The following is a 51,704-nucleotide window of genomic DNA, read 5'->3' on the forward strand; positions in this document are numbered from 1 at the left end:
TCACGCCTGCGCGTCCAGAAGCGCAGCCTCTCGCGCGGCAACCCGTGCTTGCGCATGAAGGCCGACTGCGTGCCTCCTTCCTCCTCCCACGCTCTCACCACCTCCGCCGCTATCTCCGGTGTCCACCTCGGCCGCCGTGCTGCTTCCAACCACGCTGGCTCCGCCTTCGTCGTCGCTGTGCTCGTCGTCATCGCGCCGCGCACTCTGCGGCTCCTCGAGCACCTGCACTACCTGGGCTGGATCGGACGCTTACACTGCAACTTCGCGACCAGGGCTCTTGCCAGAGTGACAGTCACCTCTCCGCATCGCCCCTCTCCCGTCCCTCACCGGAGACCCTCCGTCCACCGACGAGCGCCCACCTCAGCTACAGAAGATCCCTTTTTCTTCGCTCCATGGACACTACCTCCCGTGTAGCCGACTTACGAGGTATGTCCACAAAAAGCGGCTCAGTCCCAGTGCGGGAGAGTCACAAAGCCGGGGCAGGCTCAGGATCCGTTGATGCAGCGCTCGATGCCCTCGGCCACGACGCACGCATGTCGGTCAGATCAAGCCGTCTTCACGCACGGCCATCAGGGAATCTTGAAACGCGGTGATCAGCGTGTCGACTGCCTGAGGGCTATGCGCAATGGATATGAACATCCCCTTGAGGGCCATCACACCGCGATACATGAGTTGGAGATAGAACTCGCGCTCGGCCACCGCGTTGGGCGCTTCGATGTCGCGCGCGGTGCGCAGTGGCCTGTCTTGGAAATGGATGCTCATGATCGAGCTGGCATTGAGCAGATGAACCGACATTGCCTTCTCCCGGCAAAACGCATTGACCGCGCTGGCGAACCGCTCGCTCTGCTCGCGCAGGTGCGGATAGACTTGGTTTCGGTTCTCCATGAGATAGCGAATGGAGGCCACGGCAGCGGCCATGGACAGGGGGTTTCCCGTGAAGGTTCCGCCCTGGAAGACGCGCTTGGGCGTGTTCCATGCTCCGCCATAGAGGCTCATGATGTCCGCCCGGCCGCACAGGGCGCCAATCGACACGCCGCCTGCAACGGTCTTTCCATAGGTGGCGATGTCCGGAACGAGATCGTAGAACTCCTGGGCCCCGCCCAGTGCGAGCCGGAAGCCGGTTACGACCTCGTCGAAGCCCAAAACGACGTTGCTCTCGCGGCACACATCTCGCAGCTTCTCCAAGAATCCCCTATTGTCCAGACTTGGGGTGGAGTTCTGCACTGGCTGAACCAGCACCAGCGCAAGTTCGGACGCATGTTTGCGAATTAGGCTGAAAGCGGCCTCATCGTGATAGGGGAGCATGAGGGTGAGCTCTTTCAGCGCATCAGGGACACCCGGGCCGAAGAGCGACTTTCCGTTGGGTTCCTTTGGATCCGGGCGGGCGAGCACGTAGTCGTGGTTGCCATGATAGCAACCATCGAAGAGCGCCACCTTGTGACGGCCGGTAAACGCACGGGCAACGCGTATCGCATACATCGTTGCTTCCGAGCCAGTGTTGCAGAGCAGGGTTCGCTCGGCGCAAGGAACAATTTTCTGCACGAGCTGCGCGACCTCCGTGTGCATTTCGTTGCGCATCGCGAAAAGAAATCCGCGCTCGACCTGCTCATGGAGGGCTTTCTGTATGGCGGTATGCCGGTGGCCGAGCACCAGGGCTCCGAATCCCATCACTAGATCGATATAGCGGTTCCCATCTACATCCGTGACATAACAGCCCTCTGTTGACTTGATGACTGTCGGGTGAGGTGTCTCGAACGAGTCGGGGATTTCTCGTGCGAGCACCTCGCAAGCCGCGCGCTGGATCTCGGCGGAGCGCTGGCGCCGCAGGACTAGCTCGGCGCGGACGTGCGTGGCATTCTTCCATTGACGCTGATCGGTGGCCATGAGGCAAGCATGCCACCTGCCGGCATAGCGAGGCAACGGCGATGCGATGACAGAGGCGCTGACCGCCGCGGGTGTCTTGCTACGGGATGTGGATGGTGCGCCCGCCCTCGACGTAGAGCGTCTGTCCTGTGATATAGGATGCTTCATCCGAGGCGAGGAATGCGACCGCGTTGGCGATGTCCTCGGGCACGGCAAGCCGCCGCAGCGGCGTTCGTGCAATCCAATCCTGCTCCAGGGCAGGATTGCCCGCGGGATGCCGTGCGATGTCCGTGTGTGTATATCCCGGACCCACGGCGTTCACGGTGATGCCGTGCGGCCCCAGGTCGCATGCGGCGGAGACGGTGAGCATCCTCACGCCACCCTTGGCGGCGCAGAAAACCGAGGCTCTGCCCTGGATGGCCTCGGCATTGATGGAGGAAATGTTGACGATGCGCCCACGGATCTGGTGCTGGAGCCAGTACTTGGCGGCCGCGCTCCCCAGGAGGAAGGGTGCACGCAACCCTATGCCGATCATCTTGTCGAGGGTGTCCTGGCTAACTTCGAGGAAGTGTTCGTGTTCAGGATTTGCCGCGTTGTAGACAAGGATATGGAACGAGCCAGACTCTTTGACTGCGGTGTCGATGATGCGCTGCGCCGCTCCGTCCGTGCTCATATCGACCACCAGTTCGCTGGCCTTGCGGCCCAGGGCCCTCACCCGCGCGGCGATACGGGCCATGCCTTGCGAATCGAGGTCGACCAGCAACAGGTCCGCACCCTCGTGGGCGAACTTCAAGGCGAGACCCTGACCGATATTGTCCGCCGCACCAATGATGAGGGCTACCTTGTCTTGGAATCGCATGAACGCTCACGCCCAGAGGGTGCGGCCGCCATCGACGAAGATGAGCTGGCCGGTGATGTAGGAGGCTTCATCGGAGGCCAGGAAGGCGACCGTGTTGGCGACGTCGCTGGGCTCACCCACGCGGCCCAGCGGCGTTTTGGAGGCCCAGGCCTTTTCCCGGGTCGGGTCTTGTTGGAACACCTGACTGGTCATCCCTGTGCGCGTAGGGCCGGGACCGACGGCATTGACCGTGATGTTGTGCGGCCCCAGATCATAAGCTGCGGCGCGTGTGAACGCGCGGAGGGCGCCTTTGGTCGCGCAGTACGCGGTCGTGCCCGAGGCCGAAGCTTTTTCGGCGGTGATGCTGGTGATGTTCACGATGCGCCCGGGCTTGTGGTGCTCGACAAGATAGCGTGCAACCTGCTGTGAGAGCAGGAAGGGCGCTTTCAGGTTGGCCTCGAGCATCATGTCCAGGTCTGCGATGGTATAATCAGCGTAAAACCCGGCCGTGGCCATGCCGGCATTGTTGACGAGGATATCGAGGGTGTCGAAGTCCTTGAGCGCCTGGGCGACGATGGCCGTGAGCATGGCCCGGTCGCGAATATCGGCCTGCATGATTGTCGCGCGGCCGCCGGCCTGCTCGATCATGCTGGCGGTTTCCCTGACCCCTGCCCCGTTGATGTCGACGAGGAGGCTGCTGGCGCCCTCCTGGGCAAACTTCAAGGCAACGCCTCTCCCAATGCCGCTCGCGGCCCCTGTGATGATTGCGACCTTATCCTTCAGACGCACCTGGGTGCTCCTTTATCACCGCCAGCTTGGTGTACGGGCGCAGTTTAACGAGTTCTTGCTTCAAGGTGCTGAAGAAATTCCATCACCGCGTCATTCCAGCAGTTACCCCAGCCCTGAACCATCCCCTCATTTCGACGAAGACCAATGACTCAAGGGTTTACAAACCAGGCAGATTGTAAAGCCCCCAATATTTTCGGGCACTTGCGAAAATGAGGGAATACCTCGGACCCTGGCCCGGATGATTCGCTAGGGCAGAGAAGACGGAGGGGTGTTGCGGGCGTAATACCCCGAGTTAGTTTGACTTCCCGGTCCACGGCACATGCGACGCGCCGGACACATCCGGCGATAGCGGAGCGCTGCTACTGCGACAGATGGATGAGCGCCTGGGGCTCACGCAGAAGCTGGCCGCCTGCATTCCAGAAGCACGCGATCCGGCGCGCTTGGTGCACTCCCTGCTGGAGCAGAGGTGCGCCAGCGCGTCTACCAGAATGTCCATCTCGTCCGCCTCCTTGGGTGGCAGCGGACATGCTCATGCCCCTGTCCTCACGTCACGACGGGCTCCGGCGAGTACTTACCCTATGCTCGCCGCGCCCCAGTACGTTGTCCTCGGAGAAATAGCCCGCGTCGGCCGTCACCACCTGGGGCACCCCGCCGCAGTTCTCCACCACCGGAGTCGTCCCCCTTGTCCGCATGCAGCTTGTTCGGGCGGCGGCGTGGAGGGTCTCGCCGTCCCTTGACGGGGGCGATATCGTCCACCAGGGGCAGCGCCTCGGACTGGCGTGCGTGTGGGCGGGAGTTATCGACTCCGCCCGGGGCTGGCCCTGCCTGTCCGTCACCAGGTGGTGTTTGGGCGTCGATGCTTCAATTGCTTGAGAATCTCGATGCGCTGCTGGTAAGGTCAGGATTACTGGCGAAGCATGTTCGCGCCTCCTCTTCAGGACGGCCCGGCCATGCGATCACCCTCCATTTCCAGCGAGGATTCGATGCAATCTGGCAAGCCTCACGTGAGTGGCAACGTCATCGTTCTGAATGGCCCTTCCGTCGCGGGGAAGACGAGCATTCAGAAGAGGCTCCAGGAGTCCTTCGAAGAGCCCCACATGGCGATGGGCATCGACTCGATCCTCGTCGCCATGCTGCCCACGCGCTACTTCATGGGCATGCCTGCCGACCGCGAGCAGGTGCTCTACGGCGTGCCCTCCACGGACGAGAGCGGCTCGCCGCTCTTCACGCTGCGCTTCGGACCCAAGGGACAGCGGGTCGTCGCAGGTATGCACCATGCCATCGCGGCGTTCGCGGAGCAGGGCAACAATGTCATCGTCGACTACATCCTCTATGAGCGCGAGTGGCTCCCCGACTTCGCGAACGCCCTGCGCTCCGTGAACGCCTATTTCGTCGGCGTCCGCATTCCCCTGGAGGTGCTTGAGGAGCGCGAGCGGCAGCGGGCGACGTCCCCCCGGGGGCATGCGCGCAGTCACCACGCGATCGTGCATGCTCACGAGCTTTATGACGTGGAGGTGGACACGTCACGCTCCTCTCCCGAGGAGTGCGCGGCCCAGATCGCCGAGTACGTGCGCACCCACCCCAAACCGACGGCCTTCGAGCAACTGCGAAAGCGGTTCCAGGCCGGCTAGGCTCTGGTTGTATCGCGCTCTGGTTGCGCCCCACGGGGCGGCGATCCCTCACGATCGCGCCCCGGCATGAGCCTTCGCCCACGTCTTACTCCCTTCCATGTCCACCACGCCCTCTGCCCACCCGGCCCTGGTCTCTTCCGCGCCCGGGACAGACTCGTCCTTGCTGCGCCGCATCCTGGACACGGCGAGCCTGATCGTACGCACCAGCCGGTGGCTCCTACTGGCGGTCATCGTCTGCCAGCTCGCGGACGCCCTGAGCTCCGTGGCCATCGCCTATGTGGCCAAGCGGCTGGTCGATGCCGTCGTCACCTCCACGCAGGGAGGGGCCTCGCAGCCCCTGTTCTGGGTCGGGCTTGAGGGGCTGTTCGTCATCCTCCGGGTGCTCTCCACGCACGCGTCGAACTACGTGCAGATCGTCCTGCGTGCGCGCTTCTCGCTCCGGGCGAGCCAGCTCGTGCTCGAGAAGGCGTGCCGGATCGCCTATCCCCATTTCGAGAATCCCGAGTTCGTCAACAAGATCAAGCATGTGCGTCAGGAGGTAGGCCAGCGGGTGATCGATCTGACCATCCAATCCATCACGCTCCTGCGCCACGGGGCCACAGTGATTGGCTACTCGGTCCTGCTCTGGTCCTTTGGCCCGTGGGTCATCGGGGTGATGGTCGCCTCGGCGATTCCCCCGTTCCTGCTCGAGATCTGGTTCGGCCGCACCTCCTTCGAATTGCAGCGCGCCAACATCGAGCGGACCCGCAAGTCCTTCTACCTGGAGTGGCTGCTGACGGCTGAGCAGAACGTCAAGGAGATCAAGCTGCTGGGGTTGGGGCCATGGTTGCTGGAGCGCCACCGGTCCATCAACGAGGGGTATAACAAGGAGGAGGCCTCGCTGGCGGCCGTGCGCGGGCGCCGCGCGGTGTTCTTGTCGTTTATCAGCTACGCGGCGCTCTATGCGACGTATGCCTATATCGTCATCCGGGCGGCCGGGGGAGGCATCTCGCTGGGCAGCATGACGCTCTACCTGATGGTCCTTCAGCAGGGCCAACTCGCGCTCAACAATGCCCTTCTGGCGCTGGCGAAGGCCTACGAACACAACCTCTTCATCGCCCAGCTGTTCGAGTTCCTCGCCATCCCTTCGGAGCAGGAGGCCGAGCACCCGTTCGATCCGGCGGCCCCGGCGCAACAAGCCCCTCCCGAGATCGAATTCCGGGGCGTCTCGTTCCGCTACCCCGGCACTACGCGTGACGCGCTCCACAACGTGAACCTCACGCTGCGCTCGGGCGAGACGCTGGCGCTGATCGGCCCCAACGGCTCGGGCAAGACGACCTTCGTCAAGCTGCTGGCGCGGCTCCACCAGCCCACCTCGGGCGTCATCCTGCTCGATGGCCAGGACATCGCCACGCTGCATCCGGATCAGCTCCGGCACCGGGTTGGCCTCATCTTCCAGGACTTCGTCCGGTACCAGTTCAGCGCGGGCGACAACGTGGGCGTGGGCTGGTTGCCGGCGATCCAGGACCGGGAGGCCATCCGCCAGGCCATTGTGGACGCAGAGGCCTCGCCGGTGGTCGATCGTCTCTCCGCGGGCCTGGACACCCCACTGGGCCCCGCGTTTGGTGGCGTCGATCTATCGGGCGGCCAGTGGCAGCGGCTGGCGCTCGCGCGCGCGTTCATGCATCGCGGCGGAGTGCTCGTGCTCGATGAGCCCACGGCCGCGCTGGATCCCGAGGCGGAGACGGAGATCTTCCAACGCATTCACGACAACAAGGCCAATCGCACCATCGTGCTGATCAGCCACCGGTTGTCCTCGGTGCGCATGGCGGATCAGATCGTCGTCTTCGAGAACGGGCAGATCATCGAGCGCGGCTCGCATTCCGAACTCCTGGCCGACAATGGCCGCTACGCCCGGATGTTCCGGGAGCAGGCGGAGGGCTACCGGCTCGATGAGTCCGAGCCCTCCGCCAAACCGGTCAGCGCGCTTCGCGGCAGCGCTCGATGAGCCGGGTCGTCGACATCGAATCCTCCGGCCGGTCGATGAAGGTGATCTCCCCCACGTGGGGCCGGATGGTGGCGAGGTACTCCGGGTACTTCTGGTACTCCATCCCCTTGGTGAAATGGTGGGGGCGGAGGATGGCCAGTAACTCGTAGAGGACGTTGCCGGCATGGAGGATGACCTCATCCACCGAGGCGAGCGCGTCGACGATGTTCGCGCGCTCCCAGCCGGGGACGATGGGACGGGAAGGACCCTTCAACGCGCGGATGTCCTCGTCCACGCTCACGAGTACGACGAGCACGTCTCCGAGCTGCCGCGACTGCTGCAGGAACCGCACGTGCCCGTAATGCAGCAGATCGAAGCACCCCGAGGTCACCACGAGGCGCTTGCCCCGGGAGTGGATGTCCGCCGCGAGCGCTCGAATCTCGTCCAGCCCCGGGGTGGGAATGTGGATGGCCATGGTGTGTGTCCTCGAGGGGGCGTTGACTCAGGGGGAGGTTTCGCGCCGGAGCTGAACCGACCGCAGGGTGACGGGACGCAGGGGCCGACCCCGCTGGTCCGCGGGCACGCGCGAGATCTCCCTCACGACATCGAGGCCGCTGATGATCCGGCCCAGCACGGTGTGGACGCCATCCAGCCATGGTGCCGCCCGGGCCGTCAGGAAGAACTGGGAGCTGGCGGTGTTCGGACCGCTGTTCGCCATGGACAGGACGCCCTGCTCGCCGTGGTGGCCTCCGAGCTCGTCCACGATGCGGAACCCCGGGCCTCCCATGCCGGTGCCGAGCCGATCCCCGCCCTGGATCATGAAATCCGGCTCCACGCGGTGGAACGTCGTTCCCTGGTAGAAACTCTCGCCGCCCTCGACGATGCGCCGCAAGCGCGGATCGCGGAAGGGTTGTGTCCCTAGCGCGAGCCCCACGAAATTGCGGACGCTCTTGGGGGCGGACTTCTCGTCGAGCTCCACGGTGATGTCGCCTCGCGCGGTCTCGAAGATGGCGAGCAGACGGCCCGAGCCGGGGGCCCGGATCTCGGGATAGAGCGGGGTGATCATGGCATCGTCCTTCCAATTCCCATCACGTTGTTGATGATTCCCAGCTGCCTGGCGGCGGGGAGCACCTGAGCGAAGGGGTAGTTCGCCCCCAGCGCATCCGCCACGAGCAGCCCCGAGCAGACCGCGCTCTCATGACCCGTCAGGGTCGTGTCCATACCGCAGAACCACGCGCGATTCCTGCCCTGGACGGTGCGGAACCGGCGCTTCGTCGCCATGTCTTGAGGACGCAGCTTCGCGTGCTTCCACACCCCCTGGGTGATGATGCGCTCGGGCGCGAGATCCACCTGGGGGTTGATGGTGACGAAGATCGGATCCCGCTTGGGGTCCAGCCCATTCGTCACGGTCACGTTGCGGGTCACCGAGCCCTCGTCGCCGCGGCCAAGCCACGAGTACTCGCAACTGGACCGGCGGTGGGAGAAGTACGGGGACAGCACGGCCGCATCCGTGTGCACGAAGGAGCGCTCCTCGTGGTACTCGATGGCTCCGAGCAGTGCCCGCTCCTCGGCGGAGGCATCCGTGAGGAGCTTGAGCGCGATGTCCGCGTGGGTCCCGAAGACGACCTGATCGAACGTCTGCTCGTGCCCGGCGCTGTCACGCACCCGGACTCCGTCCGCCTCGCGTCGGACCGTCGACACGGGCCGCGCCGTGTGGACCACCTGGATGGAGCGGGCGAGCTTCTCGAGATATCGGCTCAGTCCACCCACCACCTTGCGGTAGTACGGCGCGTGGACGAAGGACAACATGTGCTCCGCGAAGCTCGCCGCCGCGTACGTGAGCGAGAAGTCGAGCAGCGGCGCGCGTGAGCCAGAGAAGGTGCTGAGCATGGGGATCAGCGCCTTCCTCACGAAGTCGGACGAGTACTGGTGGCGCTCGGTGTACTCCCGGATCGTCATGCCCGTGAAGTCCGGGAGGCGGTTCATGACGTCTGTCATCTCCCGCTGGAACCGGTCACACTCGTCCAGTAGGCGGCTCCAGAGGGGGGATTGGAAGCGCACATCGTTCTCCCAGGTCTCTCCCTCCCCGAAGTTGGCGGCGAAGGTGAGCGGGGCGGGGAACGTCTCGCAGCCGGCGATCTTGAGCAGCTCGCAGAAGTTCGGCCAGCTGCGCTCGTTGAAGAGTTCCACCCCCATGTCCACGGCGACGTCCCCCTTGGAGGAAGGGACCATGACCGTGCGGGCGTGCCCGCCCAGCTCGGACCCGGCTTCGATGAGGGTGACGTGGTGCACGCTCGACAGGCGCCAGGCCGCGACGACTCCAGCCGCGCCTCCTCCCACGACGGCGACCCTTCGCCCTGGCTGGGGTTGCTGTTTGTCGTTCATGGTTGGTTCCTGGGGAATGGGTGCGGGTGCTTGACGAAGTCGATGCTCGTTTCCATGTAGATCGGATCCGTCGAACAGGGGATCCACTCGAAGAGGATCATCTCGCGGGTCACGATCGTGGCGCCGCCCTGCCGGATGCGGGGGAGCGACTCGACGTGGTCCTCGCGATCGCGCGCGGCGCAGGCCTCGGCGAGGACATACGCCTCGAAGCCCTTGCTCCGCGCCTCGAGCGAAGTCTGGACAATGGAGATGTGGGTCTCATTGCCAGCGAGGATCAGCTGGTCCCGGCCCGTGGCGCGGATGCGCTCCACGGCCGCCGGGGCGCTCACATACGAGAAGGTCACGATCTCACACGGCGCGGAGCCCCGGGCCAGCCGGAGCACGGGCTCCACTAGGCGGCCCAATCCCTTGTGCTCCATGACGAGCACCGGGACCTCCAGCTTGTTGGCCAGCCCCATTAGCCAGCAGTTGTTCCACAGGAACGACTCGTTGGTGTCGAGGATGGGAAGAATGCCCTCCTGCATGTTGGAGATGACGACCAGGGAGCGATGACGCTGCATGAGCATGTTTCAATGTCCTCCATTTCTAGTTAACACGGATGAACTGAAGCACTCCAGGTGAACCGAGCTCATCGGGCGGACTGGCGGAACTCGGCGGTTGTTTCGATGACCTTGCCCACCGTACGCAAGTCCTGACCGAACGGCGTGAGCGCGGCGATGTGCCGCGGGGCTCCACCGCCGTATTTGAGATAGGTGCTCAACGTCCCCGAGGGGCCGAGATCCACGAACAGCGGCTCCGCGCTCGCGCGGATGGCGTCGCAGGTCTCGCGGAACCGCATGGGCAGACGCGCGGCCTGCCAGAAGTGTTCAGCGTCGAAGCGCGTCACCTGCCCGGCCAGGGCCGAGGAGAAGGTGGGTAGCCTGGGCTCCTCGAAGGAGATGTCGCGCAGGACGTGCAGGAAGTCGGCCCGGGCTCCATCGATCCAGGACGAGTGGAAGGGGTGGGAGACCATGACCGGCTGATAGCGCAATCCGCGCGCTTCCAGTTCCCGTTCCACCAGGGGGAGCGAGTCGGAGCGGAGGGAGACGACGGCGTGCTGGGGGAAGGGGACGCTGGCGATCTCCACGTGGGCTCGCAACACGGGCGAGGCCTCAAGCTCGCTCACGGGCGCCAGGACCGCGAGCATGGTCCCCGCCGGAACGCAGCGGGTGATGACCCGGGCATGCTCGACGACGGCCGTCAGGGCCCGCTCGAGGTCCAGGGCACCGGACACGAGCGCGCAGGTGAATTCGCCCAGGCTGACGCCCAGGAGCACGTCCGGCTCCAGGCCGCGGGCGCGAAGTGCCTCGCAGAGCGCGTACTCGACGAGGAAGATCGCCGGGTGCGTGACGTGGGTGTCGACCAGCGCATCACTCTTGGTCCGGCGCTCGTCATACAGGGCCGCGAGGACCGAGCTGCCCGTGAGCTCGCGGACGCGGCGGTCACACCGCTCGAGCACGTCGCGGAACACGGCGTCGTTGCGCCAGAGCTCCCGCCCCATGTGGAAGTAGTGGGAGCCCTGGCCCGAGAACATGAAGACGACTGGACGGGGCGGCAGATGCGCCGCCGGTGCGCCGGGCCCCGCGGAGGGCTGGCGCGTCTTCCGCCCCTGCTCCCGTGGCGGGCTCTCGAGCCACAGGGTGAGCGGATGGGCCAGCGAGGTGACCCGGTCCCCGTCCACCCAGCTGGTGGCGGCGAACCCGGGGAACGACCGGTAGCGGGCGGTGAGGCCTTCCCCGGTCCGCTCCACCTTTTCGAGACGGAGGGCGTCGAAGCCCGTCATGCGTCCGGTCCGCAGCGCCTTGCCGAGCGCCGCCTTCATCGTCCAGGCAATGCTGCGCGCCGCCGCCGCGTCGGCCTCGAGGACGCGCTGGACGAGCGCCTGCTCCGACGCATCCACGGCCCCGGCCTCCAGCGGTGAGCCCAGCACCTCGACGTCGAGCCCCATGGGGACCGCCCGGGGATGGGCGAGCGCGGTGGCCTGGCCGGCCGCGTGGGAAATGGACACATCGAAGTGTCCGCCACCCCCCCGGGGCAGGGGTTGCCCGAAGGCGCCACGCTCAAGCTCGAAGTCCGTGGGGACCGAGCCTCCCGTGGCGCTCATCAGCGCGGCCTTCGCGGCGACGTGCTCCCACAGGAAGGCCCCGCGCCGGGCCTGCTCGGGCAACGCCTCGAGTCGCCGCCGCTCCGGGGCAGAGAGCCACCCGAGGAACGTCTCCGCCCCGGCCCGGACCGCGGTCATGGCCAGCGAGGAGACCAGCTCCCCCTGGGCGGAGCGGAACCGCAAGGACTCCACCGCGATGTCATCCGCGACGGGCATCAGTTGATGCCTCGTACCTGCCCGACGAGCCCGGTCAGCACCTTGCCGGGTCCCACCTCCACGAACTCCGTCTCCCCCCGGGCGATGAGGTGGCGCACCGAGTCGGTGAAGAGCACGGGACGCACCAGTTGCTCGAGCAGATTGGCCCGCACGCTCCCGGGGTGGTAGGGCTTCGCGTCCACGTTGGCCACGACGTCCAGCCGGCACTCCCCGATGCGCGCCGACTCGAGCGCCCGGGAGAACTCCTGCTGCACCGGCTTCATGTAGCGCGAGTGGAACGCACCGCTCACGCGCAGGGGAACGAAGCGCGCCCCACGGGCCTCGACGATGGGCTGCGCCCGGTCGATCTCGGACTTGGGGCCGGAGATGACGACCTGCCTGGGCGCGTTGTCGTTGGCCAGATCAATGGCATCCAGGCCCGCGTCCTGGATGGCCGTGCGCACGCTGGCCGAGTCGAGCCCGAGCACGGCGGCCATGCCTCCGCCGCGCTGCTGGCTCATGAGTTCGCCCCGCTTCTTCACCAGCTGCACGCCCGTGCGGAAGTCGAAGGCGCCCGCGGCGAAGAGGGCGTTGTACTCCCCCAGGCTGTGGCCGATGACCGCCCGCGGGTACTGCCTGCGGCGGACGATCTCCTCGATGTAGAAGAGCACGTTGACGACGAACAGCGCCGGCTGCGTGTACTCCGTCTGTTGCAGGAGCCCCTTGGGGTCTGTCTTGCAAAGCTCCTCCACGGAGTAGCCGAGGATCTCATCCGCCGCGGCCGTGTATTCGGGGTAGCGCGAGAAGAGCTCTCCCGCCATGCCCCGCGTCTGCGCGCCCTGTCCAGGAAACATGAACACAGCCATGGGTTACCTCTGTCCAGCAAGGGGAGACACCGCGCCCGCGAGTCCTTCCCGCGTACGCGTGAGATGTTGCACCAGGAGTCGATTCGTCCGTGCGGCGGCGGTCAAGGGCAGGAAGTGTCCGGCTCCGTCGAGCTCGACGAGCTCTCCGCTCGGCAGCACGGAGCCGAGTGCCCGTCCATGATCCGGGGAGAGGACGCCATCCCGGTTGCCCACCAGCACCAGCGAGGCCGCGGAGATCCGCCGCGCCATCTCCCGGGTATCGAAGCTCGCGAGCGCGGCCTGATACGCCCCGAGCGCCTCTCGCGACGCACTCGCCTGGAGCAGGCTCGCGGTGTCGACGTCGCGTCCGAAGAGATCCCTCAACGTGTCCTGGTGGGTGGTCAGCTCCTCGGCGATGTGGGGGGCCTTGGATTGATACGCCTCGGCGAAATGCATGGCGGTGCTCACCAGCGTGAGGGAACGGATGCTCGGCTGGTGCTCGCTCGCGAGGAGCTGCCCGAAGCAGCCTCCCAAGGACCAGCCGACCAGGTCGAAGGGGGCATTCACCCCGGTGCGCTCGAGCGCCTGGAGCAGATCGCGCGTCCAGCCGGTGAAGGACGCCCGGTCGGCGTGGAAGGAGCTCCGGCCGTGTCCGGCATACGAGGGGATGACGATGCGGCGATCCGCGGCGAAGCCCTCGATCTGCGCCAGCCAGATGACCGGGTGGGTGTTGAGCGGGGGCAGCAGGACCAGGGGCTGCCCGGAGCCGATCGAATAGACATCCACCTGACGCTGTGCGTCCAACCGCACCAGCTCGTGCCGGGGCTCGGCCTCGGTGATCCGCCGGACACGCTGGAAGAGCACCTCATCGGCCTGCGTGCCGGAGACCTCCACCCGGGCGGGCTTCTCGTCCGTGCCCCGGGCGGCGAGGAAGGCCGCCAATTCCGCGAGCGTGGGTTGCTCGAAGAGGAGATTGGGCGGGAGCGGCCCGAAGCGCTCACTCAAGGGCTTGAGCACCTGTGTGGACACCAGCGAGTCGACACCGAGTGTGGCGAAAGGGGTGTCATCGCCAATCTGGCTCTCGGGGATCATCAGGGCCTCCGAGAGCTGCGCACGGACGAACGCGTGGTCCTCCGGGCTCGCCATCGCCGCGGGAGGCGGAGCGGCCGGGGCCTCGCGCTCCGTGCGTGGCAGCGTGGGCGGCACTGGCTCCCGCGGACGGGAGGGCGCCGAGGCCACGAACACCGCCGCGGCGAGTGCCTCCGGTGGGAGACGGCTCGCCGTCTGGATGCCCTCGAAGCCCAGGGCACCGAGCAGCCGGGTCCAGGCCTGGGGCGCGAGCAGGGGAGAGCCCGGGATGCGGCGCTCCTCGTCCTCATAGGCCCACCAGCCCTTCGTCAGGCCGAACGTGATGGTCGCGTAGTCCTCGCGCCGGACGAGTTCGTTCACGATCAACAGTCCTCCGGGGCGCAGCAGTCGCCGGACGTGGCGCATCGTGACCTCGATGTTCTTCGTCGCGTGCAACACGTTCGTGGCGAGCACGACGTCGAACCCGGCGGAGTCGAAGCCCTGCGGCTCGGGGTCCGTCTCGATGTCGAGTCTGGAGAAACGCAGGTACGGGCGTCCGTTTCCATAGGCCCGTTCGCCGTGACGGAGGAAGTGGCTCGAGATGTCGGTATACACATACTCGAACCCGCCCGGGAGGGAGACCTGGTCGAGACACGGCAGGACGGCGGACGTGGTCCCTCCGGTGCCCGCTCCCACCTCCAGCACCCGCCGGGCTCCCAGGCGTTCCACGGCACTGCGGACGAAGGAGGCCACCAGCGCGTTGTGATGATCCACGACGGCATTGCCGCGGTAGACCCCTTCGACGAGCTGGGTCGAGCCTTCGGGGAACATCACGCTGACGGGATCCCTCGTGCCGCAGAGTACCTCGGGATAGGCGTCGAGGCACGCCGAGAGGAGCGCGCGGTGGGGCCGGATGGCGGTGTGCTGGTCATCGAGCGCGGTGAGTTCGAGCCGTGCTTGCGCGAGCGTCGGGATGGTCGCCGGGCCGGAGGCAATGCCCTCGGCCGTGTGGGTGGCGAGCCCCGCCCGGGTGAGCGTCTCGAGCAGGAAGCGCACCAGCCGGTGGTGGGCGGGGGCGATCTCCGCTTCCCGCAGAATCCGCTCCACCGGACGGGCCCGCGCGTCGAGGATCCCCATGGACACCAGCATGGCGGCGAGCGCACGCCGGGCGCTGACCTCAAGCGCCTGGAACGGCCCTTCGAGCGCGCGCAGCTCCGCGCCTCGCGCGATGAGGGCGTCCGCATCCGAGAGCACCGCGGCGATGGGCGAGGAGGGCACCTCGCGCACCGCCTGCTCCGCCTCGGGGACGAGGCGCCGGACCGAAGCCCAGTAGCGCTCTCCCTCGAAGGGATAGGTGGGCAGCGGGATGCGGCGGCCGGCGATACGGTCGAACCTGCACGGTACCGCTTCCATGTAACGGCGGGCGTTCTGGCTCTCGTTCTCGAGCCCCTCGCCGGCGAGAAGCTTCCCCTCGGGAGCGGAGGCCGCGAGGGCCTGCTCGAGCAGCCGAGACAGCTCGCCGCGCGAGCGGAACACGAACGCGGTCCGGCGCTCGAAGTGCTCCCGGCCCCGGTTGGCCGTGAAGCACAGGTCCGCCAGCTCGAACCCGTCCCGGCCCGACACGAAGGCGTGCAGGTCGCGCAGGCGCTTCACGAGCGCCGTCCCCGTCCGGGCCGACACGAAGAGCTCGAACACCTCGGGGCCCGCCGAGGGGCGCTCGCGAGGGGGCGCCTCCTCGAGGACGACGTGGGCGTTGGTCCCGCTGAAGCCAAAGGCGCTGATGCCGGCCCGCCGTCGGGCCGTGTGCGTCCGGGGCCAGGCCTGGTTCGTCCTGGGAATCACGAACGTCGATGGCGGCAGCTCGAGCAGGGGGTTCTCCCGCTCGAATCCGGGTTGCGCGGGGATGCGCTCGGCCTCGAACGCGGTGAGGACCTTGGCCAGGCTCACGAGCCCCGAGGCGGGCAGCGCGTGGCCCACGTTGGCCTTGACCGCGCCGAGCACGCAGGGGTGGGCCCGGGGCGAGGCACCGAAGGTGTCGAGCAGCGCGCTCACCTCGATGGGATCTCCCAGCCGCGTTCCCGTGCCATGCGTCTCGACGTAATCGATGGTCTCGCTCGTGACCCCCGCCCGCCGGTGCGCGCGCCGTATCAACTCCGCCTGTGACGTGGCGCTGGGGGCGGTGATGCCGTTGGTCCGGCCGTCCTGGTTGATCTCACTTCCCAGCACGACGCCCAGGATGTTGTCTCCATCGGCGAGCGCGCGCTCCAGGGGCTTGAGGACCGCGACGGCGACGGCCTCCGCGGGCACGAAGCCGTTGGCGCGGGCGTCGAAGGTGAAGCACCGGCCCTCCGGAGAGAGCATCCCCGCCGTGGTCGCGAGCTCGTGGAACTGGGGCGTCGAGAAGAGGGTGACGCCACCGACCAGCGCCACCTCACTCGAGCCGGAGCGCAGGCTCTCGCAGGCGAGGTGGAGCGCGACGAGCGACGAGGAGCACGCCGTGTCGAGCGTCACGGCCGGGCCGTGCAGATCCAGGGCATACGCGACGCGCCCCGCCAGCATGGCCTCCGAGTTGCCCGTGAGCAGGTAGCCCTCGGGCTGCGCGCCTTCCCGTTGACGCAGGAGCTCCCGGTAGTCTCCCGGGAAGGCGCCGACGAAGACGCCGCACGCGCGGCCACGAAGCTCCGCCACCGCATACCCGGCATGCTCGATGGCCTTCCAGGACTCCTCCAGCAGCAGGCGCTGCTGGGGATCCATCAGCAGGGCTTCGCGTCCGGAGATCTGGAAGAACCGGGCATCGAACCGGGCCACGTCGTTGAGGTAGCCCGCGGGATGGCGGGCCCCGTTCCCCTCGCCTCGGGCGGCTGGCCTGGGTCCAACGAGCACGCGTCCCTCGCCGAGGGCGCGCGACAACTCCTCCACGCTGTTCGTGCCCGCGAAACGGCCGGAGATGCCAATGATGGCGATGGGGGCGTCACCGCGTGCGCCGGAAGGAGGCGCCCGGGGTGCTGGGTTCTCGCTGCTCACCGGGCTCACCGGCACGGCGGGTGGCTGCTCGTGAGCGGGAGCATGGGCGGGCACGGCCTCCTGCCGGGGCGGGAGGTTCACCGTGCCACTCAGGAGGTGGTCGGCCAGGGCATTCACATGGCCGAAGTTGTAGAGGTCCGTGGCACGGAGGCTCGTCCCGAGCGCGCGGTTGATGCGCGTGATGACGTCGACGGCGAGGAGCGAGTCGATGCCGAGCTCCACGAACGGCTGATCGAGGGCGAAGCGCTCCGGAGGGAAGCGTGTCGCTTCGGCGAGCGTGTTCACGATGGCCTCGATCACCTCGCCCCGCATGTTGCCTGGGGGCGGGGGGGAGCCACTCGATGGCGAGGACGCAGGCACCCGCACGTCCGTATGGGGGGGCGTGGCCAGGGGCTCCGGACGTCTGACCTCCTGGGCCACTCCTCCCGTCTCGAACCGGCGCTCCGCCGCGAGCACGCGCTGGCCTCCCAGGGAGGGATGATCGTGCGTGACATCGACCACCGAGGCGAAACCATTCGACTCCAGCAACGCCCGCCAGGTGGACGCCTTGGCCAGGGGCCCACCCGGCTGACGAAGCGCGACATCCTCGTGCTGCCACCAGCCCTGCGTCAGGCCGAAGGTCAACGTGGCGAACTCGAGATCGGTGGTCACCTCCTGAAGGAGTAGGACGCCGGAGGGCCGCAGCAAGCGGGCGGCATGGGAGAGCGTGACCGCGAGCGAGCGCGTCGCGTGAAGCACGTTGGTCGCGATGACGATGTCGGCCGTCCCCTCCAGCTCAGGGGAGGGCGGAGCCTCGATGTCCAGGCGCTCGAAGAGCACGCGGCCGTCGGGGCGTCCGAATCGCGACCGGGCCCGCGTCAGCAGGGTGTGGGAGATGTCCGTGTAGCGGTACGTCCACGGGAGCCCCGAGGGCAACGCCTCGAGGACGTGCCGGCTCGTTCCTCCCGTGCCCGCGCCAATCTCGAGCAGCACCACGGGTCGCTCCTTCGCCCGCGCCTCGACGAGCGCCCTGGCCACGTTCGCGATGGCCCGCCCGCCATGGTCGACGACGGGGTTGCCCGTGTAGACCCGCTCCAGGAGGTCCGCCGAGCCTCCCGGGAAGAGCACCGAGGCGGGATCGAGGCGTCCCGACAGGACCTCGGGCAGCTGGGGAAGCGTGGCCTCGAGCAGCGCGACATGGGGCGTGAGGCTCGGGAACCTCGACAGCAGCTCGTGCTTCGCCGGTTCCAACTCCGGGCCCCTCGCGAGCATGGAGGCGATGCACGCCCACAGACGCTCGTACGCCGGAGCCACGGTGATGCGGTCGCGCAGTTCGTCCGGGTTGCGGAACCCCGGCAGCACCGCCTGGAACGTGCGGCGGAGCGACGCGCGCGTGAACGCGCCGAGGGCCGCCTGGGCCTCCGCGTCGCGGCTCTCGAAGCGGCGGATCTCCTCGGGCAGTGCGTGCACGACCTCCACGAGGCGTGGGGCCGGCACCCACTCCGTGCGCGACCCGGACTGTGGGGGCTCGATGCCGAGCGGCCCCTGCGCCTGGGGAGTCGCGCGGACGACGAGCGCCCGGGGAATGCCCGCCGAGACGAGCCGATCCAACGCGCCGAATCCGTCCTCAGGCTCGATCGAGCCGATTCCGAGGCGGGCGAGCCGATCGCGAATGGCCTCGTTCGCCACGACGCCCACCGAGCCCCAATACCCCCAGTCCACCGTGACGACGCGGGTCGCCGGGAGCTCTGTCTCGGCCGCGCGTGCGAGCGCGTCGATGAACGTCGATCCGGCGGCGTAGTTCGCCTGCCCGCCATCCGCGCGCGTGGCCTGCGCGGAAGAGAAAAAGAGCAACCGCTTGGGCGGGCTCGCGCGGCAGGCCTCGAGGAGCGCCATGCCCGTCCTGGTCTTCGCCGAGAGCACGTCCTCGAGCGTCTCCAGGTCCATGGAGCGCAGGGTACGATCCCTGAGCACGAGCGCGGAATGCACCACGGTGTCGATCGGACCGAGCTCGGCCCTCGCCCGGGCCATCGCTCCCGCCAGCGAGGCGCGATCCCGGGCATCCGCGCGCAGGTAGAGGACGGTATGTCCCTGGCCGCGCAGCCGCTCGAAGGTGCTCTTCGCCCGCGCATTGGGCTCACTGCGGCCCACGAGCGCGATGCGTGCGGGCCCTTGCCGTGCGAGGTGCTCGGCGAACGCGAGCCCCAGCCCTCCCGCGCCTCCGAGCAGGAACGTCGTTCCATACCCACAGCGGGCCTCGCCCCCGGGGATGTCCAGCATCCGCCAGGCGCGCCGCAGGCGCAGGCGTCCGGAGAGACGGGTGAGGGCGCCTTGTGGATCCGCGGGCTCGTCCAGGAAGGACTGCAGACGCTCGGCCCTCTCCTCGGGCTCCACGAGCTCCGCCCAGGGGACGTCGGCACACACCACCGACCACGCGGGGTGCTCCTTCGCGAGGGAACCCACGAAGCCCACGAGGCTCGAGGACCCGACAGCGGTGGAGGCGGATGCGCCTTCCACATCGTTCACCAGCACCCGCAGCTCGAGGGGCTCGCTCTCGAAGCCGTAGCGGTGCAGCGCCTTGACCAGGTGGAAGAGCGCGTGGATGCCCTTGCGCTGGCTGTTCGCGAGCTCCGCCTCGCCGAGCGAGACGAGCGGTGTGGCATCCAACCCGGAGAGGAAGAGCACGCTCGTGGGCGCGCGTGCCTGCAACACGGCGGAATCGAGGGAGACCGGGTCGAAGTGGTCGACGAAGAAGACCTCGGCTCCGGGCAGCCGGCCCGCGACAACCCGGGCCAGCTCCGCGTGCTCTGGAGCGTGCACCACCAGCACGCGTCCCGGCCTCCGCGCCGTGGGGGGAGGCGGGGGCACGCCATGCCACACGGGCGTGGCCACGACGAGCTCGGGTCCTCCGGTCTCCGGGCGTGCGGGGGCCCGCGCCGACGCGGGGGGTTGTACGCTCTTCACCGCTTGCCGCTTGGGGGCGGGCACATCCACCCAGTGGGGCGTCCGCGCGAACGGATAGCCCGGCAGGCGGATGCGTCTGCCGGAGAAGGGCGCCTTCGGCAGCTTGTAGCCCCGGGTGTACAGGTCCCCGAGCGCGAGAAGCTTGCGCGAGCGCACCTCGCCGGCAGCCGCCGCGAGTTCCTCCGGGAGTCGTGCGTGCAGCTCGTCGAGGACGGGAGAGGTCTCGCGGGGCGCCCCCGAGAGGAGGCGGGGGTGCCGGGTACCGTGGACGAGGGCCTCAAGCGCTCCTTCCAGCTCCTCGCGCGTGGAGGTGACGATGGCGGCCCGGAAGTCATCGTGGTCGCGGCCCATGGCCAGGGTCGTCGCCACGTCCAGCATCGGGACGTCCGGGTGGGCCCGGAGGAAGCGCAGCAGCCCGGAGGCCCGTGACAGGAGCGCCTCGGCCGACTTTGCGGAGAACGCGAAGAGCGCCAAGCCGGGCATGTCCGCGCGTTCCCGCCGCAAGGTGGCGGGCGCCTCCTCGAGGAGGACGTGGGCGTAGGTTCCACCGAACCCGAACGAGCTCACGCCCGCGCGACGCACCCCTGGCTTCCCATTCTCCTCGGGCGGGCGCGGCCATGGCACGAGCTGCTCCGCGACGCGGTAGCGAGTCTTCGCCAACTGCAGGTACGGATTTGGCGGCGAGGAATGGAGGGAGGGCGGAATCTCTCCGTGCTCGAGCGCCATCATCGCCTTGAGGAGCCCCGCGATTCCCGCGGCGGGCTCGAGGTGGCCGATGTTGCTCTTCACCGAGCCCATCCAGCACACGGGCCCCTCGGGAGCGCCGTCTCCCAGCGCGGTCCGGATGGCCTCGACCTCGATGGGATCTCCCAATTCCGTTCCCGTCCCGTGGAGCTCCAGATAACCCACGGAGGCCGGATCGCACTGGGCGGCCTCATAGGTCATCCGAAGCAGGGCGGCCTGGGCCTTGGGGTTGGGCGCGGTAAGCGACTTCGCGCGTCCGCCGTGGTTCACGCCCGCCGCCCGGATGACGGCGCGCACGGGATCTCCATCGGCCAGGGCCCTCGCCAGCGGCTTGAGCACGACGACGCCAACCCCCTCGCCCTTGACGTAACCGTTGGCGCGAGCCGAGAGCACCTTGCACCGGGCATCTGGGGAAAGGATGCCCATGGCCTGTGTCACGGCGACGGTGTCGGGCGAGAGCACCAGGCTCACGCCGCCCGCGATGGCGAGCTCACACCGCCCCGTCCGCAGGGCGTCGATGGCCCTCGCGACGGCGACGAGTGCGCTCGAGCACGCGGTATCCACCGCCTCGCTCGGCCCGTGGATGTCGAGCCAATGGGAGACGCGGTTCGGAAGCATCGCGTGCGCGTTGCCCGTGGCAGCGAACGGATGCATCACCCCCGAGGCCGCCACCAGCGAGCGGTAATCGTCGAACTGGACACCGGCGAAGACGCCCACGGAGCGTCCGGCGAGCGTCCTCGGCGCGATGGCACCGTTCTCGAGCGCGTGAATCACCGTCTCCAGGAAGAGGCGGTGCTGGGGATCGAGCAGCGCCGCCTCGGTAGGCGACATCCGGAAATAGTCGGCATCGAAGCGGCGAACGTCATCGAGATACCCTCCCTGCCGGGGCAGGGTGGGATGGTCCTCGGCGTTCCATCGGTCCGCCGGGACGTCGCGGATGAGGTCATTCCCCTCGCGCAGGTGGGCGAAGAACGCCTCCAGGTCGTCCGAGCCAGGGAACCGGCCGGCGGCGCCCACGATGGCGATCGCATCCTCCTGTTCGAGGAGAGCGGACGCGGGGACCGGAGCTGGAGTCAGAGGCACGGCCGGCTCCCGAGGCACGGACGGAGAAGACGGCTCTCCGGCGCCGCCACCGGCCGTGGCCATCGGGACCGCGAACGCCCGGGCGAGCTCCTCGGCGTGTTGGAATTCGAAGAAGGCTCCAGGGGCCAGGGCGATTCCCAGCTCGCTGGAGAGCACGGTGGCCAGCTCCTTCAAGCCAATGGAGTCCAACCCCATGTCCGCGAAGGGCGTGGTGGGTTCGAGCTCATGGAGAGGAATCTTCAGGTACGTGCTCGCATGGCGCAGGAGTGCGGCGACGATGTCCCGCTCGTTGGTCCGCACGGTCTCCAGGAGGGGCGCCTCGGCGGCGGAGGGGGCCTTGGGCGCTACGGGAGCCGGCCGCGAATCCGCCGGGCTCCTGCCCATGAGCAGTGCCTCAATCCGTCCGCGTTCCCCCGCGACGACGGCGACCTCGGGCTGGCCGCTCGCGAGCAGTCTGCCGAGCGCCTCGAGCCCAGCGCCCGTCGGCAGGGGCCGCAACCCGTACCGCTCCTCGAGTGCACGCTCCGTCTCGGGGTCGGCGCGCATGCCTCCCTCCTTCCAGAGGGGCCAGTCGATGCAGAGCGTCGTTCCCCGGCGCCGCCCCTGGCGTACGGCCTCGAAGCGCTCCTGGGCGAAGCCCGCCAGGTACCCGTTGGCCGCGGCGTAGACGCTCTGTCCGACTCCCCCGAGGTGCATGGCGAGCGAGCCGAACAGGACGAAACATTCCAGGGGCTCATTCGCCGTGAGCTCGTCGAGCCAGCGCGCCCCGTCGATCTTGGGCGCGAGCACAGCCGCGCGCGCGGTGCCGTCGAGAGTGGACAGGATCCCATCGCGTTGGACACCGGCGGAGTGGAACGCCCCGGCGAAGGGGCCCACGCGTCTCCGCTCCTCCTGGAGGACCGCCTCGAGAGCGGTGCGATCCGAGACGTCACAGCGGACGTAGCGCACGTGCGCATCGTCTCCGAGCTCACGCAGCCGCGCCAGGGCCTCCGCTCCGGGTGCGGAGCGGCCCAGCAGCAGGATCCGGGCGTCGAAGCGTTGGCGCAGCCAGGTGGCTACATGGAGCCCGATTCCGCCCAGGCCTCCCGTGAGGATCACGTGGCCGCCGCGGGGAAGCTCGAAGCGCGCCCCCGTCCCGAGCGGCTCGTGGGGCTTCAGTCCCAGGGTCCACCGCGCACCATCCTTGACCCGCACCGCCGGGCCCCAGCGACGCTCCGGTCCAAAGGCCGCGACGAGCGCACCCAGGGCCTCGAAGCGCCCGCGCGCCTCAAGATCGGCCACGACGAGCTCCCGTGAGCGCTCGCGTCCGATGACTCTCGCGAGCGAGGAGAGCGCGAGCGTCCACCGCTGACGCGACGCCTCCGGTGCCACCGGCACGACGAGCCAGCGCCGGATGCCGGGCCACCGGTCGAGGCTCGCCTCGAGTTGCCCCAGCACTCCCTGGACGGCGTCGGCCGAGTCATCCGTCGGAATCGGCAGGCGCACAACAGCGAGCTCCGCGGTGGCATGCTCCTCAGGAGACACGAGCTCATGCTGTCCCGCGAGGCTTCGCGACAACAACGGCGCCGGTTCGATCACCATGACGCGGCGGCGTTCCTCGACGCTCGCGTCTTCCTCCACCTTCCAGACCGGGACGAACTCGTGCACGGAATCTCCAGGCCGCTCCGCGCTCCGGACGGGCACGGGCGTGCTCGGGGGCCGCACTGACGTCTGGAGCCAGTGGCGCTCCCCCATGAAGGGATAGGCCGGCCACTCGAGCCGGCGGCCTCCTCGGATCACGTCATCGATGCCCCGGGTGCTGTCGCGCACATAGGCCGCGACGAGTTCCTGGAGCGCTCTTCTCGCGCTCGCGGCGTCTTCCGCCCGCTCCGCGGAACGGGCGAGGAGCGAGAGATCCTCGTCACGCTTCGGCCCGGTGGAGGCCGAGGGATTCGCCAGCCATGCGCGCATCGCCGCCACGAGCTCGTTCCGGGAGCTCGCGACGAAGCCCACGCGGCGCTCGAAGTGCTCCCGGCCCCTCGCGAGGGTGTGGGCGATGTCGACCAGCGCCAGCTTCTCGTCCTGGCAGCGGGCCATCGCGCGCTCCATCACACGGACGAGCGCGGCGTCGGTCCGGGCCGACAGGAGGAAGGGCAGAGGGCGGCCATCGTCGACGGAGGGCCGCACCCGCGCCGGGGCCTCTTCGAGCACCAGGTGGGCGTTGGATCCGCCCGCGCCAAACGAGCTCAGACAGGCCCGGAGGGGTGCATCACCCCACCGGCGCCACGGCTCCTCGCGGTGCACGAGGTAGAAGGGCGTGGACTCGAGCTCGAGCAGCGGGTTCTCTTCCTCCGCGTGCAACGTCGGCACGAGCGTCTCGTGCTGGAACTGGAGCAGCACCTTGGTCAGTCCCGCGATGCCCGCCGCGGACTCCAGGTGGCCGATGTTCGACTTCACCGAGCCAAGCGCGCACCGCTGGCGCTCCGCCCCCTCGAACGCCAGGGAGAGGCCCCGCACCTCGATCGGATCACCCAGGGCGGTCCCCGTTCCGTGTGCCTCGACATAGCCAATCTGCCCCGGCTCCACGTCCGCCCGTGCCAGCGCGTCGCGGATGACCTGGGCTTGTGCCGTGGGGCTCGGAACCGTGTAGTGGTTGGTCCGTCCCCCGTGGTTGAGCGAGGAGCCGCGCAGCACCCCGATGATCTGGTCACCATCCCGCATGGCGTCGGCGAGCGGCTTGAGGACGACGGCCCCGACGCCTTCTCCCGGCACGTAGCCGTTCCCACCGCGTCCGAAGCTACGGCAGAGCCCCTCGGTCGACAGGAAGTGGGCCTGCTCCAGCAGGACGTACTTGCTGGGATGCGACATCACGTTGACGCCACCGGCAAGCGCCATGCGGCACTCCCCCCGGCGCAGGGACTCGGCGGCGAGGTGGATCGCCGTCAGTGACGAGGAGCACATGGTATCGACCGCCATGCTCGGTCCCGTCAGGTTGAGCACGTAGGAGACGCGATTGGCGATGGATGCGAACGAGGAGTCGGTCGGCGTCGGGCGTTCGGTGCCCCAGGTCTCGGCGCCGACGAGCTGGTAGTGCCCGAACATCGCTCCCACGAACACACCCACCGAGCCATTGAGCCGCTCGATGGCCCGGCGGGTGATGGCCGCGTTATCCAGGGCCTCCCACGAGACCTCCAGGAACAGCCGCTCCTGGGGATCGATCCGCTCGGCCTCCCGCCCGGAGATGCCGAAGAAGCGTGCGTCGAAGCGAGCGATATCGTCGAGAAACCCCCCGCGGGCACGCCCGGTCGAGAGCTTCACGGGAGGCGAGAAGCGGCCCTCGGGCACGTCCGTGACGAGATCCCGCCCCGCGCGGAGGTTGTCGAAGAACACCGCCAGCTCGGGAGATCCTGGATAGCGGCCCGCGATGCCGATGATGGCGATGGGCATCCGTGCGTCCACCGGTCCGGGCCGCTCCTGGGACACGGCCTCGTCCACGCGCTGCTCTCGCGCTTCCGGAGCGGGCGGCGGCCGGGACGGCTCCACGAGGGCCATGGCGGCCTCGCGCCGGGTCGATACCAGGTGGACCGCGAGATCGCGCGCCGTCGTCCACTCGAAGAAGAGCGTCTTGGGGAGACGGCCGAAGTCCCTCTCGAGGTCCTCCACCATGTTGACCGCCGTGATGGAGTCCACGCCGTAGCTGTCGAAGCTCTTCTCCGCGCGCACGTCGGACGGATCGAGCCCGAGGCGGGCGACGAGCACCTCCGCGATGCGCTGCTCGACACGGGCCTGGGCCTCCGGCGCCTCGCCCGGGGCAGCGAGCGTGCTCGTGACCAGCACGGGGGCTTCGGCGCCCAGCCGTTGCAAGTACGGGCCGAACTTCGAGGCGTCTCCGTAAGCAACGGCCCACGCGCGTCCCTGTGCCCCCAGCGAGGCATGGAACAGCTCCAGCCCGGCTTCACCGGGCATGGGGAGCAGTCCGAGGCCCTGCGCCCGCGACGCGGCTCCGGTGCTCATCCGCAACCCATCTCCCTGCCATTCGGGCCAGGCCAGCGACAGGAAGTGGGTTCCCCGCGGATCTCCCGCCCGGGTCTGGATCCAACCATCGAGCAGCGCGTTCGCCATCGCGTAGGCCGTCTGTCCCAGGTGTCCGAGCACGCCGGCGAGCGACGAGAAGGCGACGAAATGCGTGAGCGCATCCGCCTGGGTGGCCTCGGCCAGGTGGAGCGCGCCCTGGAACTTCGCACCGAAGGCCAGGTCGAAGCTCGAGCGCGTGACGTTGCGGAGCAACCCATCCTGGAGCGCGGCAGCTGCGTGCACGACGATGTGGATGCCACCGAGTTCCCGGCGGATGGCCTCCGTGGTGCGCAGGACGTCCTCGCGGTCGCGGATGTCACAGGTGAAGCCCCAGAGCCGTCGCTGATCCACGAACGAGCTGTCGACATGCCGACCCACCAGGGCCACGCGCATGCCGCACCCGGCGAGCTCCTTCGCGAGGAGCCGGCCAATGGCGCCAAATCCTCCCGAGACGAGGGCAACACGCCCCTCCAGGCTGGCCCACTCCGGGGTGGGAAGCGGCGGAACCGGCTTGAGTGTGCGCACCAGCCGGCGTCCCGCGAGCTGCCGGACTTCGACGTCCCCGGTCATCAACTCCGCCAACAGCGCGGACGAGTCGGGCGTGGCCGTGATCACGGCGCGGAGCGAGCACAGGGGATGTTCGCTCTGGACCGTTCGCGAGAGCGCGCCCAGGGCCCGCTGGAGCATGGGGGCGATGGGCACATCGGGCAGGACGATGAGCACCCGGCACGTGCGCTCGCCGCCGCGCGTGAGGCGCTGCACGCGCTCGACCAGCTCGAACAACAAGTCCTGGAGGTGGGCCGCACCCGCTCCCACGCCCGACGGCCTCGGAACGGGCGGAGCGATGACGACATCGAGCGAGGGAGCCTGTCCGAGCTGCTCCTCGGCCGCGTGGGAGCCGGCGAATGGGGCGGCCACGACCCTGATGCCGTTGCACGCCCTGACGAGCATGTCCCGGCGCGTGGGCTCGTCGTCGAGCAGCAGCAGGGCCGCAGCGGCCTGGTAGGGCGGGGGGGCCGGGGCCTCGGACCAGGCATCACCGTAGAGGGCCGGGCTGGCGGCCAGTGAGGCGGTCGCGAGCTGGTCGAGCGCCTCACGCGCGGCGGCCATGGAGAGTCGTCCCTCACCCAGGTGGGTGAGGATGTCGCGGATCTGGTTCTTCATGTTCCTTCCACCGTCCTCGTGCGCCCCGGGCCTCGCGTCACCGCGAGCGCATTCAGGAGGTCTGTTGCCTTGTCGAGATCGATTGTGCCGCGCGTGAAGAGGGCGAGCACCTCTTCGGTACGCTCGGGGCCGGGCCGGGCCGGGGCCGGGGCCGCGATGTTGCGCACTCCGAGACCGTGAAGCTCGAGCACCACCGCCCCCGTGCCGTCGACGACGGTCGCGTCGAAGGAGCCGTCCGTGCGCCGCTGGGCGGTCACGGTGAGCTCGCCAGAGGCCACCGCGCCGAACACGAGGCTCTCCGCCGTGAAGGGGACGGCCGTCGAATGGCCGTCGGGCTCGAAGCCGATCAACGCCTGCAAAGTGCCGTCGAGCAGGGCGGTCCTCGGGCAGGGCGCGTCCGCCGGAACGAGAAGGGTACCGATGACGGCCGCACCTACCTTCTCCAACTTGTAGAGGACCCGGAGCGAGCCGCCATAACGGACGCGACGCCCGTCGAACCGGCGGTAGATGTCCTCCGCGCCGAGCACCCACGCCCTGGCCGGGGAGCCGTCGCGAGAGGGTGCCCTGGGCGGACGCGCCGTCGGCGGTGTGCCCGCCTCGAGGGTTCCACGCGCGAAAACCTGGCCCGCCGTGGAACGCACCTCGAGCGAGGCACTGTCGTCCGCAGTCCGGCGGATCTCGGCGACGAGACCCGTGGTGTCGGCCTCGTGGATGGGACGCAACCACGTCCAGGCACGCATGCCCACGTGTCCAGTGGCGAAGAGTCCGCCCAGGGTCTCGGTGGCGCAGGCGAGGAGCCAGGCTCCGGGCAGCGAGGGGACTCCATCCACGATGTGCTCGGTGAACAGCCGCGAGGGCGGTTGGAGTCTCACGCTCGTCTCCACCCAGTCGACCTTCGCGAGGGCCGGTCCGCAGCCTGACGCGGGGACGACGGAGAGCGGCCGCGCCGGGGGGACGAGCCAATGCTTCCTACGGGTGAATGGGTAGGTCGGCGGCAGCAGCAGCCTGAACTGGCCCCGAGGGTGGAGGCGTGAGAGATCGACGCGGCCGCCCCGCACGAAATGCGCGGCGCAGTCCTTGAGCCCGGCGTGCTCGAACGAGCCTGGGGTGAGTGCCGGTGCGTCGCGAAGGCCTCGCTCGGGCGTCACGACATCGCGCGCCGCGAAGCTCAGCAGCCGCTCGCGCAACTCCCGCATGCTGGAGACGACGAACGCCGCCCGGTAGGTGAGGGGCGTGCGGCGGGTGTTGAGCGTTCCCGCGACGTCCATCAGCTGCGACTCCTCAAGCCCCTCGAGCCAGCACCCCAGGCGGTGCGCGTGGGTGACGAGCGCCTCCTCGCTCTCCGCCGACAGGGTGATCAGCACGTGCTCCCGGGAGGACACGGACGACGAGAAGTCCGGCCTGGGAGGCTCCTCAAGGATCACGTGCGCGTTGGCCCCCCCGGCTCCGAACGAGCTGAGGCCCGCCCGGCGAGGGGCGGGCTGGCCACTCGAGAGGGGCTTCACCCACGGCGTCGGCTCTCCGGGCAGCCGGAAGGGCGTCTCCTCGAGCTTCAGGTGGGGATTGGGCGGGTGGGCACGCAGGGTGGGCGCGATCTCCTCGTGCTCCAACTGCAGCAGGACCTTGAGCAGCCCCGCGAGCCCGGCGGCGGACTCGAGGTGGCCCACGTTGCTCTTGAGCGAACCCAGCCAACACGGACCCTGCTTGCGCGCGTACCCGAGCGCCAGTCCTCGCAGCTCGATGGGATCGCCCAGCTCCGTTCCCGTGCCATGTGCCTCGACGTAGCCGATCGTCTCGGGATCCACCGAGGCGCGCGCGAGCGCTTCGGCGATGACCTTGCCCTGCGCGGTGGGGTTGGGCACGGAGTAGCCACTCGTCTTGCCCCCCGCGTTGATGGCCGTGCCGCGGATCGTCGCGAGGATGCGATCTCCCGCGGCCAGGGCGTCCCGGAGGGGTTTGAGGACGGTGACCACGACGCCCTCTCCATCGACGAATCCGTCCGCGCCCTGTCCGAAGGGACGCGAGGTGCCTGATGGCGAGAGCATCCGCATCGAGCACAGCCGCGAGAGCTGCCGCGGGTGGATGATCAGGTTGACGCCTCCGACCACGGCCATCTCGCACTCGCCCCGGCGCAGGCTCTCACACGCCAGGTGCAGCGCGGTGAGCGACGAGGAGCACGCGGTGTCGACGGCGAGGCTGGGGCCGCGCGCGTCCAGGAAGTACGAGAGCCGGTTGGCGATCGACCAGTGCGCGGAGTCCGCGTTGTTCGGCTGGCCCTGGAGGGCGTGCTCTGCTCCCAACCACCCGTAGCCGTGGTTCATGACGCCCACGAACACGCCCACCCGTCCGTCAGCGGCGGCGATGGCGCCTCGCGTCACCCCCGCGCGCTCGAGCGCCTCCCAGGACACCTCGAGGAACAATCGCTCCTGGGGATCGATGATGGCCGCCTCGGCGGGCGGAATCTGGAAGAAGAGCGCATCGAAGCTCGAGATGTCCTCGAGGAACCCCGCGCGGTTCACGTACCGGTGGCCGGGTGTACGTCCCGAGGGATCCATCCCTTCCGTGGGAGACCACCGCGAGCTGGGTGCCTCGCTCACGAGATCGTGCCCTTCTCGCAGATGCGCCCAGAGCTCCTCCGGCGTCGATGAGCCCGGCAGCCGGCAGGCCACCCCGACGATGGCGATCTCCAGCGGTTGGGAGCCCGGATGCTCGGTGGCCGGTTGCCCGGAGGCAACCCGTACCGCCACTGCCTCCTCACGTGCCGCCGGTGCCTCCGCGTGGGCGGACGGCGGCGGGGGTTGCGGTTCCGGCTTCGGCTCCTCGGAGACGAGCCGTGCCAGTGCCTCCGGCAGGGGCCGCTCCAGCGCCAGATGGGCGGCGAGTCTGCCGAGCGTGTTGTGCTCGAAGAGGAGCGTCGAGGGGAGCTCTCCGAAGATCCGCCGCAGGGGACGGAGGATCTCGATGGAGAGGAGCGAGTCGATCCCGTAGGCATCGAACGTCGTCTCGGTATCGAACGCATCGGCCGCGAGGTCGAGGGACTCGCCCAGGACGGAGCGCAGGTGCGCCGTCACACGCTGGACCGCGCGGCCGGGGTCCTGTGGGGCGGAGGCCCGGGTCTGCCCGGCCTCTGGGGACGCCGTGGCGAGGGTCCTCGCGAGGCTGAGCACGGGGGACTCGTTCACGGAGAGCTCCGCTCGCGCTGCCACGAAGATCTGACTTCCTCCGAGCGGGGTGGCGAGCACCCGACGCGCGTCCGCGAAGCCACTCGTCCCCAGCAGCGAGAGCCACGCCTCCTCGTCGAGGAGGGGAGAGGCCGGAGAGCGGGCGGCATCGCTCGGCCACCACCCATCCGTGAGCCCGAAGACGGCGGTGAGGAACAGGCGCGGCGAGACGGCCTCCCCCAGCACCAGCCGGCCTTCGCGGCCCAGTAGGGCCCGGGCCCGGAGCAGCGAGCGGCGGACATCGGTGGTGGCGTGGAGGACGTTGGTGGCCAGCACCAGGTCCTGCTCGCCCGGAGTGAGCGCCGGATCCACGGGCTCCTGGTTGAGGTCGAGCCTCGCGAAGCTCATGGGCGCGGGCGTGTTCGCGAAGGCCCGCTCCGCGCGCTGCAGGAACGCCTTGGAGACGTCGGTGAACGTGTAGCGGGCCTGGATGCCGGCCCGCTCGATCGCCGCGAGCACGACGCGGGCGGTGGCCCCCGTGCCCGCTCCCAGCTCGAGGATCCGGACCGGATGGGCATGGCCCCGCGCCAGTTTCACCACCTCGGCCGCGAGCCGCTCGTTCAATGCATCGGCGGCCGGGTTGCCCCCGTAGACGCCCTCGAGCAGCCGGGCCGAGCCCTCGGGGAAGAGCACGCTCAGCGCATCGCGCTCGCCCGCGAGCACCGCGGGGAACGCGTCCGCGACACGCTCGACGAGTTCCACGTGGGGCGAGAGCCAGGGCCAGCGCGCGCGCAGATCCGTGGCACGGAGGGACGGCACGGCGCCGGCCGCGGTCCGCAACCGGGGCGCCAGCGCCTCGGCGAGCCGTTGGTGCCGGGAGACGACGGGACGAAGCCAGCCCGTCCCGTTCCACATGCCCGCCGCCACGAGCCGCTCGACGAGCAGCGCTCCACAGAGCGCGTCCAGCGCATCGAACGGCTCCGCGAAGTCATCGGACGAGGCCGGCGGCTCCGCCGTGGAGGGCGCCCCCAGGTGGAAGCCCAGGCGCCGCGCCGCGTCGCTCGTGAGGCGCATCGCGAGCACATGGGCGTGCGGGCCGTCGGCGATCCGCTCAAGGGTGGCGAATCCTTCCTCGGGCTCGATCGACAGGATTCCACGCCGCGCGAGCCGCTCACGAATCTCGGGTTGGGCGACGATGCCCACGCCCCCCCAGTACCCCCAACCCACGGACAGCACCCGGCGCTGGGGCGTGTTGGCGCGCTGGGCTACTCCATCCTTGAAGGCACACCCCGCCGCGTAGTTGGCCTGCCCCGCGTCTGCGAGCACGCCCTGTGCTCCGGAGAAGAGCAACACCGTGTGCACGGGCTCCCGCGCGAGCGCTCCCAGGAGGTTCACGGTCCCGAGTGTCTTGGGCTCCAGGGCCTCGCGGAACGCGGTCTCGTCGAGGTTGGCGAGCGTGCGATCCCTCAGCACGAGCGCCGCGTGCACGGCCCCGTGGATTGCTCCGAACCGGGCGCGGATCTTCCCGAGCGCGTCGTCGAGCGATGCCCGGCGCGTCACGTCGGCGCGCACGTGCAGGGTCATCGTCTCCGTGGCGTCGATCTCGCGCAGCCGGGCCCGGACGGAGGCGGAAGGCTCGTTCCGGGAGAGGAGCGCGACGCGCACCCCCGCGCGAACGAGCCGCTGGGTGAGCTCAAGCCCGAGTCCGCCCGTTCCTCCCACCACAACGACCACCTCACCCGCGATGAACGGGGCACGGGACGCGGTGGGGAGCGTCCGCTCCACGATGCGCCGCGACAGCCGCTTCCCGTCCAGCAGCAGGGCCGGGGTCCCCTCGGGATGGGCGGGCTCCGCCACGAGTGCCCGGGCCACGTTTCCGGCCTCCGACGCCCAGGGGGACGGCACGACGTCGACGATGCTGACGCGGTAGGTGGGGTGCTCCTTCGCGAGTGTCTGCCCCAGCGCCACGACGGAACAGGCCGCCGGACGCACGAGGGTCCCTGGCGTGGCGGCGTGCGCTCCGGTCACCGGGACGAAGACTCGCAGCGCGCGATCGCGGTGGCCGTAGCGGTGGAGGCTCTTGAGGAGCCGGAAGAGCGCGAGCGGTCCCCGCTCCTGCTCGAGCCGGGTGGTGTCCTCACGCAGCTCGGCACCCTCTGGATCGTAGCCCCCCAGGAAGACGAGGGTGTCGAGCGCTGGGGTCTGGAGCACCGCGGTATCGAGGGAAACGGGATCGGTCTCCGTGACCTCGACGATCGTCGAGGAGGACCATTCGCGCCGGAGCGCGGCCACGAGCGCGGGGGTCCTCCCCGTGTGGGCGATGAGGGCGCAGCCGGGCGTGGTGCGTTCCGCGGGCGTGGAGACGTCCGCCGGGGACTCGGCGAAGGTGGTCACGAAGGTCGACATCCGGACCGGACGCTCCGCCCGGAACGAGACGCCCCGCAGCAGGATGCGCGCCGTGCCATCGGGCAGCGTCAGCGCGACATCGAATCCGGTGGCCGAGCGCTTCCGGGCGATCGCGCGCATCTGCGGCTGCACGGGACCCAGGAAGGAGACCCGGTCCACCGAGAACGGCACGAGCGGCTGCTCATCCCCGAAGACCATGAGCGACTGCAGGGCTCCATCCAGGAGCCCCGCGAGCTGGTCGAGCGGTGTGGCCGCCCCCGATTCGAGCTCCGTGACGGCCACGTCCTCGCCGAACGAGATGCGCGAGATGGTGCGGAACGTCGGGCCATACTCGAAACCCCAGCGCGCGAACCGCTCGTAGACCTCGGCGGCCCCCAGGCTCCGTACGAGGAGGCCCGGGGGAGGCATTGCCTCAACGGTGTCCGGGCCGCCCGGAGCCACCTGCCGCGCTTCGAAGAACGTTCCCTCCGCGGTCCGTCCGACGAGGACTCCCTCGCGGCTCCTCTCGAACTCGAGGCGCAGGGGCTGATCGATGAGGACCGGCCGCATGAACACGGCCTCCGAGAGCCGCGCGGGCCCGGTCTGATGGGTCATCCACCAGGCCAGCGAGAACACGCCCGGCAGACGGTTGCGCGCCTGGATGCGGTGATCCCGCACGATCACCGCCTGGGGCGTAAGGGGGCAGCTCGCCAGCTCGCCCATGGCGCTGTCCTGTCCGGTGCCCCTCGGGCCGTCTGGCGGGGGCTCGTGGGGGGCCGTGATCCACGCCGTGGTCGGCTCGAAGGCATACGGTGGGAGCGGGATGCGCTCTCCACGCGTGTCCGCGAAGAGCGCGCGGACGTCGAGCTCCGTGCCCCGGCTCCAGAGTTCTCCGAGCCGCTCGAGCATGACCCGGCGCGCCACGCCATCCGCCTCCCGCCGCACGGCATCGACGAGGGTGGTGGCGGAGAGTTGTCCCGTGGCTGGCTCCCGGCTCTGCGGCGGTGGCGTGAAGCCCTTGAGCTGGGCGTGGAGCTCTTCCAGACTGCCGGCGACGAAGGCCGCCCGGCAGGCGTGATGGTCCCGTCCCTGGGCCAGGGTGAAGGCGATGTCCCGCAGACGCGCGTCGGGATGCTGCTCGATCCAACGGGCGATCCGCCCGGCGTACCGCGCGAGCGCCTGAGGGGTCTTCTGGGACAGGAGCACGAGCGACGCGCGCGCGGGCGTGTCCTCTTCGGGGCGCCGGGCGGGGGCCTCCTCGAGGAGGACGTGCGCGTTGACGCCGCCAAAGCCGAAGGAGCTCACTCCCGCACGCCTGGGCAGCTCGACTCCACCCGCATCGCGAGAGGCCTTCCACTCCTCCGTCGTGCGCTGGATGTAGAAGGGGGAGGTGTCCAGCTGAAGGTAGGGATTGAGCTCGTCCGCGTGAATCGTCCTGGGCAGGACGCGCCGCTCGAGCGCCTTCACCATCTTGAGGATCCCCGCCATGCCGGCCGCGGGCTCCAGGTGACCGAGGTTGCTCTTCACCGAGCCGATGCCACAGGTCTTCTCTCCCTCGGCCCAGCGTCCCAACTCCGAGAAGGCCAGCTTGAGCCCCTCGACCTCCACGGGATCACCCAGCTCGGTTCCCGTGCCATGCGCTTCGATATAGCCGATGGACCGGGGATCGATGTTCGCGCGGCGCATGGCGGACTGGATGAGCTGTGCCTGTGCCCGGGGGTTGGGCGCGGTGAGCGCGGAAGCGCGCCCGCCGTGATTGACCGCCGTCGCGCGAACGACCGCGCGAATGGCGTCGCGCTCCCGTAGCGCCCGCTCCAGGGTCTTCAGCACGAGGACCGCGGCCCCTTCTCCCTTCACGTACCCGTTGGCCCCCTTCGCGAACGCCTTGCACCGGCCGTCCGGAGACAGGATGCCCATCTGGGCCGTCGCGGTGAACGTCCGGGGATCCAGCATGAGGGAGGCGGCCCCCACGAGCGCCACGTCACACTCGCCATTCTGGAGGGCGAGGCTGGCGCGGTGCAGCGCCACGAGCGAGCTCGAGCAGGCCGTGTCGATGGTCTCGCTCGGTCCGTGGAGATCGAACATGAACGAGATGCGGTTGGCCCCCATGGTGTGGGCATTGCCCGTGGTGCGGTACGGGTGCATGACGTCCAGCAGCCGTCGCTCGTATTCATGGAACTGCAGCCCCATGAAGACGCCCGTGGACGTGCCCGCGAGACTCGAGGGCGCGTAGCCCGCGTCCTCGAGCGCCTCGTAGGCCAGCTCGAGCAGCCAGCGCTGCTGCGGATCCATGAGCTCCGCCTCTCGGCGGGACAGTTTGAAGAAGGCGAAGTCGAACCGGTCGATGCCGTCGACGAAACCGCCCCAGCGCGACACCTCGGCGTCGGTTCCCCGCTGCACGGCGGGCAGGGGCCAGCGCTCCGGAGGAATCTCCCGGATCAGATCATCCCCGTTCGCGATGTGGTTGAAGAAGGCATCCAGATCGCTCGAGCCCGGGAACCGTCCCGCGTAGCCGACGATCGCCAGTGCCCCCGGCGCGCCGGGTCCGCTCGTCGGCCGCTCGTCTCGTGGCGCCACGGCCTCGATGCGCGGGGGGGGCGCGGCCGGCCGGGTCACGAGCCCCTTGTCGAGCAGGTGCTGCGCCACCGCTTCGGCGGTGGTGTGCGTGTAGAAGAGGCTGGGCACCGTCTCCACCGAGAAGTGCTGGTTGAGCCGGTCCGAAAGCGCCTTCATCGACACCGAGTCGAAGCCGAGTTCTCCGAACGTCGTGTCCCGTGTGATGTCCTCGGGGCGGATCTTCTGGATCTCGCTGATGAAGCGGCGCAGCACTCCCGCGACCTCCTCCTTCTCGTCAGGCGCCCGGGGAGCCGAGCTGGCGGTGGGGACGGCGGAGCGCTCGGCGGATGCGAAGGGGTTGTCGAGCGCGCGGGCGATCTCCTCCGCGCGTCCCACCGCGACGACGAAGCGCGACGACGTCGTCCCGCGGATGGCCGCACCCAACACGGCGACCGCGGCCTCGTCTTCGAGGAGCCCGAGCCCGAACGTCTCCATCAGCCAGTCGCGGTATCCCGCCGCGGAGCCATTGACGCGCTCCACGTCACGGCGGAAGAGGGGCCAGCCGATGGCCACTGAGCGTCCCCGGCGGTTTCCGCGCTCGACCTCCGCGGCGCGCGTCTCCACGAAGGCCTCGAGCGCGGCATTGGCGGCGGCGTAATCCGTCTGCCCCGCGAAGGGCAGGCTCGCCGCGATGGAGGAGAAGCACAGGAAGTACTCGAGCGGTTCGTTCCGGGTCGCGTGATCCAGCGTCTCCGCGCCAGCCAGCTTGGGCCGGAGCGCCCGGGCCCAGCTCTCCGGGGTCTTGGTCTCGAAGAGACCGTCATCCCGCCCGCCCGCCAGGTGCAGCACGCCACGCGGGATGCCAAACCGGGCCCTGGCCTCTTCCAGCGCGGAGCTCACCCCCGCGAGGTCGGAGACATCCACGGCGCGGTACAGCACGTGCTCCCGGGGCAGCTCCTCCAACTCCCGGGACACCTTGTCCGGCGAGGAGCGCCCGAGCACCAGCAGGGACTGGCCGTCCGCGAGCACCTGCTTCGCGAAGAGGCGGCCCAGGCGGCCCAATCCCCCTGACATCACGACGAACCCGCCGGAGGTAGTGGCTGGCTCCACCTTCGTGAGATCGAACGGTTTCCATTCGCGCCGCGAGGCCGCTCCGCCGGTGCGCCGCACGAGCACCGTCTGGGGCCGAGGCAGCGAGAGCTCGTGCAGCACGTACCCGGCCGTCGCATCGCTGGCGGGGCTGTCGTCCCACAGGACGCGCACGTCGGTGGTGGGACGCTCCCGGCGAATCACGGCCGCGAACGCGCCGAGTGCCTCGGCCATCACGTTCGAGAGCGCTCCCCGCACGACGAGCAACCACGTCATCCCGGAGCGGGGCGCCCGGGCGAGCCGCTCATGGAGCCGCGGGAGTGCCTCGAGCACCGAGGGGGTCGAGACCTCGAGCACCGAGGCCCCCGGGCCTTCACCACGCTGGAGGTTGGCGCCCCGGCGCACGAGGGCCTCCCGCAGCTCCGGCGAGCCCTCGAATTGAAGGGGCCCTCGCGCTTCTCCGGGTTTGCGCTCGTCCTGGCTCCAGGCCGGCGCGAACGCATGGATTCCCTCGAGCCGGGAGCGCTTGGGAGGCACGCGCGGCGTCCCCGGTCCCGTGGGCCTCGGCAGGCCCACGCGGTCCTTGCGGAACGGGTAGGTGGGCAGGGAGGTGAGCCGCGCCTCTGGTGTGAGGGAGGTGAGTTGGACGGACTCTCCCCGGACGAACGCGTCCGCGAACGCGTCCAACCCATCGTTCTCGCCGCGGCCCGCGCGGGCGCGTGCCGAGGGTTCCCTGAGCCAGGCGCCGAGGGAGTCGCGCAGGCCGGCCATGCTGCGCGCCACAAACGCGGCCCGGTGTCCGAACACTTCGCGGCCGCGCGCGAGCGTGAACGCCACGTCGTCGAGCCGCTCCTCCGCCCCCTCTCCGCCGAGGAATTCCCGCAGCGCCTGGACCTTGAGCTCCAGCGCCGCCGGGGTCTTCGCCGAGAGCGCGATGACGCGAGGCGCCCCGGTTTCCGGAGTCCTGCGAGGAGACGGGGGGGCCTCCTCGAGAACCACGTGGGCGTTGGAGCCACCCGCCCCGAAGGAGCTGATGCCGGCGACGCGTCGGTCTCCCACGGGTTGCCACGGCGCCAGCTCGCGTTGGACCACGAGCCGCTGGCCGAAGTCGATGTGCGGGTTGAGCTCGTCCGTGTGTAACGTGGGAACGAGCAGGCCATGGCGCATCTGCAGCAGCACCTTGGTGATCGCCGCCACTCCCGCGGCCGACTCGAGGTGGCCGATGTTCGATTTGACCGACCCGATGGGCAGCAACGGACCCGGGCCGAGGGCCTTGAGCAGTCCGCGCACCTCGATGGGATCGCCCAACTCGGTCCCCGTGCCGTGGGCCTCGATGTAGCTCAACATCGAGGCATTCCCCGCGCGCTCCCATGCGGACCGGATGACGTCCGCTTGCGCATTTGGGCTCGGAACGGTGTAGGCCTGCACCCGTCCACCGTGGTTGATGGCCGAGGCGCGCACGATGCCGTGGATACGATCCCCGTCCTCCTGCGCCCGCGACAGCGGCTTGAGCACGAGGACTCCGACTCCCTCGCCGGGAACGTAGCCGCTTCCTCCCAGGCCGAAGCTCCGGCAGCGGCCGTCCTTCGACAAGAACCGTCCTCGTGCCAGCAGGAGGTACTTGTTCGGGTGGGACATGATGTTCACGCCCCCGGCGAGCGCGACGTCACTCTCCCCGCGCCGCAGGCTCTCGCAGGCGAGGTGGAGCGCGCTCAACGAGGACGAGCACATGGTGTCGACCGCCAGGCTGGGGCCGTGGAAGTCGAACAGGAACGAGGTGCGGTTCGCGATCGACGCGAAGGACGACTCCAGGGCCACGGGGTTGCCCCGCCAGGTTTCGTCGATGCCGTGGAGCTGGTATGGCCCGTACATCACGCCGACGAAGCAGCCCACCTTCTTGCCCCGCAGCAGCGGAGGCGGCAGGGCGGCGTCCTCGAGCGACTCGTACGCCACCTCCAGGAACTGCCGCTCTTGCGGATCGATGAACTCGGCCTCCCGGGGCGAGATGCTGAAGAAGAGCGCGTCGAAGGCATCATGCCCGTCGAGGAATCCGCCCCACTTCCCGTACGTCTTCCCGGGCTTGCCCGACTCCAGATCGTAGTACTCGTCGTGGTTCCAACGCTCACGCGGGACCTCGCGGATGGAATCGCGGCGTCCGACGAGGTTCTTCCAGTAGGTCCGCAGGTCCGGCGCGTCGGGGTAGCGGCCCGCGACGCCGATGATGGCGATGGGTTCATCCGAGGACTCCGGCCGCGTCTTCGCCGGCGCGGGGCGCACCGGCGCCACGGCCGCCCTCTCACCCGGTGTCTCGCTGGGGGTGGAGGGCGGGGGCGCCGCGACCGTCTCTGCGGAGGACGCCTTCATCCACGTGGACACAGCGGCGGCGTGCTCCTCGCTCAGGTGGCGCGCGAGCCGCGCGACGGTGTCGAACTCGTACAGGAGCGTCCGCGGCATCCGGCCGAGGGTGCGTTCCAGCTCCTCCGTGACCTCCATCACGACGAGCGATTCGATGCCCAGGTCCTGGAAGCTGGTGTCCACCCCCAGGCGTTGCTCATCCACTCGAGTGTGCCGGGCGATGATCCGGGTCAGGTGCCGTTCGAGCGCCGGGAGCTGACTCTCGGTGGGCTTGGCGGCAACGGGTGCCGGAGTGACGGTGGGCGGCTGCTCGGCGGGGCGCTCGGGTCCTCCCGTGCGAAGCTTCTGGAGGATGATGTGCGAGGTCGGGCCGCCGGCACTCCGCTCAAGCACGTCGAGCGCCTCCTGGGGTTCGAGCGGGACGACGCCACGCAGTTGCGACAGACGCGCGACCTGGGCAGGGGACGCGAGGCTGGAGCCCGCCCAGAGCGGCCACTCTACGGCGAGCGTTGTCCCCCTCCGATGCCCCGCGCGCCTGGCTTCGTCGCGGCGCGCGCAAAGCTCCACGAGGGCCGAGTTCGCGGCCCCGTAGATACTTTGGCCGACGTTGCCCTCGCTCGCCGTGACGGATGAGCACACGAGGAAGAGGTCGATCGGATCCGTGGCCGTCGCCTCATCCAGATGGATGAAGCCGGTGACTTTGGGCTCCCACACACGCCGGGCCCGGTCGGGCTCCGTGTGGAGGACGAGCGCGTCGTCGACGATGCCCGCGGCGTGCACCACCCCGCGAACCGGTCCCAGGCGGCGGGCTTCTGCCACGGCGCGCTCGACATCGGCGCGCGACGTGACATCTGCCCGCTGGTACTCCACCCGGCCTCCCGAGGAGCGTAGCGCCTCGAGCGCACGATGGACCTTCTCGCCGGGCTCGGACCGGCCCAGGAGTACCACCTGTGCACCGCGCGTGGCCGCAAGCCAGCCCGCGAGGATTCCTCCCACGTGACCCACGCCCCCTGTCACGAGGTAGACGCCGCCCTGGGGCGGCGGCGTGGAGCGCTTGGAGAGGGGCAGCTCCACGGCCACCCGCTCCGCCGTGTTCATCGCCGTGACGCGCACCTCGTGGAGCGAAGCGGGTCCCAGCGAGAGCTCGTCGGCCACCAGCTTCTCGAGTTCGCATGAGGCATCGGCCTCGAGGGCCCGGACCTCGAACCCGGGATGCTCCAGGGCCAGCGAGCGGGCGAAACCTCCCGCCGCAGCCCGGACCGTCGGGTCATCCACCAGCGTCAGGATCAATGCACGCCGGACACCCTCGCGAACGAGTTCCCGCACGAGCGAGAGCAGCCGTGTGACGACATGGAAGGTATCGCCGTGGGTTCTCAGGCGGCCGTCCACCAAGAGGGAGACCGTCTTCAGCGTGCCAGCACCGGACGGGCCTTCCGCGAAGGCCTGGAGCAACCGCGCTTGGTCCGTGGCGGGAAAGCCGTGCACCCGGAGCGACGTCGCGTTCGGGGGATACGCGGGCACGCGGTGGCGGGCCGTCCACTCATGGGTTGACGTGGACAACCGGCCCGGTGGTCCCTTCGCGTCACCTCGCTCAAGGGTGCGCACCGAGTAGCCAGAGATTTCGACGACGGCCTCGCCCTTGTCGTTGACGATGGCGAGGTCGAACTTCGCGAAGCTTCCGTTGTCCACCCGCCGCTGCGCGATGACGAAGCCCAGCCCGGTCAGCTTGCGGTGGATGCCGAGCCGCTCGACCCCCACGGGGATGCGCATGAGCTCGCTGGAGCCGAGCAGGGAGGCGGCCTGCCAAGCCCCGTCCAGCAGCAGGGGATCAATCCATGCCTGGTCGCCTGGTACTTGGGGGACGAGCGCTCCGAGGACGGCGTTCTGATGGATGAACGCGCGCTGCAGCGTGGCGAACGCGGGCCCATAGGAGAAGCCCTGCGCCCGGAAGCGTGCGTCGAGTTGCTGTCGCGCGAGGGTGAGCGGGGCGTTGGAGCGCAGCGTCTCGAGTTCCTCCCGCCGGGCCCTGGGCGTGGCCCGCTCCTTCGACAGCTTGGCGCGGACGAGCACGTTGCCCTCCGAGGATGCCCACGCCTCCACCGGCTGATCGTTCCCCGTCAGCTCGACGTCGATGCGCCGGGACGGCTCGGAGAAGGTGAGGGGGGCGACGAAGTGGAGGTCCTCGATCACCGAGGGATCGAAGCCGCGTTGCTCGCGCACGACCCGGCAGAGCAGTTCCACCAGGAAGGCTCCCGCGACGACCGGTCTGCCCTCGAGCAGGTGTTCGCTCGCGGCGACGTCCTCCGCGCGGAGGGTGACGGAGACGAAGTCGTGCTTCGTCACATTCGCCGGAGTGGTGGGCTCGGGCGTGGAGGCGCGGAGGATGAAGGCCGCCGGCCAGTACCGCTCCCGCGCCAGGACGGTGCCGGGCAGGGACACCATCGCGCCGGCGAGCCGGTCGTGCACGGCCTCGAGGTCGACGTCTTCCCCACGAAGGAAGGCCGCGGCATGGCCCGCCCAGAGGGCGTCATCACCGGGGGCCGCGGGAGCGGCGGCGCTGCGCCGCGCCGGGTGCTCACTGCTGGAGAGGACTGCCTCGAAGGCGGCCCGGAGCTCGGCGACATCGCGCGCCATGAACGCCGCGCGCGTGGAGAAGGCATCGCGGCCCACGTTCAATGTGCGCGAGACATCGGCGATGTCCAGCCGGGGATTCCGCTCGATGTGCGCGGAGAGGGCGCGCAGCAGGTGCTCTAGCTGGTGCGCGGAGGGGGCCGACACGAGGACCAGCCACCGGTCAGGACGCAGCGTGGGCCGCACATTCGCGGGAGGAGCCTCCTCGACGATGAGGTGGGCATTGGCACCTCCGGCGCCGAACGAACTCACGCCGGCGCGGAGCGGAACCCCGGCTTGGGGACGCATCCACTCGGTCGGCTCCTGGACGACGAAGAAGGACGAGTGCTCGAAGTCGATCTGCGGGTTGGGCGGCGTTGCGTGCAGCGACGGTGCGAGCGTGCGGTGCCGCAGCTGTTGCAGCACCTTGATCAGGCTGGACACGCCCGCCGCCGACTCGAGGTGGCCGATGTTGCTCTTCACCGAGCCTACCGGGCAGCGAGACACGGCGCCCTGGAAGGCCAGCTCCAGGCCGCGAATCTCGATGGGGTCTCCCAGGTGGGTGCCCGTTCCGTGCGCTTCGATGTACGAGATGGTCGACGGCTCGATGCCGGCGTGCTCGAAGGCCCGGCGCACCACGTCTGCTTGCGCTCCGGGGCTCGGGACCATGAAGCCGCCCGTCTTGCCTCCGGCGTTGAGCGCCGAGCCGAGGATGACGCCCTCGATGCGGTCTCCATCCCGGAGGGCCTCATCCAGGGGCCGCAGCAGTACGGCGGCCACGCCCTCTCCGTCGACGAAGCCATCGGCGTTCGCGCCGAAGGCCTTGCAGCGCTCGTCCCCGGCGAGCATGCGCAGCTCGCTGAGCCGCTGGTACTGCCGCGGATGGAGGATGAGGTTCACTCCGCCCGCGATCGCCGCTCGGCACTCGCCCCGGCGGATGGCCTCACACGCCAGGTGGATGGCCGTCAGCGAGGACGAGCACGCCGTATCCACCGCGAGGCTGGGGCCCTTCAGGTCGAGCGCGAAGCTGACCCGGTTGGCCACGGACCAGAAGTTCGAATCCGCCCGGGTGTAGTGGCCCTGGGCCGTGGCCTCCGCAGCATACCAACTGTACATGCCGTTCATGACGCCGACGAAGACGCCCACGTCGTGTGCGAGGCGCTTGAGCCGGCGGCGGCCGTACCCGGCGTTCTCGAGCGCTCCATACGCCGTCTCAAGGAACAGCCGCTCCTGGGGGTCCGCCAGCTCCGCGTCCCTCGGGGTCATCTGGAAGAAGTACGTGTCGAACCGATCGACGTCCGAGAGGAAGCCTCCCCATCGGGAGCGTGTCGTCCCGGGCGTCTTGCTGGAGGGCGCGAAGATGCGGCCGTGATCCCACCGCTCCGCCGGCACCTCGGTGATGGAGGAGCGGCCCGCGAGCAGGTTCTCCCAGAAGGTCTCCACGTCATCCGCGCCGGGGAAGCGGCCCGCTAGGCCCACGATGGCGATCGGCATGCGGGCCCCTGCACGCCGGACCTCGACGACGGCCGGTGCGGGCTGCGGCATCGTGGGTGGTACCGGGGCGGCGAGGGCCACGGGAGGGGGAGGGAGGGCCACCGGGGCGGGTATCGCCACCGGGGCCGGAGCCTGGAGCGCCACCAGGGCCTGGTGGGGCCGGGTTCGCGCGAAGTGCTCCGTGAGGCGCGAGGAGAACGAGCTCACGAAGAACTCGGCCAGGCGCCGGGGGGTGGTGTGCTCGAAGAGCAGGGTCGCCGGCAGCTTCCCCACGACGCGGCCCAGCGGCGCGAGGATGGCTTGACTGATGAGCGAGTCCACCCCGAGCGCCTCGAACTGCTCGTCCTCGGCGCCCCTGGCGATGGGCTGCTCGAGCACCTCGCCGAGCGTGGCGGAGATCCAGGCGATTGTCTCCGCAGTGAGATCCCTCGGCTCCGCGGGCTGCTCCGTGAGGAGTGGCTCGGGGGCGCGGGCGGCCTTCGTCACGGGCCAGATCGCGGAGATGACGTGATGCGAGCCCGCCTCGCCCGGAGCCGAGAGCGCACGCATGCCCTCGAATCCGAGCTCCCCAAGCAGCAGCGTCCACGTGCTTGCATCGACGAGCGGGGAGTGGGGGATGCGCAGCTCCGGATCCCGGTAGAGCCACCACCCCTTGGTGATTCCGAAGGTCAGGGTCGTGAACGCCTGCCTGCGCGTCACCTCGTTGGCGAGGAAGAGCCCGCCGGGTCGCAGCATCGAGGCGGCCTGGGCGAGCGTGCGGCGCATGTCCCGGGTCGCGTGCAGCGCGTTGGTGGCGAAGACGATGTCGTACGACTCCCGCGAGAAGCCCTGGGAGGCCGGATCCGCCTCGATGTCTAGCGTGCGGAAGGACACGAAGGAGTAGCGCGCGCCGAAGGAGTTGCGCGCCCGCTTCGTGAACGCGGCGGAGATATCGGTGAAGGTGTACTCCACCTTCGCCACCAGGGTCGCCAGGCGCTCGATGAGCGCGCGGCTCGTTCCCCCGGTGCCACCGCCGATCTCGAGAATGGAGATGGGCCTGTTGGCCTCCAGGACGAACCGCTCGACGTCGGCGATCAGCAGAGCATTGTAGTGCTCGGCGAGCGGGTGGCCCCGGTAGATGCCCTCCACGAGTTCGACCGAGCCATTGGGGAACATGACGCTCACGGGATCCGTGCTCCCCGTGAGGATTCCCTCCAGGGCTTCCAGGCAGGCCTTGCCGAGCCGCACATGCGGAGCGAGGGCGGGAATGCGCTCCACCAGTTCGTCCAGGGCCGTCAGGACATGCGGATCGGGCTCGGCGCCGCGGTCGACGTAGCCCGTGTCTTCCTTGACGAGGAACCCCGCGCTCATGAGCTCGAACACGAGCGCCTCGAACAGACGCCGTTGCTCCTTGATGACGCGTGAGCCATCGGCCCGGTGACCCTTGCGCAGGAAGGCCCCGCGCCGCAGGGTGGCGAAGACCGCCTCGCGCACGAGGGACTCGAGCTTCTCGAAGCCGTGGGCGAAGGACTCGAGCGCCGACTCGCGGTTGCCGACGGAGTGGCCCACGCGCGCCAGGCCCCGTTCGGAGAGCCGGGCGGCGAGCACCTGCGTCTCCTGGCCCGCGAGGACCCGGGACCACACGGCGGGGGCCTCGTGTGACGTCAGCGGCAGGACGCCCAGCCCCTCGAGGCGCCGGCGCGTCGTGTCGTCGGCGACGATGCCCACGTCCCCGAAATAACCCCAGTTGAAGACGCGCACCCGGGTCGACTTCCAGCGGTGGCGCAGGCGGCGCGCGAAGTCATCCACGAAGGTGGATGCGGCCGCGTAGTTGGCCTGGCCCGGAACCGCGACGAAGGACTGTGCCGACGAGAAGACGGTGAAGAACTCCGGAGAGTCCTGCTCCACGGCGGCGGCGAGGTTCATCAACCCGGCCACCTTGGGGGCCACGACGTCGTCGAAGTCGGACTCCGTCATCCGCAGCAGCGCGCGGTCGCGGAGGACGATCGCCGCGTGCACGACGCCATCGATGCGGCCATACGTCCGCCGCACGGAGTCGATCGCTTGCCGGATCGACGCCGCCTTCACGAGGTCGGCGCTCTCGTAGAGCACCTCCACGCCTCGTGCCCGCAGCGCCTCGAGATCCGCCGCCACCTCGCGCTCCTCGCGGCGGCCGATGAGCGCGATCTTGGCGCCCCGGGTGCCGAACGCCTCGGCGAAGCGGCGACCGAGCCCTCCCGCGCCTCCCGCCAGCACGATGACGGAGCCGGGCCGTACGGTAAGCGGGGCCTGGGGCACCTCGATGACGTCGAGGCGAGGCACGAGTTCGCGCTCACCGCGGAGGAAGAGCAGCGGTTCGTCGACGCGGGAGGACAGCGCGCCCCGCAGTGTCGCCTCATCCGCCGTGTCGAGCGCCACCACGGCCAAGCGCCAGGATGGGAACTCATGGCGCAGCACCCGCACGAAGCCGGTCAGATCCGCGCCCGTGGTCGTGCCGAGGCCCGTCTCGTCGCGCGTGAGTTCCCGCACGAGGATCCGCATTTCCAGGGCCTCGTGGTTGCGGCCGTAGCGCACCAGGGACTTGACCAGGTGCAACAAGAGCCGCGAGCTCCAGGCGAGCGTGGGCTCGGGCGTGTCCCGCTCGTCCAGCCCAAGGGCCGTGGCGATGCAGAGCCGGTCGAAGCTCGGGTGTTGCAGGACGAGGGAGTCCAGGTCGACGGCGCCCGGCACGTCCAGCTCGATGAGGGTCGCCGCTGGGGCCGCTTGACGGAGCGCCTGGACGAGCTCGCGGTCCTGCCGACGGACGATCACCAGCAGGTTCCCGTCGCTGCCCTCGGGGCGTTTGAGCCATGGGCGCTCCATGGCCCTCACCACGTACAGGGGGCAGAGCGACACCGCTTCCGGTGCCTCCTTTCGCGGCGATGGAGGAGGCGCCACGGGGGCGGGCGGCGGGGTGCGCACGAGCGTGGAGGCATTCGGTTTGAGCACCATGGTCTCGACGCCCTCGAGCCGCACCGCGAGCTGGCCGCGCTCGTTGTGGACCTGGACCTGATAGCGGGAACCCGACTGGCGCCGGACCCGGACGAAGCTCGTGTTGGAGATCGCGCCGAACAGCTCCAGCCGCTCCACGGCGAAGGGGACCAGCGGCCGCTCCCGCTCGCCGTTGAACAGCACGAGCGCCTGCATGGCCGCATCCAGCAGGCGTGGGTCGATCAGGTAGGCGCCCTGTTCGGCCTCGCGTGGGCGGCGGACCTCTCCGCAGGCCATGTCCTGGCCACCGGTCCAGCGGCCCAGGCCGCAGAACGAGGGGCCATAGCGCAGGCCTGACGCCAGGAGCCGCGCCTGGATCTCTTCCGATTCGAGCGTGGGGCCCGCTGCCAGTCGGGCCTTCAGCTCCTGCACGTCGATAGTCTCCGGCTCCGAGCGGAGCGGCCGCACGGTGCCGCGCGCGGCTTCCACACCCTCCGCGGAGACGTGGAACACACGGCCCCCCTCCACGGGGGCCTCGAAGCGCACGGACACGAGCGTTCCCTCGCCTGTTGCGACGATGGGCCTCAGGAAGAGGACGTCCTCGAACGTCACGCCACCCCGCAGCCCCTCGTCGAGGCGGGCGGCGGCTTCCCGGACGAGCTCGATCGTTCCGACGCCTGGCAGCAGCGGCTTCCCATCCACGCGATGCTCGTTCGCGAGTGGATGGGTGGTGTCGAGGCGCATCGAGTGCACCTCGCCCCCGGTCGGCTCGGAGAGCAGTCCGTGCCTCACCTTGTTCTCGCCCATGAACCAGAAGGGGCGGTGCTCGAAGGGATACCCTGGCAGTCCCAGCCGGCGTGCGCCCCTGCGGGGCACGAGCCCTTCCCAGGGCAGCTCGAGGCCTTCGACATAGACCTCCGCGAGCAGCCAAGCCCGTTCCTCATCCAACGGCGCCTCACCGGAGAGCTTCTCCCGCATGAAATCCGAGAAGGCGCGTTGCGCGCGCGATGACTTCGGGCGAGCCGTCGTCTCGCCGTGCAGGACCGCGTCGTGAGCACGCCCGGCCCGCACGTCACGCAGCGTCTGCAGCAGCTCCCCGGTGGTGCCCACAACGGTCGCCAATCGGTGGGACCAATGGTCCCGGCCCGTGCGGAGCGAATAGGCGATATCGCCGAGCGAAGCGTCCGGATGGCGCTCCAGCCACGCGACGAGCGCTGCGGCCCGGGCCACCAGCGCGGAGGCGGTCTTCGCCGACAGGAGGATGACCTCGGGTCCCTGCCGGGCACTCGGCGGCGTCTCGGGCGGCGCCTCGAGGACGATGTGCGCATTGGCCCCGCCGAAGCCGAACGAACTCACGCCAGCGCGGAGGGGCACGCCCGGACGGGCTGGCTCCCAGGGGACGTTCTCCTCGAGAACCTGGAGCCGGCTTCCGAGCTCGATATAGGGATTGAGCCGCTCGAAGCCCACGAGGCCCGGCAACAGCCGGTGCCGGAAGGCGAGGAGCACCTTGGCCACCGAGGCGAGTCCAGCCGCCGCCTCGAGGTGTCCGAGGTTGGTCTTGAGCGAGCCGACCGCGACCTTCGATGTGTCCCCCGCCTTGCCGAGCGCCTGCTCCAGGGCGGCCATTTCGATGGGGTCGCCCAGCCGGGTTCCCGTCCCGTGGGCCTCGACGTAACCGATCGTCGAGGGCTCCACGCCCGAGCGCTCGATGGCCTCGCGCAGCACCGCCGCCTGGGCTCGGGTGCTCGGGGTCGCCAGGTTGTTGGCGCGGCCTCCGTGGTTGTCGGCGGCCCCGCAGATAATGGCGTGGAGCCGGTCTCCGTTCGCCTCCGCTCGTGCGAGCGGGCGCAGCACGAGCACCACCACGCCCTCACCCCGGACGTAGCCGTTCGCCTCCGCGTCGAACGTGCGGCAACGGCCGTCCGGACTGAGCATGCCGTTCTTGCTCAGCGCGACGTGCACGGCGGGGCTCAGGATGACGTTGACTCCGGCGACGATGGCCTGATCGATGCGCCCCAACTCCAGCGCCTCGACGGCGCGCACGAGGGCCACCAGCGAGCTGGAGCACGCCGTGTCGACGACGAAGCTCGGGCCGTGCAGGTCGAGGAAGTACGACAGCCGGTTGGCGAGAATCGAGGCCGCCATGCCGGACATCGCATAGCCATCCATCGTGTTGTTCGACGCACTGGCCAGCTCCCAGTAGTCGCTGCCGAGCGCCCCGACGTAGACGCCCGTCCTGCTCCCCGCGATCTGGGCCGCGGATATGCCAGCGTCCTCGAGCGCGTGCCAGGCCGTCTCCAGCAGGAGCCGCTGGCGGGGATCCATCGCGCGCGCCTCGCGCGGCTGGATGCCGAAGAAGGCGGCATCGAATCCACGCACGTCCCGCAGGAAGCCGCCGAACGCACTATTCGAATAGAAGCCCTCGCAGGGATCTCCCTCGAGGGCGGCGCTGTTCCAGCGATCGGCGGGGACGCGGCCCACCGCCGACCGGCCCGACACCAGGAGCGACCAGAGCTCGTCGAGGTCATCCGCCTCCGGGAACCGGCCCGCGGCGCCGATGATGGCGACAGCCCGCGGATCGGCGCCACCCGGAGAGGGGTGCTTGGGCTTCATTGCGGCCTTCTCCCGCCGCAGCTCGGGGCCCGGCTCCGGGGGCTCGGTTCGCACGAGCCCGGGGTGTTTCTCGGCGAGATGCTCGGCGAGCTGCTCGAGGCTCGAGGCCTCGTAGAAGAGGTTGGGCTGGACCCGGACCCCGAACTCCTTGGTGAGCCGGACGGCCAAGCGAGTGAAGGACAGGGAGTCGAAGCCCAGGCTCCCCAGCCGCTCGGAGCCCGAGATGGCTCCGAGCGGGCGTCCCAGCACGGCCGAGACGCAATCGACGATACGCTGGTACAGCTTGCGCCGCGACCCATCCCGTGCGTCGGCCGGGGCGGGCCGCGCGGCGGAGGAGGGCATCTCCGACAAGCGCTTGCGGTCGACCTTCCCACTGCCCGTGAGGGGCAACTCCATGCGCGTGTGGAGCTCGCTCGGAACCATGTAGTCCGGCAGCGCCTCCCGGAGAGACGCGAGCAGCGCCTCCGTGTCGAGCGTCTGCTGGGGGGTGGGCACGACGTAGCCCACCAGCCGGGGCCCCGGCGCGTCCGAGCGCAGGACGACCGCCACGTCCCGTACCCCGGGGCGCGCGCGCAGCCGGCTCTCGATCTCTCCGAGTTCGATGCGGTAGCCGCGCAGCTTCACCTGGGTGTCGATCCGCCCGAGACACAGGATTTCTCCCGAGGGAAGGACACGCGCGAGATCGCCCGTCTTGAAGACGCGCTGCGGTGCGGCGCCGAACAAGGGGAGGTCGAGGAACTTGCGCGCCGTGAGCTCGGGCGCGCGGTGATAGCCCTCGGCGAGCCCCTCTCCGCCGATGAACAACTCGCCCACCATTCCGGGGGGGACGGCGTTCATGAACCGATCCAGCACGTACAGCGACGTATTCGCGATGGGGCCGCCGATCGTGATGGGACCCGTGCCGTTCAGCTCCGACACACTGGACCAGACGGTCGTCTCGGTGGGGCCGAACATGTTGAAGAGAGCGCCCACGCGGGGCAGCAGCGCCTCGGCCAGCTGGCGCGGGAGGGCTTCGCCGCCGCAGAGGGCCCGGAGCCTCTTGTTGCCGGGCCACTCCACCGTGAGCAGCATGGACCAGGTCGCGGGCGTGGCCTGCATGACCGTGACGGGCACGCGCTCGAGGATCTCCCGGAGTGCGAAGGCGTCCTTCGTGGCGGGGGTGGGGACCATCTCCAGCCGTGCGCCCTCGACGAGCGGCAGGAAGATCTCGAGGACCGAGATGTCGAAGGCGGGGGTCGTCAGGGCCAGCACGACATCGTCCAGACCCAGGCCCGGGAAGCGCGCCATAGAGGCCAGGAAGTTCGCGACGGCGCGCCGGGTCACACGCACGCCCTTGGGCTCTCCGGTGGACCCCGACGTGTACATCACGTAGGCGAGGCTCGAGGGCGGCCTGTCCGCCGGGGCCGTGGAAGGCCCAATCGACGAGAGTTCGATGAAGTGAGTCGTCTTGCCCAGCTCCGGGTGCCGCTCGCGCGAGGGCGCGTCCCCGATGATGGCGACGGGGTTCGCGTTGTGGGCGATCCGCACGAGCCGTTCGCTGGGGAACTCCGGATCGAGCGGGACATAGGCTGCGCCGGCGCGGAGGACTGCGAGCAGTGAGGCGACCAGATCGAAGCCACGGGTGACCAGGACCCCCACGAGGGGCTCCTCAAGCGCGGGCTGCCGGGAGAGCACACCCACCAGTTCGGCGGCGATGGCGTTGGTGCGCGCGTCGAGCTCCGCGTACGTCATGGAGCGCTCGCCCATGGAGATAGCCACACGGTCCGGGAACCGTGCCGCCTGGTCGCGGACGCGGGCGTCGATGCTCGCGGCGGGGATCCCGGCGCGAGTTGCCTCCAATTGGCCGGCGAGCCGGGCGTGCTCGGCGGGCCCGGTGAGAGGGAGCTCGAGCACACGGACGTCCGGATCCCGGACGAACGCCTCCAGCAGGCGCTCGAACTGCGCCGCGAGGCTCTCGACGAAGGCCTCGTCGGCGAACTCGAGCCGATGATCGAAGCGCAACGTCAACCGGCCCTGGCACTCGGCGAAGGTGAGCTCGAGGTCGAAGGCCGACTCCCCACGAGGTGGCTCCTGGGGGATGACCTCAAGGCCGGGCAGATCGATGGAGACACGGCGCAGCCAGCCGGGGGACTCGTTGATGCAGACGTTGAAGCGCCGGCCGCTCCCACCGTCCGGGAGCGCTGCGGAGATGGGTGCCAGACCCACGGCGCCGTACTGGCGCGCGTCACGCCGTTGCGTGTCAATCGAGTGCAGGATCTCCCGGCAGGTGGACGCGGTCCCCGCTTCGATGACGAGCGGCTGCGTTTGCGTGAAGCAGCCAACAAAGCCCTTGAGCCCGGGGGGACGGACCGAGAGGGTATGAGCCAACACGAAGCGGTCCGCCTCGACGTAGCGCAGCAGCAGTCCGCCGAACAGCGACGCCATGGCGCGGAAGAGGCTGCTGCCCAGCTCCCTGGCCCGCTCGCCGAGGGCGCGGGACAGCGGCTCGGGCAGCACATGGTAGTGATGCGCGCTCGCGTTGCCCGCCGCCGCACGTCCTCCTGCGGCGAGCGTCACGGACAGGGGAACACCGCGCAGCCTCTCGGCGAAATGAGCGCAGGCCCGGGCTCGCGACGCCTCGTTCTCGGCGAGGCGCTCGGTCTTCGTGAAGTCCAGGAACAGCGGCACCTGGGACGGGCGGATGGACGGCTCCGAGGCCCGGTAGTGCCGCGCGATGGCGGCACAGAAGTCCACGTGGGTCACGCCATCGAAGACGGCATGGTGGCAGTCGAAGACGAAGACCGACTCCCCTGGCATCTGCAGGATGGCAGCCCGATAGAGCGGACCCTGGAGCAGATCGAAGGGCTCGGTGGTCAGGGTGTCGAGGCGGGTCGCCAGTTCGCTCTCGCGTACCTGCTCGATCGACACGTACGCGGGGTGCGCTTCCAGCTCAAGCCACAGTTGGTCGGCGTCTTCCACGAACCGAGAGCGCGCGAGCACATGCTCCTGCTCCAGCGTCGCCCTGATGGCCGCAGCCAATCGCTTCACATCAAGGGCGCCCCGCAGCCGGTAAATAGAGCCGATGTTGTACGCCAAGCTCCGTGGTGCGCGCAGCCACTCGACGTAGAAGCTTTCCTGACTCAGAGTCGGACGAGTACGCATAGATGGGAAAACTGAAAAAATTTTAAATCCTTCAATACTCGCATCGCCCGGTGATACCTGACAAGACTATCAGTGCACCAAGGAACGACCCGCAGTGTGTTCTGTTCTAATGGGCTTTAGGAAGTTAGGTGAACAAAGAGGCGTAGAAGCCCGAGGATGGGCCTGAGCCGTTCAAGTGGACATACCTCGTAAGTCGGCTACACGGGCGGTGGCGGTAGTGTCCATGGAGCGGAAGAGACGCATCACCCCGGAGTTCAGGTGCGTATTCCGGCCATTGCGATCACTTGTTCCGGGCGAAGCCGATCACCGATTCCGGCTCAAGCCGATCACCAGTTCCGGGCGAAGCCGATCATGGGAGCGGAGCGACGCTGGTGCCCCTCACTTCTCCGGCTTCGGCTCGGTCGTCAACTTTCCATGCTGCTTGCGGATGGACTCGCCCAGCAGCTTGATGCGGTGGGCGTTGTGGACCACCCGGTCGAGGATGGCGTCCGCGACGGTCGCATCACCGATGAGCGCGTGCCACTGCTTGGGGTCGAGCTGGGAGGTGATGACGGTGGAAGCAGTTCCACACCGGTCCTCCAAGATTTCGAGCAGGTCCCTTCGCTCGTTGGCGGTCA

14 protein-coding genes and 3 pseudogenes are annotated in these 51,704 nt (G+C 69.4%); 2 read left to right on the top strand and 15 right to left on the bottom strand.

Features of this window, described 5'->3' with window-relative positions; genetic code table 11:
- From AC16DP_RS38995 to AC16DP_RS39010, 4 genes and pseudogenes are all read right to left on the bottom strand, one after another.
- Positions 1–191 (bottom strand): annotated as a pseudogene (locus AC16DP_RS38995) (IS66 family insertion sequence element accessory protein TnpA); the annotation flags it as partial.
- 349 nt (positions 192–540) lie between these two features.
- Entirely contained in the window at positions 541–1,884 is a 1,344-nt protein-coding gene (locus AC16DP_RS39000) for an aspartate aminotransferase family protein (protein ID WP_329728792.1), read from the bottom strand.
- Positions 1,885–1,963: 79 nt separating this feature from the next.
- A complete protein-coding gene (locus AC16DP_RS39005; protein WP_329728793.1) occupies positions 1,964–2,722 on the bottom strand; it encodes an SDR family NAD(P)-dependent oxidoreductase in 759 nt (252 codons plus the stop codon).
- Positions 2,723–2,728: 6 nt separating this feature from the next.
- On the bottom strand, positions 2,729–3,490 hold the full coding sequence (locus tag AC16DP_RS39010) for an SDR family NAD(P)-dependent oxidoreductase (protein WP_329728794.1): 762 nt from the start codon (positions 3,488–3,490) through the stop codon (positions 2,729–2,731).
- A 983-nt stretch (positions 3,491–4,473) separates the two neighbouring features.
- On the opposite strand from AC16DP_RS39010, the gene AC16DP_RS39015 reads away from it, so the two are divergent.
- On the top strand, positions 4,474–5,121 hold the full coding sequence (locus AC16DP_RS39015; protein ID WP_329728795.1) for a chloramphenicol phosphotransferase CPT family protein: 648 nt from the start codon (positions 4,474–4,476) through the stop codon (positions 5,119–5,121).
- A gap of 160 nt (positions 5,122–5,281) precedes the next feature.
- Positions 5,282–7,108, top strand: coding sequence for an ABC transporter ATP-binding protein (locus AC16DP_RS39020; RefSeq protein ID WP_329728796.1), 1,827 nt, complete (start codon positions 5,282–5,284; stop codon positions 7,106–7,108).
- On the opposite strand, the gene AC16DP_RS39025 is transcribed toward AC16DP_RS39020, so the two are convergent.
- The 11 genes and pseudogenes from AC16DP_RS39025 to AC16DP_RS39075 form a co-directional block, all read right to left on the bottom strand.
- Positions 7,080–7,562: an adenylyltransferase/cytidyltransferase family protein gene (locus AC16DP_RS39025; protein ID WP_329728797.1), complete on the bottom strand. Its 483-nt coding sequence runs from the start codon at positions 7,560–7,562 to the stop codon at positions 7,080–7,082. The genes AC16DP_RS39020 and AC16DP_RS39025 overlap by 29 nt on opposite strands.
- 27 nt (positions 7,563–7,589) lie before the next feature.
- On the bottom strand, positions 7,590–8,153 hold the full coding sequence (locus tag AC16DP_RS39030) for a peptidylprolyl isomerase (protein WP_329728798.1): 564 nt from the start codon (positions 8,151–8,153) through the stop codon (positions 7,590–7,592).
- Positions 8,150–9,472, bottom strand: coding sequence for an FAD-dependent oxidoreductase (locus AC16DP_RS39035; protein WP_329728799.1), 1,323 nt, complete (start codon positions 9,470–9,472; stop codon positions 8,150–8,152). The genes AC16DP_RS39030 and AC16DP_RS39035 overlap by 4 nt, the downstream gene beginning before the upstream one ends.
- On the bottom strand, positions 9,469–10,038 hold the full coding sequence (locus AC16DP_RS39040) for an isochorismatase family protein (RefSeq protein ID WP_329728800.1): 570 nt from the start codon (positions 10,036–10,038) through the stop codon (positions 9,469–9,471). Before AC16DP_RS39040 ends, AC16DP_RS39035 begins: the two co-directional genes overlap by 4 nt.
- A gap of 62 nt (positions 10,039–10,100) precedes the next feature.
- Entirely contained in the window at positions 10,101–11,831 is a 1,731-nt protein-coding gene (locus AC16DP_RS39045; RefSeq protein WP_329728801.1) for an acyltransferase domain-containing protein, read from the bottom strand.
- Positions 11,831–12,676, bottom strand: coding sequence for an ACP S-malonyltransferase (gene fabD / locus AC16DP_RS39050; protein ID WP_329728802.1), 846 nt, complete (start codon positions 12,674–12,676; stop codon positions 11,831–11,833). The genes AC16DP_RS39045 and fabD overlap by 1 nt, the downstream gene beginning before the upstream one ends.
- Before the next feature lie 3 nt (positions 12,677–12,679).
- Positions 12,680–26,734, bottom strand: a complete 14,055-nt coding sequence (locus AC16DP_RS39055) for an SDR family NAD(P)-dependent oxidoreductase (protein ID WP_329728803.1) — start codon at positions 26,732–26,734, stop codon at positions 12,680–12,682.
- Entirely contained in the window at positions 26,731–43,734 is a 17,004-nt protein-coding gene (locus AC16DP_RS39060) for an SDR family NAD(P)-dependent oxidoreductase (protein WP_414640714.1), read from the bottom strand. The genes AC16DP_RS39055 and AC16DP_RS39060 overlap by 4 nt, the downstream gene beginning before the upstream one ends.
- Before the next feature lie 423 nt (positions 43,735–44,157).
- Positions 44,158–44,565, bottom strand: a pseudogene (locus AC16DP_RS39065) (SDR family NAD(P)-dependent oxidoreductase); the annotation flags it as partial.
- Positions 44,566–45,357: 792 nt separating this feature from the next.
- Positions 45,358–51,087, bottom strand: a pseudogene (locus tag AC16DP_RS39070) (amino acid adenylation domain-containing protein); the annotation flags it as partial.
- A gap of 378 nt (positions 51,088–51,465) precedes the next feature.
- On the bottom strand, positions 51,466–51,704 hold a 239-nt coding region (locus tag AC16DP_RS39075), incomplete at its 5' end, for an ATP-binding protein (protein WP_483956957.1).

Source organism: Archangium sp., from assembly GCF_057119385.1.

Coding starts and splice junctions, on each gene's coding strand:
- AC16DP_RS39000 (WP_329728792.1), bottom strand. CDS start 1,884: ATGGCCACCGATCAGCGTCAATGGAAGAATGCCACGCACGTCCGCGCC.
- AC16DP_RS39005 (WP_329728793.1), bottom strand. CDS start 2,722: ATGCGATTCCAAGACAAGGTAGCCCTCATCATTGGTGCGGCGGACAAT.
- AC16DP_RS39015 (WP_329728795.1), top strand. CDS start 4,474: ATGCAATCTGGCAAGCCTCACGTGAGTGGCAACGTCATCGTTCTGAAT.
- AC16DP_RS39025 (WP_329728797.1), bottom strand. CDS start 7,562: ATGGCCATCCACATTCCCACCCCGGGGCTGGACGAGATTCGAGCGCTC.
- AC16DP_RS39030 (WP_329728798.1), bottom strand. CDS start 8,153: ATGATCACCCCGCTCTATCCCGAGATCCGGGCCCCCGGCTCGGGCCGT.
- AC16DP_RS39035 (WP_329728799.1), bottom strand. CDS start 9,472: ATGAACGACAAACAGCAACCCCAGCCAGGGCGAAGGGTCGCCGTCGTG.
- AC16DP_RS39040 (WP_329728800.1), bottom strand. CDS start 10,038: ATGCTCATGCAGCGTCATCGCTCCCTGGTCGTCATCTCCAACATGCAG.
- AC16DP_RS39045 (WP_329728801.1), bottom strand. CDS start 11,831: ATGCCCGTCGCGGATGACATCGCGGTGGAGTCCTTGCGGTTCCGCTCC.
- fabD (WP_329728802.1), bottom strand. CDS start 12,676: ATGGCTGTGTTCATGTTTCCTGGACAGGGCGCGCAGACGCGGGGCATG.
- AC16DP_RS39055 (WP_329728803.1), bottom strand. CDS start 26,734: ATGAAGAACCAGATCCGCGACATCCTCACCCACCTGGGTGAGGGACGA.
- AC16DP_RS39060 (WP_414640714.1), bottom strand. CDS start 43,734: ATGAGCGCGGGGTTCCTCGTCAAGGAAGACACGGGCTACGTCGACCGC.